The sequence below is a fragment of the Rhodococcus sp. BP22 genome (genome assembly GCF_014281965.1).
Classification (GTDB): Bacteria; Actinomycetota; Actinomycetes; order Mycobacteriales; family Mycobacteriaceae; genus Rhodococcoides.
On record NZ_JACFTB010000001.1, the window covers coordinates 807,401 to 865,071 of the forward strand.

Consider the following 57,671-nt stretch of genomic DNA (forward strand, 5'->3'; position numbering starts at 1 on the left):
CCCCTCGGGGGCGACCACCACGCAAATTGCAGTGACATCTGCCGCGCCTCGCTCCACCAACAACTCGATGGTGCGCACCATCGACCCACCGGTGGCGAGCATCGGATCGAGAACGTAGACCGGGGTGCTCGACAGATCCTCGGGCAGCGATTCCATGTACGGCACCGGCTCATGGGTCTTCTCGTCGCGCGCCATTCCGACGAAGCCGACGCGGGACTGAGGAATCAAGCCGCTCGCCTTCTCGACCATGCCGAGCCCGGCACGCAGGACCGGAACCAGCAGCGGCGGCTGCGACAGACGGGTGCCCTGTGTGAGAGCGACCGGCGTCTTCACCTCGAACGTGGTGATCGCGGCGTCCCTGGTGGCCTCGTACACCAACATGTGGGTGAGCTGGCGCAGCGCCGACCGAAAAGTTGCGTTGTCGCTGCGCTCGTCGCGCATCGTCGTCAGTAGGGCAGCAGCCAAGGGATGTTCGACGACATGTGTATCCATGAGAAGAAGGATAAGTGCGGGAACCGATCGGGCCTCACTTGCGTCAAAACCTGTGTAGATCCATTTCGTACGCAGAACAGTCCCGAGGGGAACACCGATGGCAGAAGTATCGGCAACAGCGGCTGGAATACTCGCGTATTCCGCGACGGCCGGGACGATGTCCGCGCAAGTGACGAGCGCCGCCGCAGCGGCCACAGCCTGCGGTCCTGCCGTACTGACGCCGGTGTTCGGGGCGATCGGCACCGAGTTCCTCGCCGCATTCACCGGCACTCACTCCGCCCACACCGCTGCGTTGGCACGTCTGGCCGAAGTACTGGGCAGCATCGGTAGCGCGGCCGCTGGTTCCGCTGCCGGCTATCAGACAACCGACGCAGCGGCAGCCGGGCGCCTACTGTGATCGACGTTCTGACCCGCCCGATCATCGACCTCCTCGGCGCCTTCGGATCGGGTGAGATTCCCACCGGTGGGCCCGCCGACGTCATTCGCTCTTCCTCTTCCGCATTGGATGCGGTCGAGCGGATCGGGGTGAACGCTGTGGCCGAGCTGGCAGGTTCATGGAGCGGGCCCGCAGCAGTAGCAGCAATCGAGCTGGCCGAGGCCGCCCACACGAGCGCCATCGCACTTGCCGATCACGGAAACGAGATCGCTGCGGTCGTGGATCGAGCGTGTGAGAAGGTCCAGGCCGGAATCGTCGAACTGAACGGCATACTTCAGTCGTTCGTGTCCATTGCCGTCGCGGCAGCCCCAGTCCTCTTCACCCCTGCCGGTCAGTCGATGGTCATCGCAGCAGCCATCGAGCACTTGGAACGCGCGCTTGCCGTCGTGGCGCGGGTTCGAGCCGAGCTTGCAGTGCACGCGGCCGAGGTCGGGCGTTATCTCGCGCCGCCCTCGGTACCTGCCCCTGCAGGCACCGAAGCTTCGACACAACCTGCGGCAGCGCCACCGGCCGGGCCTGCACCGACAGCACCCGCGAGCTCGGATCCTGCAGGCCAGTTCGCGCGCAACTTCGCTCAATCGGTGTCCGCTCCCCCGTCGTCGATGACCCCGGACAGCGCCTCGAACCTGCTTTCCTCACCCAACGCAACGACGTCACCCACCGCAACGATGCCGAATCAGGGGCCGGCGATGTACAGCGGCGCAACACCACGAGAGCCCCGTGACGTCGGTGCGAAAGGCACGGGCGTCGAGGTCGCGCTTCCTGACGGAAGCGTCGTGACGGCTCCGAACGAACAGGCAGCAGGCGCGGTCCGAAACGCACTGAGCCAACAAGGCACGCCGTACGTGTGGGGCGGCACCGAACCGGGCCGCGGCCTCGACTGCAGCGGCCTCACTCAGTGGGCCTACGCGGAGCAGGGGGTCGAGCTCCCCCGCCTGGCGCAGGAGCAAGATATCGGCACCCCGGTCAACCAGGACGAGGTCATGCCCGGAGATCTTGCAATCTGGGACGGCCACGTCGCCATGGTGATCGGTAACGGACAATTCGTCGAAGCTGGAGATCCCGTGCAGGTCAGCGATATCCGAACGACCAACAGCGGTATGGGCTTCAAAGGTTTCTACAGGCCGACCGAATGATCGAGATCTCGGCTACTGCTGCCACGCGCTCGGACTCGGTTCGCGTCCGAGCCACCGAAAGTGGGACCCCGACGGAAATCCATGTCGATCAAAGCGAATTACACTACAGTGGAGGAGAATTGGCCCGAACAATCCTGCACTTGTGCGCGCGTGCCACCGAACTCGCGCAAGCCGAGCGCCGCACCCTTCTCGAAAACGACGGTATGGACGCCCATATTCTCGATCGCCTCGGGCTGCCACGGGCCTCGACGGTAGCCGCTGAAGAAAATCGGCGACTGGACGTAGAACCTGCACCGACGAGCTGGCTGAGGTCGGTATGACCGACAACGCCGTCGAAGCACTTGTGTCCCGAGCCGACCTCGCCCTGGACACCATGCACCTCGCCTCGGAGGGGCTCGCATACCTGCGTATCACCAGGCATTCGGCAGATGGGCTGGTCGGTGTGACGGTCGACAGCACCGGGGCGATGGTGGGTCTGGAATTGGCCGAAAATCTCTCTCGGCAGTCCGCACGAAAACTCACCGGCTCCATCACCGAAGTCGCCGCCGCGGCTGCTCGCGACGCACTCGACCAGCGTCGGCGGATCCTCGAACGGATGCGAAGTTCACTATCGGCGACCTGAGATAGGCTTCCGGCCATGGCTGGCGACATCATCCCGATCGAACTCTTTCTCACCCGCGGCAACTTCGTCACCCTCTGGGCTCCGGAGTGGCACGAAGGAGACGACGAGTGGGAAGCATTCCTCGGACGCGACGAGGACCTCTACGGATTCGAGGCCGTCGCGCACCTCGCGGCGTTCATCAGAAACGACAGCGACAACGACCTCGTCGACCACCCCTCGTGGACCGTGGTCTCGGCTCTCGCAGCCAATGAACTCGAACCCGATGATCTTCACCGTTTCGACCTCGTCGGTGTTCCCGAACTGGTCGCCGAGGATCCCGACTCCGATGTCCTCAGCGAGCTCGCGGCAACGTTCGAAATGGTCCAGACCCTCGGTGATGTCTGTGAACTGAACACGGTCACCGCATTTTTCGCCGGCAACCCACATCTGGGATCAGTGGGAATGGGCGCGGAGGCATACCTGGGCAAGGACGGTCAGGACCTCTGGGATCGGATCGGCACCTCGATCGCGAAGAGTTGGGGTGCGGTGATCGACGCCATCGACTCGGTCGTGACGACACCCGATGTCGACAGCGCGGCCGTCGACGTGGCCGAAGCGGAACTGCTCGCGGCCGCGGAGAACATCGTCGACGTCGACGATGTATCGAACGACGAAGAATCCGATGATGACGACGACGATGAGACCGACGAGGACGAAACTCCGGATCCCATCGCCGACGCAGCCGCGGAAGAGAGCTTCTGGACCACTGTCGGCATCGACCCGATCCGGATCATCACCTCGGACGAAACGCTGTACACCTTGCGCTGCTACATCGACGACGATCCGATCTTCCTCGGCCGCGCCGGCACCATCACCGTCTTCGGATCCGAACGCGCGCTCGCTCGCTACCTCGCCGACGACCATGACCACGAACTGGCGAAGGTGAGTACGTACGCCGAAGTACAGACCGCCGCGGTGGACGGATCGCTCCGTATCGAGGTGACCGACGAGAACGTCTACGTCCTTCCCGGACTGGCGGACGATCTGGCCGACGGGCCCACGGCCGTCGACGCGGATCAGCTCGACCTTGCAGTGGAGTTGTTCACCGACGCAGCCGACTTCGCGGAGGACGATTCCGTCGAAACGGCGCTGGCGAGTTCCACCCCACTGGGCTGGTTCGTGTCCTACACGCTCGAGCCCGACCCGAACAGGCTCGCGCCCAGTGCCCCGTTCCATGTCGAGTCGGAGGCGTGGCGTGAACTCGAGCGCGAGTTCGAGGGGCGCCTGCGCAAGGAGTGAGGTTTCGCTAGCCGATCAATACTGCGTAGCCGGGCTTGACGATGTCGTCGATGATCTCGAGACGCTCGTCGAACGGGATGAAGGCCGACTTCATGGCATTGATGGTGAAGCGCTCGAGATCGGTCCATCCGTAGCCGAATGTACTGACCAGCTTGTGCATTTCACGGCTCATCGAGGTGTCGCTCATGAGCCGATTGTCGGTGTTCACCGTGACACGGAACCGGAGTCTGGCAAGCAGGTCGAACGGATGCTTCTGCAAGCTCTCCACGGCTCCGGTCTGCACGTTCGAACTCGGACACAATTCGAGGGGCATACGCGTGTCCCGAACGTAGGCGGCGAGTAGTCCCAGTGATGCCGTGCCGTCGGGCGCGACGGTGATGTCGTCGGTTATCCGGACACCGTGACCGAGCCGATCCGTACCGCAGAATGCGACAGCTTCTTGAATGGACGGCAGACCGAAGGCCTCGCCGGCGTGAATTGTGAAGTGTGCGTTGGCTGCTCGCATGTATTCGAACGCGGCGAGGTGCCGACTCGGAGGGAACCCGGCTTCGGCACCGGCGATGTCGAAGCCGACAACGCCGCGGTCACGGAACCGCACAGCCAGCTCGGCGATCTCCCGCGAGCGTGCCGCATGTCGCATGGCGGTGAGCAGGCAACCCACCCGAATTCGCTTGCCTTTCACTTGCGCTGCGGATTCTCCGGCCCGAAAGCCTGCCAGTACATGTTCGACGACCTCGTCCAGCGAGAGTCCCCGCTCGAGATGCTGTTCGGGTGCGAATCGAACCTCGGCGTAGACGACCGAGTCGTCGGCCAGATCCTCGGCGCACTCCTGGGCTACCCGCGAAAGACCCTCGGGCGTCTGCATCACCGCAACGGTGTGGGCAAAAGTCTCGAGATACCGCTCGAGCGAACCGCTGTCGGCTGCATTGCGGAACCACTCCCCCAGCGCCGCTCCATCGGTCGCTGGAAGACCGTCGTATCCGCACTGATCGGCGAGCTCGAGAACCGTCTGCGGGCGCAATCCACCATCGAGATGATCGTGCAGCAGCGCTTTCGGAGCAGTCTTGATCGAATTGGAGTCGAGCGGCATCGCGCCGCCTGAAAATGTCGACGAAATCTCGGCGGTGCTCATACCGTGAACGGTAACCCGCCGAGACCGAGCTGTCCTGGGCTCGACCTACCGTCCGACGCGATCGAGCACGATCGGCGATATGCCGGGCGCGGAGTCACCGATGCTCCAGGCCGCACTGATCGCCTCGGTTGCATAGTCGAACTTCTCCGGTGTGTCGGTATAGAGCGTGGCGAGCTGCTGGCCGGCGACAACTCGATCCCCCGGCTTGGCATGCAGGCGTACCCCCGCACCGGCCTGAACGGGCTCACCCTGGCGCTCCCGTCCGGCACCCAACCTCCAAGCCGCTACACCCACCGCCATGGCGTCGAGCCCGGTGATGAAACCGTCCTGCTCGGCCGTGACGGTCCGAGATTCCTTCGCCACTGGAAGCGGCGCATCCGGATCGCCACCCTGGGCGGCCACCATCGCTCGCCACCGATCCATCGCGGAGCCATCGGCAAGCTTGTCCGCGGGGTCGATTCCCTCGATACCGGCCACGGTCAGCATGGTTCGGGCCAGTGTGATCGTCAGCTCGACGATGTCCGCGGGGCCGCCGCCGCTCAGCACCTCGAGCGATTCCTCGACTTCGAGAGCGTTGCCCGCAGTCATCCCCAGCGGGGCATCCATAGCGGTGAGAAGTGCGACCGTGCGCACCCCGGCATCGGAGCCGAGAGCAACCATGGCCGTGGCGAGTTCACGAGCATCGTCGATGTTCTTCATGAAGGCGCCTGCCCCGACCTTGACGTCGAGCACAAGTCCGCTGGTTCCCTCGGCGATCTTCTTGCTCATGATCGAGCTGGCGATCAGGGGAATGGATTCGACGGTTCCGGTGACGTCGCGAAGTGCATAGAGTCTCTTGTCCGCGGGCGCCAGGTCTGCGCCCGCTGCGCACACCACCGCGCCCACAGCCGAATCGGACAGAATCGAGTGGATTTCCTCTGCGCTCAGGTCGGCGCGCCACCCGGCGATGGACTCGAGCTTGTCGAGTGTGCCACCGGTATGTCCGAGTCCCCGACCGGACAGCTGCGGCACCGCCGCTCCGCACGCGGCGACGAGCGGAGCCAACGGCAGGGTGATCTTGTCGCCGACGCCTCCGGTCGAGTGCTTGTCGACGGTCGGTCGAGCGATATCGGAGAAGTCCATCCTGCTGCCCGAGTCGATCATCGCGGCCGTCCAGTCGCTCAGTTCTCTCCGGTCGAGACCGCGCCACACAATCGCCATCGCGAGTGCGGACATCTGCTCGTCGGCGACGGTGCCGCGAGTGAAACCGTCGATGATCCAGTCGATCTGCCGCTTGGTCAGTATGTGTCCGTCGCGCTTGGCGGCGATGATCGATACGGCGTCAGACATGCTCGCTCTCCCGTCCCGCTGCGAGATCATCGGGGCCGAACGCGGAGGGCAGTAGATCGCCCAGCGACACAGGGCCCGCGTCGGTGTCGACGATCAACTGCGCGCCACCGAACTCGAACAGAAGTTGCCTACATCGGCCGCACGGCATCAGCTTTGCTCCGCGACTGTCACAGCAGGTGAAGGCGATCAGACGTCCGCCGCCAGTGGAATGCAAGTTCGAGACCAATCCGCACTCTGCGCACAGGCCCAAACCATATGAGACATTTTCCACATTGCATCCCGTCACGATTCGGTCATCGTCTACGAGCGCGGCCGCACCCACAGGGTAGTTCGAATAGGGTGCATAGGCTTGCCTCATTACCCGATGAGCGCTGTCTCGCAACGTTTTCCAGTCGATTTCCGGCATACCTGCAATCAAATCACGAACACTCGTCGCGCGCAGCCTCGCTACTGAACCGATCACGTAAAATTGGGAAGGCATACCTAACAAAGATTTTCGGGTCGGTACGAACCTCGAGTCGAATTAGTTCCGCGTTTCCATGGGGATTACAGTTCGAAGAAGGAGGCTCTTCTTTAACCGTTGAGCCGGAGTAAGACAAATCGAGCCGGTCACAGTCCGGGGCCCAGGCTCGATGCGTCCATCAATGACGTTGGAGGCATTGCACTCGATGAGTAGCACGACGGAAGCCGCTCCGGCCAAGGAGCGAAAGCGGTCGCTGTACCGCGGTGATCCGGGAATGTGGTCCTGGGTCCTACACCGAATCACGGGCGTGTTGACGTTCTTCTTCCTGTTCGTCCACGTCTTGGACACGGCAATGGTTCGTGTCAACCCCGAAACGTACGACGCGATCATCGATACCTACAAGACCCCACTCGTGGGCTTGATGGAGCTCGGTCTCGTCGCTGCGGTGCTCTATCACGCACTCAACGGTATTCGCGTCATGCTGGTGGACTTCTGGTCCAAGGGACCGAAGTACCAGAAGCTGATGTTGTGGGTCATCGCCGCGGTATGGATCGTGGTCATGGTTCCGGGGGCAGGAAGAATCTTCTACAACATGTTCACAGCGAGCGGGCACTGATGGCAATGACACACGGACCCGAGGCCAAGTCCCTCGGCAAGATCTACGACCGTCCAGCAAGTCTGGACAACCCACGTTCCCCGCGCCGTAAGTCGAGGAGCAACTTCGAGCTCTACGCGTGGCTGTTCATGCGCTTCTCAGGGCTGGCGCTCGTCGTCCTCGTCCTGGGCCACATGTTCATCATGCTGATGCTCGACGAGGGTGTGCACCGCATCAACTTCGCATTCGTAGCGGGCCGCTGGTCGAGCCCGTTCTGGCAGTTCTGGGACCTCTCCATGCTCTGGCTTGCTCAGTTGCATGGCGGCAACGGTCTGCGGACGATCATCGCGGACTATTCACGCAAGGATTCGACGCGATTCTGGCTGACGACACTGCTCGTGCTGTCCATGATTCTCATCATGGGACTGGGTACGTACGTCATCTTCACCTTCGATCCGAACATTTCGGCGAGCTAAGGGAACTGAAGCATTCATGCAGGAATATCGTTATGACGTGCTCATCGTCGGCGCCGGTGGCGCAGGCATGCGAGCGGCCATCGAGGCCGGGCCCCGCGCCCGCACCGCAGTTCTGACCAAGCTCTACCCCACTCGTTCGCATACCGGCGCAGCTCAGGGCGGAATGTGCGCAGCGCTGGCCAATGTCGAGGAAGACAACTGGGAGTGGCACACGTTCGACACCGTCAAGGGTGGCGACTATCTCGCCGACCAGGACGCTGTGGAGATCATGGCCAAGGAAGCGATCGACGCCGTTCTCGACCTCGAGAAGATGGGCCTGCCGTTCAACCGCACGCCCGAGGGCAAGATCGACCAGCGTCGCTTCGGTGGCCACACCCGTGACCACGGCAAGGCGCCTGTTCGTCGCGCGTGTTACGCCGCCGACCGCACCGGACACATGATCCTGCAGACGCTCTACCAGAACTGCGTCAAGCACGACGTCGAGTTCTTCAACGAGTTCTACGCACTCGATCTGTGCCTCACCGAGACCGAAGACGGCCCGGTAGCCACCGGCATCATCGCGTACGAACTGTCGACCGGTGAGCTGCACATCTTCCACGCCAAGTCAATCATCTTCGCAACCGGCGGCTCGGGACGTATGTACAAGACGACGTCCAACGCCCACACCCTCACCGGTGACGGCATGGGCATCGTCTTCCGTAAGGGCCTCCCGCTCGAAGACATGGAGTTCCATCAGTTCCATCCGACAGGCCTTGCCGGTCTCGGGATCCTGATCTCCGAAGCTGTTCGCGGTGAGGGAGGCATCCTTCGAAACGAATCCGGTGAGCGCTTCATGGAGCGCTATGCCCCGACCATCAAGGATCTCGCACCCCGCGACATCGTTGCGCGGTCGATGGTTCTCGAAGTTCTCGAAGGGCGTGGCGGCGGTCCCAACAAGGACTACGTCTACATCGACGTCACGCACATCCCAGAAGAAGTTCTGGACGAGAAGCTCCCCGACATCATGGAGTTCTCCCGCACCTATCTCGGTGTGGATCCGGTCAAGGAGCCCGTGCCGGTCTACCCGACGTGCCACTACGTCATGGGCGGTATCCCCACCAAGATCAACGGTGAGGTGCTGCGCAACAACGACGACATCGTGCACGGCCTGTACGCGGCCGGCGAGTGTGCATGTGTTTCGGTACACGGCGCCAACCGTCTCGGCACCAACTCACTCCTGGACATCAACGTCTTCGGTCGTCGCGCCGGAATCGCCGCAGCTCTGCACGCCAACTCGGTCGACTTCACGCCTCTGCCCGAAGAGCCGGCGAAGATGGTCCAAGAATGGCTCGCACTCGTATTGTCCGATCACGGCCACGAGCGTGCGGCCGACATCCGGACCGAATTGCAGCAGTCGATGGACAACAACGCCTCGGTGTTCCGTACCGAGGAGCGACTCGAGACCGCACTGAAGGATGTTCGCGCCCTCAAGGAGCGTTACAACCACATCACGGTGCAGGACAAGGGAGCTCGGTACAACAGCGACCTCCTCGAGGCTGTCGAACTCGGCTTCCTGCTCGAAATGGCGGAGGTCACCGTCGTCGGTGCACTCAACCGCAAGGAATCACGCGGCGGACACGCTCGTGAGGACTACCCTGACCGCAACGACGCGGAATACATGAAGCACACCATGGCCTACAAGCAAGGCGAGGGTCTGCTGACCGACATCCGTCTGGACTACAAGCCGGTAGTGCAGACCCGCTACGAGCCGATGGAGCGGAAGTACTGATATGAGCGCCCCCACTCTCGACAAGGCAGACCAGTCCTCGCAGCCGCCCGTTCCCAACGGCGCGGTCATGGTGACTCTCAAGATCGCCCGCTTCAATCCGGAGAGCGGCGACGGACAGCGCTGGGACAGCTTTCAGGTCCCGACGTTGCCGACCGACCGCCTGCTGAACCTGTTGATGTACGTCAAGGGTTACCTCGACGGCACGCTGACCTTCCGCCGCTCCTGCGCCCACGGCGTGTGCGGTAGTGACGCGATGCGCATCAACGGAGTCAACCGTCTCGCCTGCAAGGTGCTGATGCGCGACATGCTTCCGAAGGATTCGTCGAAGTCGCTGACCATCACGATCGAGCCCATCAAGGGTCTTCCGGTCGAGAAGGATCTGATCGTCGACATGGAGCCGTTCTTCGACGCGTTCCGTGCTGTCAAGCCGTTCTTGATGACTACGGGCAACGAGCCGACGCGTGAGCGGATCCAGTCCGCCGCCGACCGCGCTCGGTTCGACGACACCACCAAGTGCATCCTGTGCGCTTGCTGCACCACCTCGTGCCCCGTGTTCTGGAGCGACGGTAGCTACTTCGGACCCGCCGCCATCGTCAACGCACACCGGTTCATCTTCGACAGCCGCGACGAAGGTGCATCCGAGCGTCTGGACATCCTCAACGACGTCGAAGGCGTGTGGCGTTGCCGCACCACCTTCAACTGCACCGACGCGTGCCCTCGCGGCATTCAGGTGACAAAGGCGATCCAGGAAGTCAAGCGGGCTCTGCTCTTCGCTCGCTAGGTTTTCGCAACGGCGTGAAAGGCGCATTCATACGATTCGATCGTATGAATGCGCCTTTCTTGCGTTTGCGGGTCGGACAGCAGATCTGCCCTCGAGTTGATACTTTCGACACTGGGCGTGAACACTTTCCAAGGAAGGCCAGTCATGGGCGTAACTGTCGGTGTGATCGGCCTCGGCCGGATCGGCGCATTCCATACCGACACCCTGAGCACACTCGACGGAGTCGACGGCCTCGTCGTCACCGACGAACGATCCGAGGTCAAAGACGCCGTCGCAGCGAAGTTCGGCGCCCGCCCAGTCGATTCGGTACAGGACCTCCTGGCTTCGGGAGTCGACGGCGTGATCGTTGCCGCAGCCACGCCGTCGCACGCATCACTGGTCCTCGCCTGCGTCAACGCCGGAATTCCGGTGTTCTGCGAAAAGCCCCTCGCCGCGACACCCGGTGAATGCCTCGCAATCGTGCGGGAAGTCTCCAAGTCCTCCGTTCCGGTACAGGTCGGTTACAACCGAAGATTCTCCCCCGCCTTCGTCGCAGCACGAGACGCTGTGGTCTCCGGTGATCTCGGTTGGCTGCACACCGTCCGTTCCACGACATTGGACCCAGCGCCCCCACCGATGGAGTACATCGCGGTTTCCGGCGGCATCTTCCGCGACTGCAGCGTGCACGACTTCGATATCGTCCGGTGGATCGTCGGCCGCGAAGTCACCGAGGTGTACGCAGCGGGCGCCAACCAGGGTGATGCACGGTTCACCGTCGCCGGTGACGTCGACACTGCCACGACCATCCTCACGTTCGACAACGGCACGATCGGCGTCGTGTCCAACACCCGCTACAACGCCGGTGGTTACGACTGCCGGCTCGAAGTCCACGGATCGACAGACTCCGTCGTCGCCGGTTGGGATGAGCAGATTCCGGTCCGCAACCTGGAAGTAGGCGTGAGATTCCCCAGCGGTATCCCCCACACCTCCTTCATGGACCGGTTCTCGACGGCCTATCGAGCAGAACTCGCCGCGTTCGTCGACGTGATCGAGGGCCGCCGTGAATCACCCTGCACCGCAGGCGATGCACTCGAGGTGGCTTTCATCGCCGAGGCTGCGACCCTGTCCCTACAACAGCACCGTCCGGTGCAAATAGACGAGGTCCGCCTGTGACCACGAGCGACATCGCCGACATTCGTATTGCCGGAGCACCGATTTCGTGGGGCGTCTGCGAGGTCCCCGGTTGGGGTTATCAGATGGCGTCCGAGCGAGTTCTGAGCGAGATGCGCGACGCCGGGCTGACTGCGACCGAGGTCGGGCCCGAAGGTTTTCTGCCAGTGGACCCACGCGAACTTGCTGCAACGCTGGGACGACACCACTTGAAGTGCGTCGGTGGATTCGCGCCGGTGTTGCTGCATCATGCTCACCACGACCCGACTCCTGGGATTGCCCCACTGTTCGACGCGTTCGTCGCCTCTCGCGCCGAGGTACTCGTCTTGGCTGCCGCGACCGGCTTGGACGGCTACGACTCGCGCCTCGAGCTCGACGATGCGCAGTGGAACACGCTGCTGGGCAACCTCGACCGTTTGCAGGTGGCGGGCGCCGAGCGCGGGGTTCGTGTCGTTCTGCATCCGCATGTGGGTACGGTCGTCGAGAAGCGTGAGGAGGTCTACCGGGTGTTGGACGGGTCGACGATTTCGTTGTGCCTCGACACCGGTCACCTGCTGATCGGAGGTACCGACCCACTCGAACTCGTCGAGCGGCACGCGAACCGCATCACGCATGTCCACCTCAAGGATGTCGACTCCGCACTCGCGGCTCGGGTCCGCGGCGGTGAGCTCACCTATACCGACGCTGTCGCCGAGGGGATGTACACCCGGTTGGGCACAGGTGACGTCGATATCGCCGGAGTCGTCAACGGCTTGCTCGACGCTGAATACGACGGCTGGTTCGTGCTCGAGCAGGACACCATCCTCGCGTCCGAACCTACCGGCGCCGGTCCGGTCTCGGAAGTAATCGCCTGCGCCGAGTATTTGCGGAGCGTCGTCGACTCGCGCAGGCGGCCTGGTCACCGTGCCGCATACCGCGCGGGAGCAAGATCTTGACCAGCTCGACCGATGCGAAGACCTGGGCCTTCGACGTGCTCGCCATTGGACGCTGCGGTGTGGACCTCTACCCGTTGCAAACCGGTGTCGGCCTCGAACACGTCGAGACGTTCGGTAAATTTCTCGGTGGTAGTGCAGCAAACGTGTCGGTTGCGGCCGCGCGCCTGGGTTCGAGAACTGCGCTCATCTCCGGAGTCGGCAACGATCCTTTCGGTCGGTTCGTCTCCGCTGAACTTCCTCGTTTGGGCGTCGACAATCGCTATGTCGTCACCGACGACCGGTTCGCCACCCCGGTGACGTTCTGTGAGATCTTCCCTCCCGAGAGCTTTCCGCTGTACTTCTATCGCAAACCCTCGGCCCCGGACCTGCAAATCCGACCCGAGGACATCGACTGCGCAGTCGTGGCGAACGCTCGTCTCTACTGGTCCACCGTGACCGGCCTGTCCGAAGAACCCAGCCGCAGTGCACACTTCACCGCTTTCGCGGCACGAGGTCGGGCACCCTTGACGGTCCTCGATCTCGACTATCGACCGATGTTCTGGGAGTCACCCGCGGCAGCAACCGAGCAGGTACAGCGAGCGCTCCTCCAGGTCACGGTTGCCGTCGGCAACACCGAGGAGTGCGAGATCGCCGTCGGCGAAACCGATCCGCACAAGGCGGCGGATGCACTGCTCGACCTCGGTGTCGAATTGGCCGTCGTCAAGCAGGGTCCCAAGGGAGTTCTCGGCAAGACCAAGTCGCAGACAGTGAGCGTTCCGCCGTACTTCGTCGACGTCGTCAACGGTCTCGGCGCCGGTGACGGTTTCGGCGGGTCACTTTGCCACGGGCTCCTCGCGGGCTGGCCACTGGAGAAGATTCTTCGCTATGCCAACGCGGCCGGGGCCATTGTCGCTTCGCGTCTCGAATGCTCCACGGCGATGCCCACCGCGAGCGAGGTCGCTGCGCTTGCCGAGTCTCTCGATGTCTGAGCGCGTCAGCTCACCCGGTTCGATATCCTCCGCCGATACATATGTTGAGGTCAGCGACATTCGCACACCGAAGGTGGTGAGATGACATATGAATTCCGAGTACTACATCGCCGCGGGCACCGGCGGCCATGGCGACTTCGACGTCGTCGTGACACCGACGTCCGCGGGGTGGACCGAGTCCAGCCTGTGGATTCTGAATCTCACTGCAGGCCGATCCGCGGAACTGCTATCCGAGCGGGACGAGATCCTGATCGTGCCGCTTGCGGGATCTGCTGCTGTGACCAGTGACGGCACCACATTCGAATTACGGGGCCGACGTTCGGTGTTCGACGGGCCAACCGATTTCGTCTACGTCGGCAAGGGCTCCTCGTACTCCGTCTCGAGCGTCGATGGTGGGCGTTTTGCACTGTGCGGCGCGCGTGCCGCGTCGAAGCTGCCGTTTCGCTATGTTTCTGCGGCGGAGGTTTCAGTCGAACTGCGCGGGGCCGGGAACTGCAGCCGTCAGGTGCACAATTTCGGTACAGCGGATGCCTTCGATGCTGATTCGATCCTCGCATGCGAGGTCATCACTCCTGGCGGGAACTGGTCCTCGTACCCGGGCCACAAACATGACGAGAACACTGCCGAAGAGTCCGCTCTGGAAGAGATCTACTACTTCGAAATCGCTGAAGGACCAAGCGGCAGCAGAGGATTCGGCTATCACCGCGTCTACGGCACGAAAGATCGTCCTATCGAGGTCCTCGAAGAGGTCCGCACCGGTGATGTCGTCTTGGTGCCGCACGGATACCACGGCCCGTCGGTCGCCGCGCCGGGCTACGACATGTACTACCTCAACGTCATGGCCGGGGCGGGTGCCGTGCGTGCCTGGAACATCGTCGACGATCCCGAGCACTCCTGGATCCGAGGCACCTGGGCCGATCGCGCCGTCGACAACCGCCTTCCACTGTCGATCCCGACACCCCGCACCGCATCCGAAGGAGCATGACCGTGGTGCCCACTGTGCCGATCTCCGCGAACAAGTGCGACAACACCGAAGGGACGGTTCGTCTCACGGTGAGCCAGGCCGTGGTGAAATTCCTGGTGAACCAGTTCGTCGAGCGCGACGGCCACCGCACCAGATTCTTCGCAGGCGCGTTCGGCATTTTTGGGCACGGCAACGTCGCCGGGCTCGGCCAGGCATTGCTGCAAGCGGAGATCGATGCCGCCGAAGCCGGCACCGAATCGGAACTGCCCTACGTCCTCGGTCGAAACGAGCAGGCCATGGTGCACAGCGCCGTCGCCTACGCACGTCAGAAGGACCGGCTACAGACGTGGGCCGTCACCGCCAGCGTCGGGCCGGGTTCGACCAACATGCTCACCGGCGCTGCTCTCGCGACGATCAATCGATTGCCCGTATTGCTGCTCCCCGCAGACACTTTCGCGACGCGGGTCAGCGCGCCGGTACTGCAGGAGCTCGAACTCCCGTCCAGCGGTGACATCACCGTCAACGACGCATTCAAGCCACTTTCTCGATACTTCGACCGTCTCTGGCGACCGGAGCAGTTGCCGAGCGCACTTCTCGGCGCGATGCGGGTACTCACCGATCCGGTCGAGACAGGTGCAGCCACCGTTGCTATTCCACAAGACGTTGCGGCCGAGGCGTTCGATTGGCCTGAGTCTCTGTTTGCGCCGCGCACCTGGCACATCCGACGACCGTTACCGGAACCGTCCGTCATCGCCCGAGCCGCCGAGCTGATCCGCAAGGCCGAGAGACCGTTGATCGTGGCCGGTGGCGGCGTCGTCTACTCCGGTGCTACCGACGCGCTTGCTGCGTTTTGCGAGCAGACCGGTATCCCGGTGGGTCAGAGCCAAGCAGGCAAAGGGTCGTTGCGGTACGACCATCCACAGTCGGTCGGCGCTATAGGGTCCACCGGCACGACCGCCGCCAACGCATTGGCCACCGACGCTGACGTAGTCATTGGAATCGGCACGCGGTACAGCGATTTCACGAGCGCGTCGCGGACCGCGTTCAACAATCCGAATGTCCGCTTCGTCAACATCAACGTTGCGTCCATGGACTCGGTCAAACAGGGGGCACTCTCAGTGGTCTCCGACGCTCGCGAAGCACTCGAGGCCCTCACGTGCGCATTGGCCGACTACGAGGTGTCGAGCGAATATCGCACGCGAACAACGTCGTTGAACGAGGAATGGAATGCAACGGTCGCTTCGGCTTACCGGATCGACGATCCGACCGCACCGTTGAACCAGAGCCAGGTCATCGGTCTGACGAACGCATCGTCCGGGCCTTCGGATGTGGTCGTCTGTGCCGCAGGCTCGATACCCGGCGATCTGCACAAGCTCTGGCGCGTCCGCGACCCCAAGGGGTACCACGTCGAATACGGCTTCTCGTGCATGGGTTACGAGATCGCCGGCGGCATCGGAGCCAAAATGGCCGAGCCGAACCGCGACGTCTTCGTCATGGTCGGCGACGGTTCGTACCTGATGATGGCAACCGAGCTGGTCACCGCCGTGCAGGAAGGCGTCAAGATCATCGTGATCCTGGTGCAGAATCATGGGTTCGCGTCCATCGGTTCGTTGTCGGAATCGCTCGGCTCTCAGCGATTCGGGACCGCGTACCGCTATCGCGACGACCGGGGTCGTCGAGGTGGCGGTGTCCTTCCGGTGGATCTCGCGGCGAATGCGGCAAGCTTGGGCGTCGAGGTGGCGCGCGTGCGGAACTCTGCCGAGTTCTCCGATGCGATAGCGGCAGCCAAGGCGAGCGAGAGAACCACCGTCATCCACGTAGAGACCGACCCGCTGGTCGGCTCCCCCGATTCCGAATCCTGGTGGGATGTTCCGGTCAGTGCCACCTCGACGCTCGAGTCGACTCGAGCCGCGCATGAAACCTACGAGAAGTGGAAGAAGATCCAGCGCCCTTTCCTCCGACCGTCAGGAAACTGACCCGACGCAATCGATACAGCGGTGAACACGTGCGGGGCGTTCGGTGGGTCGGCGCAGGTTAGCCGATCAGAACGCATACGGTGGTTCGCGATGAGAACGATCCTCCGGGTGACCGCTGCCCTCGCCACGACCGCTGCCCTGTTCGCCGCGGGCAGCCCTGCCCTCGCGCAGCCTGCCGCCGAGCCTCCGGCCGTCACGACTCCACCGTTCACGACGCCGAACACCGACGACTGCCCGTTCGCCACGTCACCGCCCCCGGCAATCGACCTCTCCGAGGTCCCGACGCCAGGCGAGACTGTTCCCGCCCCGCGACCCGTCCCTGCCGACCCGGTCGGTGGCTCACAACTGAGCCGATGTGGAACCATCACCCCGGACGACGCTCCTCCGCTTCCCGCCGATATTTCCGCAACCGGGTGGGTGCTCTCGGATCTCGATTCCGGTGACATCATCGCAGCGAAGGACCCACACGGCCGCTATCGCCCCGCGAGCACTATCAAGATTTTGTTGGCGCTGGTGGCGCTGGACGAACTCGATCTCGACAAGATCGTCGTCGCGACGGCAGAGGACGCCAATGCCGAAGGTAGCGCGGTCGGAATCGGCAAAGACGGCGTCTACAGCAACTTTCAGCTGATGCAGGGTCTCGTGATGGCCTCGGGGAACGACGCGGCCCACGCTCTGGCGACCCAATTGGGTGGTGACGCCGCAACGGTCGAGAAGATGAACGCGCGCGCCGAGTCGCTGGGTGCGCTGGACACGCACACTGCAACGCCGTCCGGCCTCGACGCACCGGGGATGTCCAGTTCTGCCTACGACCTCGCCTTGTTCTTCCGTGCCGCACTGGAAAATCCGACCTTCGCTGCGCTCATCTCGACCGAGAATGTTCAATTCCCAGGATTCCCCAAGGACCCCAGCATCCCGGACGATCAAGACCGCCCGGGCTTTATTCTGTCCAACGACAATCAGCTCCTCTACAACTACGAAGGCGCTCTTGGCGGCAAGACCGGCTATACCGACGACGCCCGGCAAACTTTCGTCGGTGGTGCACAGAAAGACGGGCGACGGTTGGCCGTGACGATCATGAAGGGCGACGTCCTGCCCATCCGCCCCTGGGAGCAAGCGGCGCGCCTGCTGGACTACGGATTTGCGCTTCCATCAGGGACGAGTGTCGGCACGCTGGTGGAGCCCGATTCGGTCGGCGACGTCACGAGCACTCGAACCACCACCCCCGCCCCTGCGCTCGCAGCTCCGCCCGCGGATGCTGGGGCGATCAGCCGTGCGTCCGCTGTGGAAGCGAGCGGGGACACGGCAGTCCGGGTCGGGATCGGTGCGATCGGTCTACTCGTAGTGCTTGGGCTGATGCTGGGTGCGCGTCAACTCAACCGGCGCCGATGATCTCGACGGTCATTTTCGACGGCCGAGCAATCCCGTAAGACCTACCGCAGCGAGTGCTCCCGCACCGACGAGGGCGATGCCGCCCTTGATGGACGGGCCGTCGTTGACCTCGACGCGGGTGGTGATGACCGCCGGGTCCGGCGGCGGCACAAATGCCATAGCCATGCTTTCATTCGTGGTCGCCGAGAATGCTGCCGCGAACAACACGAACCGTGAAGTTGTGAAAACGAATACGAGCAAACCGATGATGGGACCGAACACCACACCGGCAGGCCCGCTCGTCACCGATGCCAAATAGATGGCAGCTATCTGCTTGAAGATCTCGAAACCGACGGCGGCCAGCAATCCGCCCATCAGAGCGCTACGAAACGGCACCGGCTCCCGTGGCAGACGCGAAATCACCCAGGTGAAAAGGCCCCACGTGGCGACGAGCGCTAACAGCACCGATACGACCCGCAGTAGAATTCCGACGCCCGGCGCATTGTCGAGCTTGAAGAACTCGAGGATGCTTCGCATCACCGACCCGCCATTGAGCGCCGACAAGCCGAGCGAAACGACGATTGCCAGACCTAGACCGAACAGCGCCGCCAGATCTTTCAGCTTGGTCGAGACGAAACCGCCCTGCTCGCGCTGACTTTCCCACATCGCAGTCAGCGCGGCTCGTAGTTTCGCCACCCAACCCAGCCCCGCGTACAAAGCGCCCAAGAGACCGATGATGCCGACGCTTGCGCGGGACTCGATGGCCGACTCGATCAGTGAATTGACGGTCTCACCCAAGCTGCCGGGGATGCTCTCCGATATCTGAGCAGTGATTTCGTCCAGCCACTCTGGGTGTCCTACGAGGACGAAGCCGGCCACCGCGAACGCAACCATCAGCAGCGGGAACAATGCAAGCACACTGAAGTAGGTCATTCCGGCGGCGTAATAGTCGCCCATTTGTGCCTGATAACGCTGTGCGGCCCTGACGGTGTGGTCCAGCCAAGGCCACTTGTCCCGGCGTGCCTGCAGTATCGCTGTGAAGTCGGGAACGACAATCACCCTCTCGCCTGTCTCTGGCCTGGTCGGCGCTCCCGAAGCTGTTACGAGCGCGGAGTCAGGAACCCCACTCGGTCGTACACCTGAGCCAATGTCCGTGAAGCTACCTCCCTGGCCCGATCCGCGCCGTCTGCGAGAATTCGGTCCAGTTCGGCAATATCGGACATATACCCATCGACCCGGGCTTTAAGCGGCGTGACGAACTCGGTGAGCACTTCTGCCGTATCCGACTTCAGGTCGCCGTAGCCCTTGCCCTGGTAACTCTCCACGAGGGCGTCCACGGATCGGCCTCCCAGCGCCGACTGAATGACCAGCAAATTGCTGACGCCGGCCTTCTTCTCCGGGTCGAATGCAATCTCGCGCTCGTTGTCGGTGACTGCCGAACGAAGCTTCTTCGCCGACACAGCCGGGTCGTCGAGCATGTTGATGATCCCCGCAGGATTGGAACCGGACTTGCTCATCTTGGCCGTCGGTTCCTGCAAGTCGAATATCTTCGCCGCGCCCTTGATGATGTGAGCATCCGGCACCACGAAGGTCTTCTTGAACCGGGTGTTGAAACGCTGTGCCAGATCTCTCGTCAGTTCGAGGTGTTGACGCTGATCCTCCCCTACCGGAACGAGATTGGGTCGGTAGAGCAGCACATCGGCTGCCATGAGAACCGGATACGTGAACAACCCGACAGTCGTCTGATCACGCCCCTGCTTGGCGGACTTGTCCTTGAACTGAGTCATGCGGCCGGCTTCACCGAAACCGGTGATGCAATTGAGGACCCACGCGAGCTGAGCGTGCTCGGGCACCTGACTTTGCACGAACAAGGTGGATCGCTTCGGATCGATACCCACTGCCAACAGTTGCGCAGCAGCAATCCGAGTCCGCTGGCGCAACACCTTCGGGTCCTGCGGAACGGTGATGGCGTGCAGATCCGGGATGAAGTAGAACGCGTCGTAATCGTCTTGGAGCGCCACCCACTGCCGTACTGCCCCCAGGTAGTTACCGAGGTGGAAAGAATCGGCAGTCGGCTGGATTCCGGACAGGACGCGCTGTCGCGGACCTTGCGGTGTATCGGTGGTGGCGGGGGCAGACATGGTCACGATCTTTTCATGTAGTGGCAACCGAATTTCGCGCAGGTTCTAGCGGTAGCGAACGGTGACCGGGGCGTGGTCGGACCAACGCTGGTCGTATGCCTCGGCGCGTTCGGTGACCGCGTCCTTGGCGCGCTCGGCCAGTGAAGGCGTGGCCACCTGGTAGTCGATCCGCCAGCCCGCGTCGTTGTCGAAGGCCTTGCCGCGATACGACCACCAGCTGTACGGGCCTTCTACCTCAGGGTTGAGCTCGCGCACGACGTCGGTCCATGGGGACGTCGGGGCAAGGAGTGCGGCCACCCACTCGCGCTCTTCAGGCAGAAATCCGGACTTCTTGCGGTTGGTCTTCCACGCTTTGATATCGAGTTCGGTGGGCGCGATATTCCAGTCTCCGCACACGACGACATCACGGTCGTCGGCGATCGCGGACGTCGCCGTCTCCGCGAGATATTTCGCGAAGACCGCCATGAAACGTTCCTTTTCATCCTGGCGCTCGGTTCCGACCTCACCGGACGGCAGATACAGACTGGCCACCGTCACATCGGCAAAATCCGCCTCGATGTAGCGGCCGGACTTTGCAAACTCCTCTGCGCCGATCCCGACGCGAACGGCATCCGGAGCGGTACGCGAGAGAATGGCAACACCGTTGCGGCCTTTGGTCGACGGCTCTGCCGACGCCAGATGCCAGCCGCCGTCCAGTGCCGGGGCCAGCGCCTTGGTCAACTCGCCGTCGTTCGCACGGGTCTCTTGCAGGCAGATCACGTCAGCTTCGGTCGCCTCCAACCACGGGAGCATTCCTTTACGCGTGGCAGCACGAATTCCGTTGACGTTGACTGTGGATACGGTGATAGGCACGTGGGCACCGTATCCGAGCCCTGCGACACTCGAAGTCACCACCACCATCGCTTCACGCACCGACGGTCTTCGCGAGGTAATTCTCGAGAAACCGCAACGACAGCTCGTGAAACTACACTCGGCCACATGCACAGGATCTTCACCACGAGCTTCGCGTCCGTGTATCCGCTGTATGTGAAGAAGTTGGAACGCAAGGGGCGCAACAAAGCTGAACTCGACGAGGTGATCGAGTGGCTGACCGGTTTCGACGAGGCCGCGTTGAACGCGCATCTGGCCGCCGAAACGACGTTCGAGGACTTCTTCGCCGACGCTGAGATCAACCCTGGTACGTCACTGATCACCGGCAAGGTGTGCGGGGTGCGCGTCGAAGAAGTCGAGGATGCACTGATGCAGAAGATCCGTTTTCTCGACAAGTTGGTCGACGAGTTGGCGAAGGGTCGGCCGATGGAGAAGGTTCTACGGGCATAGTTCGGTCCTACGTGCATAGTTCGACGCTTCGAGATGTCACCGGACTGCATGGTCTGTGCACTGTCGTTGCGCGAGTTGCGGGCGTCGACGATTCGCGGTCATGGCGTACAGACTCCCGTGCATCGACACCACCACCATGACAACAACAACGATGGCCACTCCGGTCAACACCAGAGCAGCGGACACGAGCGCCAGCGCGACGCCGTGGTAGGCGGTGCACAGCCCTACTGCGGCGAGCTGCGTCTCCGATCAAGTGGGCTCGATGTTGCGGTGACCGAATCAACCCGCTGCTCACGGCATTCCGACGACGAGTTGCATGGCTATTGCCGCAGCCACCACGAGCGGTCCACGAAGCAATTGACGAAGGATATCGACTGGAATCTGACCGACTGGCGTCTCCAAGATCAGACCGCCGTAATCGAGCGGGGGCCGACTCGTAGATCGATAGAGCGCCAGCAAAGCAACGACGGGGATTACCGCTACTGCGAGCACGGAAGTGTGCCAGAGGATCGGCAAGCACGCCACGAAGACGATCGAGACCGCTGCCGCAGGCACCACGAGGTGTGCCAGTCTGATACCGACGTCGCTACCACCCAGAAGTGCGCGAAAGGCACTCGACGCATTCACATCTCGCAGTCCTCCCCCGAACCGGCTGGCCACTGCCACCGCAGACAGGAGCACCACAGCCGGTAGCGTCACCGGGCCGACAATCGGACCGATCACATATGGCAGAGCGCCCAGGAGGACGAGCAACCGCACCGAGCCGTGATCCCGACGTACACGCCAGGTGTCTGCTTCGATCAGCGCTTTGAGTCCGCCCCAGCGGAATCTCCGCGATCGCACGGCACCGATGAGGCGCCACTTGCGGGATGTCACAACCGCGGACAGCACCGAGGTATCGATCATGATCATCGACACCGACAGGGCGGTGGCGAGGTCCGATCCGGTGCTGAGGGCGACGAGATTCAACCGGTGAAGGAAGCGCGCACCGAGTGCCACCCCGATCACCGAAACGACAGCGGCACTCGATGCGAAAACGAGCACCACCGGGGAGGGAATCGTTGGAACCAAGACGAAAGACAATGCACAGCACACTGTTCCGACCACGACAACAATGAGGATAGCCGCACGATACAGAGAGTCCGCGCGCCGGTCCAGCTGTCGAACGACCCCGAACCCCACTACTCCGGCACCCAGCGCGGCACCGACGAGTCCGCACCACCACCACGGCACCGAAATTGCGGTGACCAGGGTCGACACACGGACGAGCAGTAACCCTGCGATCGCACCGGCAGCAGTCGTCGCCGCGAATCGAGGTGCCAAAAGTGCTCTGCGAGAGACCGGAGAGGAGAACAGCCAGTGTCGGTTCGTGGGGTCGATTGCGATGGGACCGAGGGTCGCCACCGCCTTCATCAAGGCCGCAAACGCGATCGCGGTGATGCCTAAACCGAACTCGATCTCGATTTTCCCCGCCCCGCCCGGCATGAAGCCGAAGGCAGCCAGGGCCCCCGATTCGCGGCTGATAAGCCACCAAATCAAGCCGGTTCCGACGAAGATCGGAAGACCCCACACCGCCAGTTGATCCCCGAGCTCCACCGACTGCTTCTCGCGGCGCCACCTGCGAATCCGACGGCGAATCGCCGTCGCGGACGGGTGCGTTCGCGCAAGCTCTATCGTGGCCATGAGTCACCGTCCACAGTCGTATCGGCTACGGCGTCGACGAGCCCGTGGTCGTGCGAGGCCATCACGACGATGCATCCTGCTTGTTTTTCCCGCACGAGCACGGATGCGAGCCACTCCTTGCCGGCGGCGTCGAGGCGCTGTTCCGGCTCGTCCAGTACGAGCATTCTGCGGGGCCTCACGAAGGCCGACCCCAATGCAAGGCGGCGTTTCTGGCCGCTGGACAGGGTGTTCGGCAATTGGTCGCCGGCCCGACGAAGTCCCACTGCCTCCAGGATCTCGGTGGCCACCTCGAACGCATTGGTAGCGCCGTGGGCAGCCGCGACCAACTGCAGATGTTCGCTGACCGACAGATGGGGGAAGGTGCCCGGGTCGTCGAGAACCGACGCTACCTGGGCTCGGAAAACCGGCGAGGATTCGTCGACGACGTCGTCGAACAGTGAGATCGTTCCCTCGTCGAGTCGGTCCGCTCCCGCAATACATCGCAAAAGAGTTGTCTTACCCGAACCGTTGGACCCGACGATGGCGCAGGCGCTGCCCTCGTCGACGTTGAAACTGATGCCGTCGAATACGGTCAGCGAGCCGAAACGCCTGGTGGCGTCTTTGATGTGAAGCATGTCCAATTCTCCCGTGGATTTCTCGCAGGTGCAGAGCGCGAAAGAGTGGGAGAACTCGATTGCTTAGAGCGCCCCCACCACGAGACCGGGTGCGCGCGGCATCGGCCGACCAGCTTCGTCAGGTCGATGCTGCCTGCGGAAAGATCCGCGAAGACGACTTTGCTGGTTGTCTGGACCATGATCGGTCCGCATAAGCGATTGGACGAGACCGTGCCGACCCGAGATCACCACGACGGTGATGACAACCGCTGCGAGCATGATTCCGAAGGCCGCGCTAAATGCAGAATCTTGGACCGCGACGAGCATCATCTGTAGAACGAGGTAGGTCGCAACGAGATTGACGAACTTCATTGCTATCCCCTTCCTCGATTACCGTGAACAGGTTTACCGTACCGCATGGTCTGCACATGCTCGCTGCGGTTGTTCGATCAGAATTCGACGGGCCTGTAAGTCGGCAAAATTCCATTCGTTCCAACTCCGCTGCGCTCCTACCGCTTTGCCGATCGCGCAACTGCGGTACGGCTCGTCGAGTCGGTCGAGTTCTTCGGTGGCGTCAGCGGACAGACGGGAAAGATATGCCGTGTCGATCTTCCCCGTCTGCTCGAAGCGATCGACGTTCTGTCGGGCGATATATGCGTCGGGGTTGATCACTGCCAACGCGAGGACGGCCAGAACGGCACTTCCCACAACCGCTCGGGGTAGCCATCGGCCGGACATCGACACTCCGGTGGCCATCAACAGAACGAACACCGACCCGAGCCCCAGTTCCGCCGCGGTGACGAACACTCGCAGCGTCGTGTATCCGTATTGCTGTTCGTACAGAGACATGCGATGAAGTGCCGATCCGACGATCACCAAGGACAGTACGCAGAGCACCCCGAGCAGCAGACGCAGTGCGAGGCGGTCGGATCCGGACACGCGGGACGCCTTGCGAATCGTGACCGCAAGCACCAGCAAAGTCAGTACCGTCACCGCGAGAAGCTGCCAGAACCCCTGGCGCGCATATTCGGCGTTCGTCAATCCGTCGGTCGTCCTGACGTGTGCTTGCCCTCCGAACAGGGTTCGGAGCTGAACGAAGACGAACATCGTGAACAGAACGACCAAAGATCCCAGCGGAACAGTCCACTCCCACAGCCGGAGTGATCCGGCGCTCGGCCGAGCCAAAGCATCGAATCGGGGCGGATTGGCGACGACGTACGACACCGCGAGAGTCCCCGCGGCAACCAGTGCGAAGAGGAGAATCCGGGTGAACCCGCTGTCGAATCGTACTGTCGGTGTCGCACTGGACAGGACGTCGGCGAACTGCGGGTCGGCTCCGGCGAAAAGACCCGCGAAGACGAGGAACAGGACGGCCGTCGTGGCGGCGACGCGAAATATTCGACCAGGCGCAAGTCCCCGCATGTCGATCCGGCGCGATCCGCAGGTGCACCAACGCAGTACGCGTGCCGGCACCAGCAGGGGAAGCAGTGCACCGAGAGCGACCCCTGTCCACGTCCACGAGCGGGAGAGCACGACCCCGGCGACGAGCACGGCCATTACGACGGCGAGCGTCACGAGCCACTCTGCTGCACGGAATGCGGCGATCGAACTCATGGCGACGACTCCCACAGCACCGACCATCTGCCACCGCGTCGGTGCGCCCTTCGATGCACGCAGTGCCGCGAAGATGATCGCTACGGCAGTGATGGGGTAGCCGATCCCGCGATCACCGAGAACGACCGCACCGATGCACCCGACGACCAGCGCGCCGATCAAGACATTGCGCGGCGCTGCTGCGTAACGGCGTGCCGGCCAGACTCGACCTGGCCACAGGGACCAGTTCTGCTTTCTCACAACGACTTCGGGCTTGTCTACGATGATCACGAGAAGACCTCTTTCTGTTGCAGGCATGACAGAGCTCCACGGCACTGGTAAGCCGCGGTGGTGGTGAGCTGATTTCTGTTTCAGTTACAAGGAATGGATACCCGGATATGACATCCGGGACTGCGATCGAGCACTTCGATTGTGCCGCCGTGTAATTCGGTCGCCCAGCGGGCGATCGTCAGACCCAGCCCGGTGCCGCCGTCGGTGGAGCCACCGCGAGTGAACCGGTCGAACACCCTCGACCGTTCTTCGGGTGCGATACCCGGGCCGTCGTCGACCACGTCGAACAGAAGTCGGCCACCGACCTGCCGAACCGAGAGAGCGACGTCCGTTCCAGAGGGCGCGTGCCGAACGGCGTTGTCCACCAGGTTGTTCACGACCTGAGTCAGTCGAGCTCTGTCGGCGACGATCGACAGGCTCGGCGGCACCACATCGAGATGGACGCGGGGTTGCCCCTTCGTCGTGTCCGCCAGGAAGTCGTACACGAGGAAGCGCTCTTCGCGGAGAACAAGTACTCCTGCTTCCAACCGCGACAGATCGAGTAGCTCGGTCACGAGGTCACCGAGCTTTTCCGTCTGCCGCAGTGCAACGGACAGGATTGCGGGATCGGGTTCACTGACCCCGTCGACCAGGTTCTCCAGTACCGCTCGCAACGCAGCGATAGGGGTCTTCAGTTCGTGCGAGACGTTGCCGATCAGCTCTCGTCGATACTTCTCGGCCGCTTCGAGGTCTGTCGACATCGTGTTGAAGGCCGCAGCGAGCTGCCCGATCTCATCCCGAGAGGTAGCGCGCACCCGTCTCGAATAGTCTCCTCGCGCCATCGCTCCCGCGGCCACGGTCATGTCTCGCAACGGCGAGGTCATCCCGTGCGCCACAACCTGCGTCGCCACCAACGAGATGACGAGTGCTGCGAGCAACGCATAGCGAAACTGCCAACCCGCCCCGAACCAGAACGTGATACTTGCCGCCGCCAGCACCAACCCGACGATCAAGGACACCTTCAACTTGAACGAACCCAGCGGATCGAGCGGGCGCGGCAACCTGCGCGTCATCGATGCGAATACGCTGGTCACAGAGATCATCGCGGCACCTCCAACGCATAGCCGACGCCGTGCACGGTCCTGATGAGGTCGCCACCGAGCTTGCGTCGCAATGCCTTCACATGGCTGTCGACGGTACGGCTACTCGCCGAGTCCTCCCATCCCCACAACTCAGCCAGCAGCGTGTCACGGCCGACGGCGGTCCGGGGCCGAGAGGCAAGGTAGGTCAGAATGTCGAATTCGGTTCGTGTCAAATGAATTTCACCGTTGATGCCCGAGACTCGGCGTGCATCGTGATCGATCCGAATGGAACCGATACACGTGGGAGCGGATTCCTCGACCATCGTGCGTTCCGAGCGCCGGACGAGCGCATGAACGCGGGCAACCAACTCGCGCATGCTGAAGGGCTTCGACAAGTAGTCGTCCGCACCGACACCCAAGCCGACCAACATGTCGGTCTCGTCGGACTTCGCGGTGAGCATCAGGACCGGCACCGAGCGCTGTGCCTGAATTCGCCGACACACCTCGAGCCCGTCGAAGCCCGGCAGCATCACATCGAGCACCACCACGTCGGGCCGAGTTCTCGCGCACACCTCTACTGCGGTGGGACCGTCAGCAGCCGTCACGACGTCGAAGCCCTCACCACGCAGGCGCGCGGCAAGAGCGTCGGAGATAGTCGGTTCGTCGTCGACGACCAGGACTGTGCGGTTCATGTCCCTGACCCTAGAGGTCGGCTATGGAGGGGAACGACGGGAAATGTGGAGGTTCGGTGAAGATCGCGCCGCACAGTCACAACCCGCCCGGCGGGGCCTCGGCTAGAGCGCGGCTTTCGCGTCGGACTTCTTCTGCATCATCACCGCGGCAGTCAGCACGACCATGCCACCGAGCGCCAACACACCACCGACAGCCGCAGGAGCGGTGTATCCGAAGCCGGCAGCAATCACTGCACCACCGACGGCTGCTCCGATCGCGTTGGCAAGGTTGAACGCGGCATGGTTGAGCGAGGCGGCGAGAGTCTGTGCGTCGGCTGCGACGTCCATGAGTCGGGTCTGCAAACCAGGCACCATCGACGAACCGGATGCGCCGATCAGAAACACGAACAGCAAGGCCGTGTACGGGTTCTGCGCCGCGAACACGAAACCGAACAAACTCAGGGCGATCGCGGTCATCGAGATGTACATCCCCCGAATCAGCATCCGGTCCGCGATATGGCCACCCGCATAGTTGCCGGCGACCATGCCGAGCCCGTAAATCATCAGCGCAACGGGAACGAAAGCTTTCGACAGGCCCGAGACGTCGGTGAGAGTGGTTGCGATGTAGGTGTACACGGCGAACATCCCGCCGAAACCGACGACGGCGATGATCAGTGTCATCCACACTTGCGGACGCCCCAAGGCACCGAGCTCGGTTATCGCCCGCGTGGTGGGCATTGCGTCCAGGCGCGGCATCCACGCAACGATCGCGGCGACGGTCAAGGCACCGATGACCGTCACGATGCCGAAGGCGCTGCGCCATCCGAAGGACTGCCCGGTCCACGTGGCTACCGGCACCCCGACGACGTTGGCGATCGACAGACCCATCATGACCATGGCCACCGCTTTGGCGCGTTTGCCCGGCTCCGCCAGGTGCGCGGCGACCAACGCCGCGACACCGAAATAGGCGCCGTGCGGGAGGCCTGCAACGAAACGCGACACCATCAACTCGTAGAAACTCGGCGCGAAGACCGTGCCGAGGTTGCCGAGGGTGAAGGCGACCATCAAGGCGAGCAGCAACACCCGGCGAGGTACCCGTGCTGCCAGTATTGCGATGACGGGGGCGCCGATGACCACTCCGAGTGCGTAGGCCGAGATGAGATGTCCGGCGCTCGGCTCGGAGACGTTCATGGTCGTTGCCATTTCGGGCAACAGGCCCATGGAAACGAACTCGGTGGTGCCGATGCCGAAGCCGCCGATGGACAGGGCAAGCATCGCGAGCCGCCGACGAGTGGACAATGTTCTGCGATCGTCACTCGGACCGTTCGACACCCGCCCGCGCACAGCGCTGACGTTCTTGGCGAACGCGGAATCGGTGACAGTCACAGCAGAACAACCTTTTCATCGAGATGGGAGCCTGATCGGCGTCGAACATGAAGAAGAGGACGCCCCCGGTAGGGAACGTCCCCCTCTGCGATTCTCATCCCAGATGCACCCGACTTCCGAGTCCGAGCTCGGTGATTGTCCTCACCCGAGCAGGTGCTCAGCTGTGCCACTGAACTATTTCAGTGCCCTCTGCAGGTTTTCGTCGAGCGCACCGAGAAACTCCTCGGTGGAGAGATAGCCCTGATCTCCCCCGACGAGCGCGGCGAGATCCTTGGTCATCTGGCCACCTTCGACGGTCTTGACGACAATGTCTTCCAACGCCTGAGCGAAGCCGATGACCTCGGGAGTGCTGTCGAGCTTGCCGCGGTGCTCGAGACCTCGAGTCCACGCGAAGATCGATGCAATCGGGTTGGTCGAGGTCGGCTTGCCTTGCTGGTGCTGACGGAAATGGCGAGTCACCGTGCCGTGTGCAGCCTCTGCTTCACAGGTCCTACCGTCCGGCGTGAGCAGAACCGACGTCATGAGGCCGAGCGAACCGAAACCCTGCGCGACGGTATCCGACTGGACGTCGCCGTCGTAGTTCTTGCAGGCCCATACGTATCCGCCCTCCCACTTCATGGACGACGCGACCATGTCGTCGATGAGGCGGTGCTCGTACGTCAGTCCGGCAGCGTCGAACTCCGCCTTGAATTCCTTTTCGTAAATATCCTGGAAGGTGTCCTTGAATTGGCCGTCGTAGGCCTTGAGGATCGTGTTCTTGGTAGACAAGTACACCGGGTAATTCTGCTGCAAACCGTAATTCAGCGACGCACGGGCGAAATCGATGATCGACTGATTGAAGTTGTACTGACCTTGCACGACGCCGCCGAGGCTCTCCTCGGTGAACCTGACCAGCTCGTGCTGGATCGGCTCGCTGCCGTCCTCTGGCATGTAGGTGATGGTCACGGTGCCGGGTCCGGGGACCTTGAAGTCGATGGCACGGTACTGGTCACCGAAGGCGTGACGGCCGATGATGATCGGCTTGGTCCAGCCCGGAACCAGTCGCGGGACGTTGGAAATGATGATCGGTGCCCGGAAGATGGTGCCACCGAGAATATTGCGAATAGTCCCGTTGGGCGAACGCCACATCTTCTTCAGGCCGAATTCCTCGACGCGAGCCTCGTCCGGAGTGATCGTCGCGCATTTGACGCCGACGCCGTGCTTCTTGATTGCATTCGCGGCATCGACGGTGACCTGGTCATCCGTCTTGTCCCTGGATTCGATTCCCAGGTCGTAGTACTCGAGATCGACATCGAGGTACGGATGGATGAGCTTGTCCTTGATGAACTGCCAGATGATGCGTGTCATCTCATCGCCGTCGAGTTCGACGACCTTGCCTTCGACCTTGATCTTGGACATGTGGGGTTCGCGTCCTCCTGGGAAGTATGCCGTTTTCGTCTTCCGAAGCTGCCAGTGTTTTCGCAGAACCGACGTTGTGGGTCGATCAGCGGTCCCACCCGTAGTAAGCCCCTTCGATGCTGGGCCGAGTGCGTGTACTCGACTTCGAACGTATACGCCGCGCGCGTAGTGCGTGAGCGTGCGAGGAAACAAGACAAGCGTACTGCTTGGCCGCTCCGGCACAGCTGGTGCCCCTATCGGGGAAGCTCTGACTGCCCACCACTGTGCGCCCTGGTCACGGCCCGATCTACATCCACAACGGTGTCGCTATTCCACGTGTCGGAGGACACGCTAGGATTCTGCGAAGGTCATGAGTGCCAGCGTCAAAGCCCCGGCTTGCTGGCCGGCAACCCTCCAACCGCGGTGGGGTGCCCCGGGTGAGAAGACCTGGTTAGTCGACTGCGTTCGCGTAGTCGGAGAACAAGCGCGGGTTCGCCCAGGGGCGAACCCAACACCGAGCACAACCATGCCCGGTTGCCAGCCCCTAGGAGGTTCACGATGTGTTGTCGCTTCGATACGCCCCGCCCGGTTCGCTACGCCGAGCCCCAGCCGAATCGCACTCTTGAATCGAAAACGGAGTAGTTACCCACCATGAGCGAGAACACACCCGACGTCGTAGATGCCGCCGGCTCACCCATCGAAGATCCCACCGCGTCGTGGAGCTTCGAAACCAAGCAAATCCACGTAGGCCAGAACGCTGACGGCGTCACACGCGCACGCGCTCTACCGATCTACCAGACGACGTCGTACACCTTCGACAGCACCGACCACGCTGCCGCACTCTTCGGACTGACCGAGCCCGGCAACATCTACACCCGCATCATGAACCCGACGCAGGATGCCGTGGAGCAACGCATCGCAGCGCTGGAGGGTGGCGTCGCGGCACTGCTCTTGGCCTCCGGACAAGCTGCCGAGACTCTTGCAATTCTGAACATCGCCGAAGCAGGCGATCACATAGTCTCCAGCCCGCGCTTGTACGGCGGGACATACAACCTTTTCCACTACACGTTGCGGAAACTGGGTATCACCGTCAGCTTCGTCTCCGACCCGGACGACCTCGAACAGTGGCGATCTGCGATCACACCGAAAACGAAGGCGTTCTACGGCGAAACGATCTCGAACCCGAAGAACGACATCTTCGACATTCCCGGAGTGTCTGAGATCGCGCACGAGAACGGCCTTCCACTCATCGTCGACAACACCGTCGCGACGCCATATCTCATCCAGCCGCTGAAGCACGGCGCCGACATCGTCGTCCATTCGGCCACCAAGTACCTCGGTGGCCACGGCACGGCAATCGCAGGCGTCATCGTCGACGGTGGGACTTTCGACTGGACCCAAGGGCGCCACGCCAACTTCACCACTCCTGACCCGAGCTATCACGGCGTGGTGTTCGCGGACCTCGGTGCACCGGCCTTCGCCCTCAAGGCTCGGGTCCAACTGCTTCGCGACATCGGAGCCGCGGTCGCACCGTTCAACGCATTCTTGATCAGCCAGGGACTCGAAACGCTGAGCCTTCGGATGGAACGCCACGTCGAGAACGCTCAGAAGGTAGCAGCCTTCGTCGAGGCACGTAGCGAGGTGGTGAGCGTCAATTACGCAGGCCTGAAGTCCTCACCGTGGTTCGAACGTGGCCAGGAATTGGCGCCGAAGGGGCAGGGCGCAATCGTCGCCTTCGAGCTGAAGGGCGGCATCGACGCGGGCAAGAAGTTCGTCGACGCACTGAGCCTGCACAGCCATGTCGCTAACATCGGTGATGTGCGTTCACTCGTTATTCATCCCGCATCGACAACTCACTCGCAGTTGTCACCCGAGGAGCAGATCGCTGCGGGTGTCACTCCGGGACTGGTGCGCCTCGCGGTGGGCATCGAAGGGATCGACGACATCGTCGCTGATCTCGAGCGCGGATTCGCTGCGGCGGCGTCTTGACCATCGGCTCAGTGCACGACGTCCGTTCGGCCGCAGGTTTTCCTGCGCCGGACGGACGGCTCGGCTACATCGATATCGGTCGGCTGGACGTCGAAAACGGCGCGTCACTGCCACAGGTCACCATCGCCGTTCAACGCTGGGGTGAGCTGTCCCCGAACCGCGACAACGTGGTGCTCGTCGAGCATGCGTTGACCGGGGACTCGCATGTGTCCGGACCTGCCGGAGGGCCTCATGCCTTGCCCGGATGGTGGAACGGGATGGTCGGGCCCGGCGCTCCTATCGACACGGACGAGTGGTGTGTCATCGCCTCCAACGTGCTGGGTGGTTGCGGTGGGACGACAGGACCGTCTTCGCTGAATCCGAGCGGGGTCCCGTACGGAAGCACCTTTCCTGAGATCTCGATCCGCGACCAGGTGTCCGCGGAGATAGCTCTCGCCGATGTACTCGGCATCGACAGGTTTGCAGCCGTGGTCGGCGGCTCGATGGGAGGCATGCGCACCCTCGAGTGGATAGTCGGACAACCGGATCGCGTCGCGTCCGCTCTGGTGCTCGCGGTCGGAGGTCGCGCAACTGCCGACCAAATCGGTACGCAGACAACTCAGATCGAGGCGATCAAGTCCGATCCCGACTGGCAGGGCGGCAACTATCACGGAACCGGCCGCGCCCCACGGGTCGGACTGGGCATAGCGCGTCGGATCGCACACTTGACGTACCGAACCGAGAGCGAGCTCGACCTGCGGTTCGCCAACTCCGGACAAGGTGACGAAGATCCGTGGCAGGGCGGACGGTACTCGATCGAGAGCTACCTACAGCATCAAGCGAGCAAGCTCGTCGACCGTTTCGACGCGAGCACCTACGTCTTGTTGACCGAAGCCATGAACAGGCACGACATCGGACGTGGGCGAGGTGGATTCGACGCTGCCTTGGCCATGGCCACCGTCCCGACGATCGTCGGCGGCGTCGACTCCGATCGGCTCTATCCCTTGCGGCTGCAGAAGGAACTCGCTCGCGGGCTACCGGAATGCCGCGGTCTCGAAGTCATTCAGTCACGCGATGGCCACGACGGATTTCTGACCGAAGCCAGCGCAGTGTCCGCACTGCTCGGCGAGACGATGAAGCATGCGCGCGTGTCGACGGGTCGCAACGGCTGAGTATTCGACCGGACGAATACTCAGCCAGTGCCGAGCGGATCGATCGACGCCGACAGCAACACGATGGCTCCCCCGACCAGCGCCATAGCCGACACGTCGAAGGTTCTGCTTCGGACCTGCAGTAGGCCGACGCTCTTCTCCGGCATGCACAACCGGAAGCCTGCGGCCACTATCGTCGCCACACCGAATATGAAGGCGCCGCGGCGCCACCGATCCGCAAGAACGAGAACGAGCGCCGCCGCAATGATAACGAGCACGATGACGAGCGGCAGGTTCCTGCGAATCTGGGACCACATCGAAGGTCAGACCGCTTCAGTGGTGGTTGCGAGAGCCTGCTCGGCTCGCTCGACCACGTTCGAAAGTAGGAACGCTCTCGTCAACGGCCCGACTCCGCCCGGGTTGGGTGAGAGAAAACCGGCGACTTCGGCCACCTCGGGCGCAACGTCCCCGCGCAGTCCCTCATCCGTTCGAGTAACCCCGACGTCGAGCACTGCGGCACCGGGCTTGATCATGTCCGCGGTGACGATTCCGGGAACACCCGCAGCAGCAATGACGATGTCAGCGCGGCGAACCTCCGCGGCCAAGTCTTTGGTCCCGGTGTGGCACAGGGTGACGGTGGAGTTCTCGCTCTTGCGAGTGAGCAGCAGACCGATAGGACGGCCAACCGTCACCCCTCGACCGATGACAACAGCATGGGCCCCATCGAGCGCTACGTCGTAGCGTCGGAGGAGGTGGACGATCCCACGTGGGGTACAAGGCAACGCCGCTTGCTTACCGAGGACGAGTCGGCCGAGGTTGATCGGGTGCAGTCCATCGGCGTCCTTGGATGGATCGATTCGTTCCAGCGCAGCGTTCTCGTCGAGATGCTTCGGAAGTGGAAGCTGCACGATGTAACCGGTGCACTCAGGATTGGCATTGAGCTCGTCGATCACGGCGTCGAGCTCCGCCTGTGAGATGTCCGCAGGCAGATCACGGCGAATCGAGGTGATACCGACCTTGGCGCAGTCGTTGTGTTTGCCGCGAACGTACGCCGCCGAGCCGGGATCATCGCCCACCAGCACCGTGCCGAGCCCGGGAACGATCCCGTGTTCTCGTAGCTTTGTCACTCGCTCAGTGAGATCGACGAAGATCTCGTCTCGAGTTGCTTTGCCGTCCAGAATCGTCGCAGTCACGATCGCTATTGTTCCAGGTGCCGGCAGGTGGAGCGGACGCCGGTCCGCAAGTAGTCAGCCCTCGACCGAAAGCCCGTGCGCCTGGGCGTATGCGACCGCCTGTGTCAATTCGATCCGGGCACCGGTCACCGTCGCAGACATCCAGAGGTGTGCGTCGATCCGAGCCCCACGAAGATCGGCTTCTTGCATCTTGGCGCCTACGGTTCTTGCGCCGCTGAGATCCACCGAACGCAATATCGCCTTGCGCAGATCGGTGTTCACCAAGTTCGCCTCGACCATGCGGCAGTCGGTCAAGTCCATCCCGCGCATGTCAGCTCCCCCCATTCCTACCAACGTAAAGTCGACCTCGTCGAAAGTCGACGGGCGCATCCGACAATCGACGAACGTCGAGCCGATCATGGTCGAATGACGGAAGACACTGTGTTGCAGGTTGGTCCGCGCGAAGGTACAGGAGCGAAAAGCCGCGTTGACATGGACCGATTCGGTCAGATCCGTGCCGGTGAAGTCACATTCCGTGAAGACCACCGCGGTGGTCTTCACGCCGCTCAGGTCGGCGTCTCGAAAGTTGCACGCCACGTACTCACGGTCGTCCCATTGCTGTTGGTCGAGTCTCGCGTCGGAGTAGTCCTCGCCGATAATCTGTTTCTCGTGCACCTCTGCCATTGTTCCCGGTACCGCGGATGGCAGAGTAAGCCGGGTGTTTCGCCTCATGTTCTTCCAGCCGCGTATCCCTCAGAACACCGGGAACGCGATTCGACTCGTCGCCGGCACCGGATGTGAACTGCACCTGGTCGGTCCGCTGGGCTTCGACATGTCCGAGCCCAAACTCAAGCGCGCCGGACTCGACTACCACGATCTGGCCTCGGTGACCGTCCACGAGAACCTGCCTGCCGCCTGGGAGGCATTGGCGCCGGAACGGGTGTTCGCCTATACCGCGCATGCGAGCAAGTTTCACGCGGACGTGTCGTATCTACCGGGTGATGTGTTGCTGTTCGGTCCCGAACCGACCGGTCTTCCCGAGGAAGTGCTCGGCGATCCGCTGGTCACCGAACAGCTGCGTATTCCGATGATCGAGGGTCGACGATCGCTCAACCTTGCCAACGCGGCAGCCGTCGTCATGTACGAGGCATGGCGCCAACACGGATTCGCTGGGAGTGTGTGACGGTCACGTCGGTTCTTGGTCTTCGACATCCTCCCCTGACTCGACCGTCTCGCTCGACCCTCTCGCTCGACCCTCTCGCTCGACCCGCTCGGTGGTGTCGCGGCGGACGATCCTGACGGTGACGTAGACGACCAGAGCACCCACTGTGAGAGTTCCCAACCACGGAATAGCCCAGCCGAGGGCCACCAGCGCGCCTCTCCCGGTGTCGACAACCGAACTCCATCCGGCGACGATTCCGTCCCAGAAGCTGTCCGGTCCAGGTGACGGAGTGAGGTCCTCGATGCTGAATTGGACCGTGACAGTGGACAAATCCATCTGCTTCGGAGGCCGTGAACGTCGAATCCGACGCCGGAACCTGCCCGTCCCCACTGCTCCCGCTGCACCCGGCGAGGAGAACGAACGACCCGACCGATGCGACGAGCAGAGTGCGCTTCATCGAAGGATTGCAAGGCAACTCCCCGACAACGAAGCCGACCTGCAAGGGCGTGCCGAATTGTTACACGGAGTAGGGATAATTCACTGATGACCGCAGCGCAGAACCGGGGTACGGTGTGCCGCACCGACCCATTTCGTTTCCTTGAAGGAGCCCCTGTTGTTCTCCGCTTTTTCTTCGCTCGTCCGCTCGGCATCGTTCACCTCGACATCACAGGGCCTTTCACGGTCGGTTAGTCGGTTATCCCGTACCGCAGCAGTTTTCGCTGTTTCCAGCGGTTTCGTCGCTGCCGGATTCGCTGGAGCCGGCGTGGCAAATGCAGCTCCGGTGACGTGCGTATCCCCTCCGTCGGCCAATCAAATTCTCGTCGACGGGACCGCCAGCTGCGGGGCAACGTCCGCAGAAGGATCGCGTGCGACCGCCACAGCAGCAGACAGTGGAACGGCCGTCAGCGTTGCCGAAACCGGCGGCACCTCGAACACATACGCGACGGGATTCGGAACGGCCCTCGGCGCGTCACGCGCGGGCGGCACGTCCTACGCGGGCGCAATCGGCGGCGGCATCGCACATTCATGGGCAGACGCAGGTTCGACCACCATCGCGATCGCCGGTTGGGGTTCCGGCGCAACCGCCGAAGCTGCAGGCGTCGATTGCGTCGGACCACTGTCTCTCGCGTTGAACCTCGCTTCCGGACAGTTCTGCATCCTCGGAAGTTGACCCTTGGCGCGCCTCGTGCATACGCACGGGGCGCGCTTTGGCCGGAGTTGATCTACGACAAAAGATAGTAACTCCTCCTCCAGCGGTTTATGATTATGGTCACTTCCATCGTCAGGAGGATCAGTGACCGCTGTTGAGCCCAAGCCCACTGCCACGGTGGAAGCGGTGAGGCCTTTCCCGCCGCGGATGGGACCGAAAGGTTCTTTCATTCACAAGGCGGTGACGACGACAGATCCCAAGATGTTGGGGATCATGTACATCGCGACTTCTATCTCGTTCTTCCTCATCGGCGGCTTGATGGCGTTGCTCATTCGCGCCGAGCTCGCGGTACCGGGCTTGCAATTCCTCTCGAACGAGCAGTACAACCAGCTGTTCACCATGCACGGCACGATCATGCTGTTGCTGTACGCGACGCCGATCGTGTTCGGCTTCGCCAACTACATTCTGCCGCTGCAGATCGGTGCCCCGGACGTGGCGTTCCCGCGGTTGAATGCTTTCTCGTATTGGCTCTACCTGTTCGGCGCGATAGTCGCTACATCCGGCTTCATCACCCCTGGTGGTGCAGCTGACTTCGGTTGGACCGCCTATACCCCACTTTCGAGTGCGTTGCACTCGCCGGGTGTCGGTGCGGATCTGTGGATTTTCGGTCTCGCCGTCGCAGGCTTGGGCACCATCTTGGGTGCCGTCAACATGATCACGACGGTCATCTGCTTGCGAGCACCGGGTATGACGATGTTCCGGATGCCCATTTTCACGTGGAACATCCTGGTCACCAGCATCCTGATCCTTATGGCGTTCCCGCTGTTGACCGCGGCGTTACTGGGATTGGCGGCGGATCGACATCTCGGTGCGCACCTGTTCGATCCGGCGACGGGTGGAGCTGTGTTGTGGCAGCACCTGTTCTGGTTCTTCGGTCACCCCGAGGTGTACATCATCGCGTTGCCGTTCTTTGGAATCGTGTCCGAAGTATTCCCGGTCTTCTCGCGTAAGCCGATTTTCGGCTACACCACCTTGATCTACGCAACGATCGCTATCGGTGCTCTCTCGATGTCGGTGTGGGCGCACCATATGTTTGCCACAGGCGCAGTGTTGTTGCCGTTCTTCTCGTTCATGTCGTTCTTGATCGCGGTGCCCACCGGTGTGAAGCTCTTCAACTGGATTGGCACGATGTGGCGGGGCCAGGTGACACTGGAAACCCCGATGCTCTTCGCTGTCGGCTTTCTGATCACCTTCCTCTTCGGCGGCCTCTCCGGAGTGCTGCTCGCCAGCCCGCCGATCGACTTCCACGTCACCGACACCTACTTTCTGGTGGCGCACTTCCACTACGTGGTCTTCGGCACGGTGGTGTTCGCAACATTCTCGGGCATCTACTTCTGGTTCCCGAAGATGACCGGCCGAATGATGGACGAGAGATTGGGCAAGTGGCACTTCTGGCTGACATTCCTCGGCTTCCACGGCACCTTCCTGGTCCAGCACTGGCTCGGCGTCGAGGGCATGCCGCGTCGCTACGCCGACTACCTGGCCTCCGATGGATTCACCACGCTCAACATCATCTCCACGATCAGCGCATTCGTCCTCGGTGCCTCGACGCTGCCGTTCGTGTGGAACGTCTTCAAGTCCTACCGCTACGGGGAGGTGGTCACTGTGGACGACCCATGGGGCTACGGCAACTCGCTGGAATGGGCCACTTCATGCCCACCGCCGCGGCACAACTTCACCGAACTGCCACGAATCCGTTCCGAGCGTCCGGCGTTCGAACTGCACTACCCGCACATGGTGGAGCGCATGCGCGCCGAAGCTTACGTCGGCCCGGGCAGTCACGGCGGGCACACCACAGAAGTTCTCGAAAAGGCCCGCCGTGCACCTATCGCAACGGGGGACGACGAGCATTCTGGGGACTGACCTCCGGGGAGAGTTGCTCTCAGACAGTTCTCAGCACCGGAAGTAATACTTCAGCGATGTCGTCTTCACTGCCTACGGCATCGTCTTCACTGCCTACGGCATCATTGTCGCTGCCTACGGCATCGTCTGCTCCGCGATGGTGGCTCGGGGTCGGCAATTGAACTTCTCGCTCCACAGCCGGATCCGGATCCTGATCATCAGTCTGGCAGCTCTGGCGGTTGCCGTGAGCGCACTGGCCATCTATCTGGTCACCGAACAAGCTTTGCGCTCCCAGGTGGCTGATCGAGTGTCTCGAAATGCCGACGCGCTCATCGCAAGTGCCACGTCCGGAGTTCCCTCGACCTTCTTCGGGTTCGGAGTCGGCACTACCGACGGGCCCGCGATCAAAGTTGCGTTGGTTACCTCGCAGGGCGAACTCGTGACCTTCACCGCTGAGTCTCGGCCGTTCACCAACTCAGACGGCACTCTCGATGCCGCCGAACAGGCGGTCGCAACCGGTTCGACCGATCAATCACTCCGCGAGGTGCGCGGGTACATGCTGTCGGCCAAACGGACCGTATCGGGCGAAACGGTCATGGTGGCAGAGTCGTTACAATCCAACGCGCCGTTGCTCGGCAAGTTGACACTTGCACTCGTCGCGATCGGAACCCTTCTCATCGTTTTGGCCGGGATCGCCGGAACAGCGGTAGCTCGGACCGGACTGCGTCCGGTCAAACGCTTGCGCAATGCCACCGAACGGGTAGCCCGCACCGGTGATTTGCAACCGATCGCCGTTACCGGTGACGACGAGCTTGCATCACTGGCGACGAGCTTCAACGACATGCTTGCTGCCCTCGCCCAATCCGGTGCGCGTCAAAACCGTCTGATCACCGACGCAGCAGAGGAACTGATGGGCCCGTTGCATACGCTTCGGGGAAAGATCGATGTCCTGATGGCCCTCGAGGGACACGATGAACCGGCCCTGTCCCCGGCCGAGCAGGATGAGCTTCGTACCGGAGTCATGTCGGACATGGATGTCATCATCCGATTGGTTCACGACCTGGTCGACCAGGCGCGCGACGTCCCCGAATCAGCGAGCGCGTGATCGAAGGAGTGGATCGAGCCGATGTAGTTCGACGTCGTGCAAAATCCCGTCGCTGATCTCGGCTGTCATATAGGTGCAGAACGGCTGCCTGCGTCTGTCGGTCGGTGAACCAGGGTTGAGCAGCCGCACACCGGTATCCGTCACGGTGTCCCACGGAATATGACTGTGTCCGAACACCAGAACATCGATGGTCGGGTACTTCGATGCCATCCGCTGTTCGCGTCCGGCTGAGCTGCCCGTCTCATGAACGACGGCAATCCGAACCCCGTCCAACGTGACTCGTGCGCATTCGGGCATCTGGGCACGGAGATCGTCACCATCATTGTTGCCCCAGCACGCGATCAACCTCTTCGACCTGGCAGAAATCTTTTCGAATACAGTCAGATCGACCCAGTCGCCAGCATGAATCACCACATCGGCGTCGTCGATGGCCGTCCACACTTGCTCGGGCAACGCCCGAGCCCGAGTGGGGACATGGGTGTCCGCGAGCAGAAGCAGTTTCACATCTCACCGAACGCAGGTGCGGTCATCGCGACAGATTATCCTGCCCGGTCTCTAACGAAAGTCCCGGGATTTCGACATCACCCGTAGGTCCATGAGCTGCAGATGATCGGCCACCACCGTCGCTGCACCTTCGGCGTTCTGGACCTTCCCGCGAATGAGCAATGCCGGAGCCGTCAGCGCTAGCTTGCGGTACTTGGCCCACAATCCCACCGAGCACACCACGTTGACCATCCCCGTTTCGTCTTCGAGATTGACGAACGTGACCCCCGCAGCCGTAGCCGGTCGCTGCCGATGCGTCACGGCGCCACCGACCAGGACCCGGTCCCCGTCGGGAACCTGCAGTAGACGATTCGCCGTAATCACCCCCAGCGCATCCAGCTGTTCACGAAAAAACTGAGTCGGGTACGAATCGGGTGAAACTCCAGTAGCCCAGACGTCCGCCGAGGCCATATCGAGATCGCTCATCCCAGGCAATACGGGCGCTCGAGTAGATGCCCCGAGCCCGGGAAGTAGATGCGGCCTCTCCCCTGCTGCTGCGCCTGCCGCCCAGAGCGCTTCGCGACGAGTGATCCCGAAACACCCCAATGCTCCTGCGGTAGCAAGTGATTCAGCTTGCGTAGTGGACAGTTCGACTCGTCCCGTGAGATCGAGGAACGATACGAACAGACCGCCTGCTGTGCGTGCGTCGACGATGCGTTCGGCAAGATCCTGCCCGATGTACTTCACGTCAGCGAGTCCCATCCGAATCTCGAAACCCTCGGCAGTGAGATCCGCGTACCACGAACTGGCATTGACGTCCGGGCCGTGCACACGCACTCCATGCCGTCGAGCGTCCGCCACCAGAGACTGCGGGGAGTAGAACCCCATCGGTTGTGCACGCAACAGACCTGCGCAGAACGCGGCAGGATGGTGAAGCTTGAACCACGACGAATAGAAGACCAGCGAGGCGAAGCTCTGTGAATGGCTTTCAGGGAAACCGAAATTAGCGAAGGCAGAAAGCTTCTCGTAGATTCGATCGGCCGCGTCACCGGTGATGCCGTGCAGGTCTCGCATTCCGTCGTAGAAGCGATCACGTAGCAGGTTCATCTTCTCCGGCGAACGCTTCGACCCCATCGCACGACGAAGTTGATCGGCATCGGCAGCGCTGAATCCAGCCACATCGATGGCCATCTGCATCAATTGTTCCTGGAAGAGTGGCACTCCGAGTGTGCGGTCGAGAGCCTTCTTCAACGATGGGTGATCGAAAGTGACGGGTTCGATTCCGTTGCGGCGCTTGATGTACGGATGAACGGATCCGCCCTGGATCGGACCCGGTCGAATGAGTGCGACCTCGACCACCAGGTCGTAGAACTCACTCGGCTTCAACCGCGGCAACGTCGCCATCTGGGCTCGGGACTCCACTTGGAACACACCGATCGAATCGGCCCGCTGCAGCATGTCGTAGACGGCTTTCTCACTCAAATCGATGTCCGCGAGGTCGATGCGTTGCCCTTTGTGCTCGACGAGAAGATCGATCATGTAGTGCAACGCCGACAACATACCGAGACCGAGCATGTCGAATTTCACCAAACCTACTGCAGCACAATCATCTTTGTCCCATTGCAAGACACTACGGTTGGCCATCGTCGCCCATTCGACAGGGCAGACATCGGCAATAGGGCGATCGCAGATCACCATTCCACCCGAGTGGATACCCAGGTGACGGGGGAAGCCTTCGATCTGCTGGGCGAGTTCGAGAACAGGCTTCGGAATGCCACTGTCTGCCTGATCTCCGACGCCAGACCACCGGGTGACCTGTTTGCTCCAGGCATCCTGTTGCCCCTGTGAGAATCCGAGAGCACGTGCCATGTCACGTACCGAGGACTTACCTCGGTACGTGATCACGTTCGCCACCTGCGCCGCGTACGCACGCCCGTATTTCTCGTACACGTGCTGAATGGCTTCCTCGCGCCGGTCTGACTCGATGTCGACATCGATATCCGGAGGGCCGTCTCGTTCTGGAGCAAGGAAACGCTCGAAAAGAAGTTTGTTCGCCACCGGATCGACGTTCGTAATTCCGATGGCGTAACAGACAGCCGAGTTCGCTGCCGAACCTCTTCCTTGACAGAGAATGTCGTGTGTCTTACAGAAGTCCACGATGTCGTGCACCACGAGGAAATAACCAGGGAAGTTCAACCGCTCGATGATGTCGAGTTCGTATTCGAGCTGCGCGTAGGCGGCCGGGTGCGTACTGGGTGTGCCGTATCTGCGCGCAGCACCGTCGAACGTAAGGGCACGTAGATAGCTGGCTTCGGTGTGGCCGGCAGGCACGTCGAACGGCGGTAGTTGTGGGGCGATCAGGTGCAGATCGAAAGCACACTCTCGACCCAGTTCGACGGCACCACGAACCGCACCGGGGTGATGCTCGAACAGTCGAGCCATCTCGGCGCCGGATCGCAGATGCGTACCTCCCATGGGCGCCAACCACCCTGCGGCGTCGTCCAGACTGCTCCGCGCACGCACCGCTGCCATCGCCATGGCCAAACGCCCGCTCCGCGGAGTCGCATAGTGCGCCGCAGTCGTAGCAACGATCGGAAGACTGAATCTCCGTGCCAATTCGGCGAGCGCATCGTTGCGCTCGTCGTCTTCCGGTATGCCGTGGTGAGTCAGTTCCACGGTCACTCGGTCGGCACCGAATCTCTCGATCAGATCCGCCAGAGCCGCACTGGCTGCCTCGACGCCACCGGCGTCCAACGCCCGTCGAACATGCCCTTTTCGACATCCGGTGAGAATCTGCCAATGCCCACCCGCAGCCTTGGACAGGGCGTCGAAATCGTAACGGGGCTTTCCTTTGACTCCCCCGGCAAGGTGAGCGGCGGCAATTTCACGCGACAACCGTCGGTACCCCTCTTGCCCACGTGCGAGAACCAGCAGATGAGTGCTCTCCGGATCCAACTCACCGGTCCTCGACGTCGTCGTGTCCAACGACAACTCGGCGCCGAAAATGGTCTTGATGCCCAGCGCCTTTGCTGCCTCGGCGAAGCGCACGACACCGTAGAAGCCATCGTGGTCGGTGATGGCGACGGCTTCGAGCCCGAGCCGTACTGCTTCTTCGACCATCTCCTCCGGTTGGCTGGCACCGTCCAGAAAGCTGAAAGCCGAATGCGCATGTAGCTCCGCGTACGCCGTGGTCGTCGTAGGTTTCGATATCGTCTTCTCGTACGCCGCACGTTTGCGCGACCACGCTGGACTGTCACCACCGTCCCCGACGATGTCCACGACCTTCGGATGCGAGGGACGGCCGGACAACACTCGTTCCATTTCCGACCACGTCGGCGGACCGTCGTTCCATCCCATAGCGACACCTCACTTTCGTTCGAACATATGTTCCATTAGACCCCGTGGCTACGACACAAATCAATCTCTCTCACGAGGCAGTTAGGCTCGCCGTGACATACAGCAGCCGAAAGAGCCGGAGAAAAACGTGAATCGTTGGGCCTCGTTCGTCGTCTCCCACAAGCGATGGGTGCTCTCCATCGCGGTGGTGGTCGTAGCACTGAGCGGCATATGGGGACTCGGCGTCTTCGGCAAGCTCAGCGAGGGCGGCTTCATCGACCCCGGTAGCGAAGCTGCGGAGGTATCGGAGCTCGTCGCAGGATTGGGGCAGCAAACCCCCGACATCGTCGCCATCTACACCGCGCCCGAAGGCAAGAGCATCGACGACATCGCCCCGGACGTCACGGCAGTACTCGACGCCTTCCAGAACAAGTACGCAGTCGAGAACGTCACCTCCTACTGGACTGCCGATACCGGGACTAAACAATTCCTGGTCTCGAAAGACCGAACGAAGGCACTCGCGACGGTCACCCTCGGCCCCGACTCCGGCATCACCTTCGCCACGTTCGGAGAGATCCCACCGCAGCTCGAGGTACCGGGTGTCACCTCCCAGTTCGCCGGTGGGTCCGTGGTCGGGGTCTCCTTCAGCCAAACTCTCCAGAAAGATCTGGTTCGCTCGGAAGCCATCGCCATCCCCATCACGCTCGTTCTGCTGATCGTGATCTTCGGTGGCGTCGTCGCGGCCGCCGTCCCGGTCTTCGTCGGCATCCTGAGCGTCCTGAGCGCGTTGGCAATCCTGCGAGCCCTTACCTCGTTCACGGAAGTCAGCTCGTTCTCCATCAACGTCGCATCACTTCTGGGTCTCGGGCTCGCCATCGACTACGGGCTCTTCATCGTCAGTCGATATCGAGAAGAAATGCGCGACGGTGCAACACCGACCGATGCAGCAATTCGTACAGTTCTGACGGCAGGCCGAACGATCGTCTTCTCGGGCTTGCTGCTGATCTGCGCCTTTGCCGGCATGCTCGTCTTCCCACAACCAGTGATCAAGTCGCTCGGTTTCGGGGCCATGGCCGCTGTAGCCAGCGCCGCAATCCTTTCATTGACAGCGGTGCCCGCGTTGCTGGCGATCCTCGGACCACGCATCAATTCTCTGACGTGGAGCAGGACCGCGTCTGATCGAGGTGAGGCGCGCGCCCAGAAGTTCTGGGGCGGCGTCGTGACCCGGGTGATGCGCAAGCCAGGCATCGTAGCGGCAGTGATCATCGCCGGACTTCTCGTACTGTCCGCTCCGATACTGAAGGTCGCACTCGGCGAGGTCGACTACACCGCGCTCCCCAAGGACGATCCCGCTCGCGTCGCCGTCGAGACCCTCGGCACCGAGTTCCAATCTTCGGGTGAGAGCGCAACAGTCGTGCTCCGGGGCCTCGATGGAGCCAAACCCCAGGGTGCTCCGATAGCCGACATCACCCGTCGAGCAGAATCCGTCGACGGCATCGCTCGAGTGTCGTTCATCGGATCCACAGACGATATCGTCGCTCTGGAAGCAATCTTCAGTGAACCGAGCGACGGTCGCACCGAAGCCGATGCAGCCAGTGCCGCGGTGGCAGGGCTGCGCTCGATGACGCCACCGGATGGCACCGAGTTGCTCGTCGGTGGCGCACGGGCACTCGTCGACGACGGCAATGCGGCGATCGCCGCGTGGCTTCCGGTCATGATTGCGATCATGGTCGTCTCGACGCTCATCTTGCTCTTCCTGGCATTCGGATCGATCGTGTTGCCGATCAAGGCAGTCCTCATGGCGGGACTCAGCCTGGGCGCGACGTTCGGAGTGCTCACCTGGGTATTCCAGGAAGGACATGGCGCCGATCTTCTCGGGGTGACGCCCGCGCCGCTGGAGGCGACCTTCGTGGTCCTCATCCTGGCAGTGGTCTTCGGCCTGTCGACCGACTACGAAGTGTTCTTGATGTCGCGCATGGTCGAGGCGCGAGCAGACGGGGCATCGACAGAGGAGGCGGTCGTCATCGGCGCCCAGCGCACCGGAAGGATCGTGACAGCGGCCGCGCTCATCCTCATCATCGTCACCGGCGCGTTCACCATCTCCGAATTGTCGATCATGCGGTTCCTGGGGTTCGGCATGATTCTCGCGCTCATCGTCGATGCCACGATCATCCGCATGCTGCTCGTCCCGTCGCTGGTGAAGTTGATGGGTGAAGCGAACTGGTGGGCTCCGGTGTGGATGAAGAAGGTGCACGAGAAGGTAGGCATCGGTCACTGAGCGCCGCCGCCGGTCACCCTCGTGGGCTCTACCGACCTGGCCCGGCAACTTACTTCAGAGTAAGTTGTGTCCATGTCGAACTACATTGTCACCGGCGGTACGGGTTTCCTCGGGCAAAATCTGATCCCGCTGTTGCTCGAGCGCGACCCAGCGGCCGACATACACGTATTGGTTCGCCAGAAGTCGATCGGGAAACTCGAACGGCAGGTCGACATGCTCGCCGACAAGACCCGGATTCACCCGTTGATCGGAGATCTCACCGAACCCGATCTCGGATTGGATGTCATCCCGGACGGCATCGACCACATCGTTCACCTGGGCGCCATCTACGACATGACCGCCGGTGACGAACAAGCATCGACCAACATCGAGGGCACCCGCGCGGTGGTGGCACTGGCCGAGCGGACCGGTGCCCGGTTGCACCACATCTCCTCGATCGCCGTTGCCGGAGATTACGCAGGCACGTTCACCGAAGACGACTTCGACAAAGGACAGGGCTTCCCAACCCCGTACCACCGCACCAAGTTCCAATCCGAGAAGATCGTGCGCGAATCCTTGGTCGATTGGCGCGTCTATCGACCGTCGGTCGTGCTGGGGCACTCCGAAACCGGGGCGATCGACAAGATCGACGGCCCATACTTCTTCTTCCCCCTTTTCGCCGCGTTGGCCACACTGCCTACTGCGCTTCCCATCACGGTTCCGAAGATCGGGGCCACCAATCTGGTGCCGGTCGATTACGTCGCCGCTGCGATCGTGGAATTGATCCACCGAGGCGAGGACGATCAGCGAGTCTTCCACCTGGTCAATACGCAAGCGCAGTCGATGCACGAGGTGTATCGCGCATTCTCCGAGGCCGCGGGTTCGAAAGCGAGGGTCATCGACATTCCCGGGGCCGTTGCTGCCGCCGTCGTAGCACCCAAGACCAACATCGTCCGCACCGGCCGCAACACTCTCCTGGACAGATTCGGCATACCGCCGGTAGTGCTCGAACATCTCACCTTGCCGACGACCTTCGACTCGGCAGCGACCCAGAAAGCACTGTCTGGCAGCGGAATCACCCCACCACCGCTGGCGACCTACGCAGACCGCCTGTGGCAGCACTGGCGGGCGCACCTGGACCCGAACCGCGCACGGCGCGACGATCCTCGCGGCCCGCTCTTCGGAAGACACGTCATCATCACCGGCGGATCCTCCGGCATCGGAAAGGCCAGTGCCGAAGCTGCAGCACGTAAAGGTGCGACCGTCATTCTGCTTGCCCGCGGTACCGAACAACTCGACTCCGTCGTGGCGAACATTCGCGCTCGAGGTGGTGATGCCTTCGGATACACCTGCGACATCACGGACACCGAGTCGGTCGAGCAGACCGTGAAAACTATTCTGAGCGAACATGATCACGTGGACATGCTGGTCAACAACGCCGGCCGGTCCATCCGTCGATCGTTGTACCGCTCCACCGATCGACTGCACGACTTCGAGCGCACCATGGCTGTCAACTACTTCGGCGCTGTTCGCCTCGTCCTGGCACTGCTTCCGCACATGCGTGAACGTCGCTTCGGTCACATCGTCAACGTCAGCAGCGCAGCAGTGCTCGCTCACGCTCCTCGATTCTCCGGTTATGTAGCCAGCAAGGCCGCACTCGACGGTTTCGCCGACGTCGCCGCAGCCGAGACGCTTTCCGACGGAATAACATTCACCACGATCCACATGCCGCTGGTGGCCACCCCGATGATCACCCCGACAGGTCCCAGCAATGCCGGCCCGGTGGTATCACCGGAGAAAGCCGCAGCGATGGTGATCCGGGCGCTCATCAGGAAGCCGAAGCGCATCGACACCCCACTGGGCACTCTCGGTCAGGTCGGCAGCATCTTCACCCCGAAAATCAAGGACCGCACGATGCATCAGTTCTATCGTCGCTTCCCGGATTCCGCTGCGTCCAAAGGCGAGGTTGCACCTGCACAGCATTCGCTCGTACAGCCGACGTCGCCACCACACGACCCGTCGCGTCCGGGAGCACGAGTTGCCAAGTTGGCGCGTCGAATCAGCCGGTTGGTGCCGGGTATCTACTGGTGACGCCCGGCTTTACCCACACCTGAGATTGCTCGACCGAACCCTCCGGCGAGGTACGCGAGAGTTCCCAGTGCGAGCACCCACTTGGTAACGCTGACTGCCGTCGTGACTCGAACCACCGAATCGGTGATCTGTTCGCGATGATCGAGCAGATACAGACCCGCGATGTTCTCGACGTAGTCACCCGCCGCGGACAGAATCGGAGCTACGGCCAGCACTTTCGCCGTGGTGGGTGTCAGGTCGGTGAGTTCGCCCAGACGCGAAGCCCCGGCACGCAAAGCCATCGCGTAGATCGCCGGATGGACGAAATCAGGATAGTAGTGACTCCGAAATCGAGCGGTGGCGGCTGCGTCCATGCTGTCCAGGACCTGCCGGTATCGGAGTGCCGACCAGGATGTCTGAATCTGTAGGACCCGAGGGCCTTCCGGCCCCAACAGACGCACGATATTGGCTTGAGAGACAACGAACATCATCGTCCAAGCGATGAGTGGACGATCCTGCGCCGAAAGTGCCATCTGCAGATACTAGAGCGCGAGAATCAGACTCGATCACGCATCAGGAATGGGAGCACGACGCTCTCGAATGCTTTGTAGTCGTCACGATGGATACTGTGACCGGTCTCGAATGCAACGACCTGACACGAGCGGATCTCACCGGTGAGCATGGCGAGTCTTCCGGCATCGACCATCCCGCCCGGGCCGCCGCGAAGGACGAGTGTCGAGGCAGTGATGTCCGGCAGCCGGGACCACCACTGAGCGTTGGGCCGGCGAAACTGCGCCAGAGCAGGTTTGGTCATCGAACGATCGAATGCGAAGGCAGCGCGGGGATGCCTGATGATGCTCGAGCCTGCGTGCCAGAGTTCGGTGATGGTGGGAAGGCGGCCGGTGAGCGACGGTGGCGCATCTCCCGGCCGAATCGGAATAGGCATTTCCTCGACAACGAGGGACCGAACCGATGCGGGACGCTCCTGCGCCACCACCGACACTGCGTATGCGCCCAATGAATGCCCGACCAGATCTACCTGTGCCAGTCCGAGATGGTCGAGCACAGCCGACACATCGCCGCCGAAAGCGTCGAACGAGTAGTCGTCGGCGTGTGCACTGCGTCCGTGTCCACGCAGATCGACCGTGACTACCCGACGACCCGAATCGGTAAGTGCGTCGGCGAAACGGTCCCAGGTGCTGCTGTCACCGCCCATGCCGTGCACCAACACGGTAGGAACAGGATCGGCTCCACCGAAATCTCGGTAGGCGATGTCGACGCCGGCCACATCGAGTAATTCCACGTCGATACTCACAGTCCCGAGAGTAGCCGCGCTCTCTTCCACCTCATTCGTAGATGCCTTCGACTCGCCAAACACTTCTCTCGTACACCAACAGCAGAGCGCGGTTCTCCTCGAGAAGCACCTGCACACGCGCACCGAGACCACCCACGACCGGATCCCACCAACGCTCGTCGAGTGACCACGGGCCGGCCCATCCGTGCAGGGTCCACTTCTTGCTACCCCACCGAAGCCCCACGGGTGCCGTGTCGAAACCACCTCGATCGGTGACGTGTACACCGTTGCCACCTTCGTCTTCCAGAGCGACCTCCGGGCGTGTCTGCATCACTGCCGCAGGAGCCGGATGTGGCAACCGACCCGGCCACGGGGCAGTGGGGTCCAGCAGCGGAACCAGCTCATCACCGAGTGAACGAAGCGTCACTCGCTCCACCGGCCCACGTCCCCCGCTGAGTACCCCGACCTTGACCGCATCACCACCGAGGAGACCTTGCACTCGTACCAGCGCCCGCCGAGCACGCTCGTCCTCGTCACCGACACTTCCCCACAAGCCCAGCTGCAGCTCACCTGCCGCAACGACCTCTACCGGTTCGAGCCTCAGAAGAATGATTCCTGCCGTCGGCCGACTCTCGCTGCGCCCGGTGAGCCATCCGTCCAATTGCCACCGCACTCGATCTGCTGTTCCCTCCGGAGTCAGCGGCTCGGCGCACCGCCAGATACGTGAGAGATTCTCACCGTTTCCGGTGGAAGCATGAACGAGGAGGCGGGTGCAGGCCACGGCCGCCGCGGCAAGCGTGCGGTGCAGCTTCTCGGCCATACCTCGGCCGGCGAACGCAGCGGCGTCGACGCGATCGATGGGCGGGTCGCAACGGTGTTCCACGTTCAGATCGGGTGGCAGCGCACGCGCCGACGGTGGACGCTCCGGCTCACCTCGCGCACTGCGGTGAGCGAAAACCGCATCGGACCCGAACCGGGATGCCACCTCCCCTGGCATGAGCGCCGCGAAATCGCCGATAGTTCGTAAACCCAAGCGACGCAACAGGTCTATCAGCTCTCCACGGTCCGCGGCGGCAAGACTCGGCTCCGCTGCCAGCTCGGCAACCGGGAGTGGAGAGAGAAAACGCGCAGCACCGCCCCGCGGGACGACTGCCGCATGACGAGCTGCAATGACGGCCGTCGTCAACTCGTCGGCGATTCCGATCTGGCATTCCACCCCTGCACCCGAAGCCTGATCGATCAATCTTTCGGCAGCCTTGTGCTCCGACCCGAAGTATCGACTCACCCCACGCGCACTCAGAATCAACAACCCTGGACGCAACACCTCCACACCTGGCGCGACAGCATCGATGGCCGCTGCGACCGGCTCGAACAAGCGCCCATCCCTATCCGAATCTGCCGTCGCCACATACACATCCGGACATCGTGCCTGTGCTTCACGGCGACGTAAGCCTCGGCGGACCCCTGCCGCTCGCGCCGGTGCCGAGCATGCAATCACTCGATTGGCCGAGGTGACCACCACAGGATGAGTCGCAGGCAGATCGGCCACCGCTGCAGCTGCGACAGCAGGCCAGTCCGGACACCACAGCGCTACGACGCGGCTCATGCCAGGACCGCAAGATCCGTCTCGGCACTTACGTTGCCTGTCGTACTGTCGACCTCTGCGACCGACCATTCGATACGGCCGCGCTCGAGGCGAAGATCGAAGCACGTACTACGCGGCCGCATCGCTTTGCCCTGCGCACGTACCTCCAACTGCAGATTCCGTAAACGCCCACGCCCCGAGCGAACTCCGGTGCCGAATCCGTTGTAGCTGCGCACCTCCGCATCCAGACGTAACTCCACGCCGTCCCAGTGGCCGTCGGTAACCAGAAGCGTCGCCCCTTTGCTGCGTGCCCGTGCGACAACCGCACGCGCACGCGAGGGAGGCACCGAACGACCGCCGAGACCGAGCACGACGAGGTCGAGCCCGTCCAACAGAATTGCCGCTACCTCGACCGGGTCCTCCCCCGGATCGGGTACGACGGCCAATCTCCGCAGTTCTGCGCCCATCTCGACAGCAGCGAGCAAACCGAACCGCGGTTGTCCCACCACTGCGACATGCCCACCCGACGCGGTGACCGCAGCCACCATGCCGAGCAGCAGCGAACCTGCACCCGATACCGCGGCGACGGACCCGCGAGCCAAACCGCCGTACGGGAGCATGGTTGCCAGTGCAGGAGGGACCGCCAGTACCGCTTTGCTTTGCACAGGGTCAACCGCCCGCGGGACAGATGATGCCGGCTCGACGCGGGGCCGGATGACGGGTTCGATAGGTTGCCGGACGGAGCGGGTCTCACCACGTGCCGGAACCGATGCCATGCGTCGCCTCAGATGCTCGACGCGTTCGGACAACGTCATCTCCGACAGGGACGCTTCGGACTGGGACACCTCGAACGAGGAGTCGGTAGCACTCGAGTCAGTAGCACTCATGGAAGCACCGGTAGAAAAAGTCATGCGTACTCCCCGAAAATTGGCGAAAAAAGTACACTCGAACCAGCTCTCGGGGCAGCGGGGAAGTCTTACCCTTCGAACACATTTTCGAATTCCTATCCAGTAAAGCCGCTGCGACGATCCACGTCAAGACGGATACGAAAGCCCAGGTGGAGGGCTCGCCAACGAACTGCCGACAGCACTGTCGGCAGGGACGTCGATAGTCAACTAACCTGTGATCGTGACCGAGAAGCAGCGCACCGTCAGGGTCGTCGGACCCGACTTCCTACTCGCAGGCAGGTACCGACTCGCGTACAAGCTGGGTGGGGGCGGAATGGGCGCGGTCTGGCTCGCTCAGGACACGCTGCTCGACCGGAAAGTGGCCGTCAAACAGGTCACGTCCACTGTCCGCCTCAGTGAGCGCGCTGCACGCGAAGTGCGCAATCGAGCCATGCGTGAAGGCAGAATCGCAGCGCGGCTGTCGAGCCTGCACGCCATTTCCATGCACGACGTCGCGATCGAAGACGGCGAGCCCTGGCTCGTGATGGAATACATGCCGTCGAGGAGCCTCGCGCAGGCACTCAACACCGCCGAAACACTGCCACCGTACGAAGTTGCGCAGATCGGCGCTCAGGTCGCCGACGCACTCACCGAAGCACACGAGGCCGGTATCGTCCATCGCGACATCAAACCGGGCAACATCCTGATCGCCGACCGTGGACGCACCCTCGGTATCGTCAAGATCAGCGACTTCGGCATCTCGCGCGCCAAAGGTGATGTCGAAGAGTCGGATTCGAGTGTCATCACCGGAACTCCGGCCTATTTCGCTCCAGAAGTGGCCCGGGGACAGGATCCCACCGAAGCAAGTGACGTCTTCTCTCTCGGGGCGACGCTCTATACCGCGATCGAAGGCAAGCCGCCGTTCGACATCGACCAGGACTCCATTGCGCTGCTGCATCGCGTGGCCAAGGGACAGATAATTCCACCCACTCGATGTGGTGACCTGACCGAGCCATTGCTGCATATGCTCGAACCCGATCCTGCTCGCAGACCGACCATGGCTCAGGCACGCGACGAGATCATTCGACATGCGATCAGCGGCCGGGCAAACATCGCCGGGTTACGCGGAGTCCCGGTAACCTCGGCCAGCGGGGTCGTTCCGGCCTGGGCTCATCGCTCCACCCCGGTATCGGAATCGCGGCGCCCTTCGCGAGAATTCGGAAACACCATTGCCGGCCTGCCTGCCGTTCGTTTCAGCGAACAAACCGATGGTCAGACACCGGCGCCGTACGCTCCACCACCATTCGATCCGCCGCGGAAGAAGAACCCACTCGAGGTGGTACTCGATCGCATCGACGACATAGTCGACGACCGGATCGACGTCCCGCCTGAGGCAGTCCTTGCTGCGTTGATCATCACCGTGGGACTCGTGATCGTGCTGATCATCGCCCTACTCTGAAAAACAATCAATCGATACGTCGCTTATGCGCCCACCTGGTCAACGCGTTGCGATTGGACTGCTGCGTCTTGCGTAGCACGTTCGAGGCATGCGTCTCGACAGTCTTCACCGAGATGAACAGGTCCTCGGCGATCTCTCGATAGGTATAGCCGCGCGCCAATAGGCGCAGAACTTCGAGCTCGCGAGGGGTGAGCGAATCGAGTTCCGGATCGAGTGGCGGTTCGGGGACATTCGACTTACCCGTGAACGAGTCGAGCACGAAACCCGCGAGACGCGGGGAGAACACGGCATCTCCACTGGCAACGCGTCGTACGCCATCGGCGAGTTCGGACCCCGAGATCGTCTTCGTGACGTAACCACGCGCACCTGCACGGATGACAGCGATGACATCTTCGGCTGCGTCGGAGACCGACAACGCCAGACAGACGGGACCAGCGGTGATGCGTCCGAGAACGGCGACGCCGCCGCCATCTGGCATGTGGACGTCGAGCAGCACGACATCGGGCTTCGTCGACTCGATGCCGGCGACCGCGTCGGCCACCCCGCCCGCTTCACCGACGACCTCGATGTCGCTTTCCCGACCCAGCTCGGTGCGGACCCCGGAACGAAACACTGCATGATCGTCGACGAGAAAGACACGAAAGGTGTCGGTCACCTGGGCTGCTCCTGCGGTGTCGGTTGGCGTATCGGCTCGGTCCGGCCGTTCTTCGAAGAGGTTGTCGAGAGGTGCTCGCGGGGCATGAGAATGCGAACTTCGGTTCCCTTCCCCACGCTCGAGCGTATCGAGACTTCGCCGCCGCGTCGCTCGATTCTTCCCCGAATCGACTTGGCGAGTCCCTGACGATCCATCGTTACGAGGTTCTCGTCGAATCCGCTGCCGCGATCACGAACGAACACGGTTACCCGCTCGGGCTCGGTCTCGGCGAACAAGTCGATGTTGACTTCGCCCGAATGCTTCGCAGCATTGACCAGCGCCTCGCGAGTCGCGCCGAGCAGCGCGGTGAAATGCTCTCGGGGCAAGCCTGAATCGGAATCTTCGAGCGCCAGCTGCACATCGCCGACCGTAATGGGACGCACCGTGACGCCGTACTGGTCCTCGACCTCACCCGAGATCGTCTTCAATGCATCGGCGAGGCTCGTGTGGTCGGCGTCGCGATCTTCGAACAACCACTTGCGCAGTTCGCGCTCCTGCCCGCGTGCCAATCGCATAACTTCCTGCGGATGATCCGACTGTTTCTGTATCAGCGCCAGTGTCTGCAACACCGAGTCGTGCAGGTGAGAGGCGATTTCTTCGCGTTCGTCGTTGCGGATGCGAGCAGACCTTTCGGCGTTCAGCGCCCGCCACATACGCAGCCAGACCGGAACTGTCAGCAAGGCGGCACCGACCAGAGTGACGATCACTGCCAGCAACGACGAACGCACCGAGGCCAGGTCGACGCGAGCCAACACGACTACACCGAGTCCGAGGACGATCAGCGTTGCACCGCCGACCACACGTGCCCAACTGAGTACCGTCGGCTTCTTCGGCATACCGAGAATCGAACGCGGTCCCTCGGAATCGAATTCGCGCCAGACCAGCGCCGCGCCGACGACGACGACCACTATCGGGGCGAGGACCGCCGCAGCAGTTCCGTCGAGCAGCCACGCCAACCCGGCAGCCAACCCGAGCCCAATGGCGGCTAGTCCCAAAGCCCGCTGTCGTTCGTCGCTACTCGGACGATCCACGTCCGTTCCGACCGGGCTGAAAATCCACAGGAGGCCGTACGCGAGGATTCCCGCCCCCGCCATGATCGCCAGCAATGCAAATGCAACGCGGACTTTGAACACGTCCACCCCGAGATGGTCTGCAACTCCGCCTGCGACTCCGCCCACTATGCGTCCACCGCCACGCCGATGGAACTTGGCGGGTTCGTAGCTTCCGGTGGAAGCGGGCGGGTCGACAGGGTGCACGATTCGATCCTGGCACGAATCGACCATCCCGCGCATCAGGGTCTCCCCTGATCTCTAGGCAGTAGCGGCGCTCCATTCCGGTGCCCGCTCGGTCGTTGCCTCCGCCAGCGCTGCCTTCACGCCGTCTGCATCGAAGTCCTTTCCATACACGGGTGTACCTGGATGCTGACGCCACGAATCCGCTAGCGCGCCGCCGTCGACGGGTTCGAAGCCCAACTGCTCGACGACGTCGAACACCAAATCCTTGCCGGGTCCGTCTGCACCGGCGATGGGGAGCGCGATCCGACCTGCTGCACTCTTCGGCTGCCCCTTCTCCAGGAGGTGCTTCCAGTAGATTCCGTTGAACACCTTGATGACATCGGCACCGCGCGAGCCGAGATGCTCTGCTACCCAGACGCTTTCCGGCTTGCCGTTCTCGATGTCGGCGATAAGGCCGTCACGTTGCTGAGGGTAGTAGTTGTTGGTCTCGATGATCGGGGCACCGTCTTTGGCGGTGTCGACGATGCCTGCGGCCAGGTCGGGAACGTTTTTCTGCGGGATGCTCACGATCACCAGATCGGCATCGAGAGCCGCTTCGGAACTCCACACTGCTTGTGCGCCGGTCTCGGCTGCCAGCTCGGACAAAGTCTCAGGAGATCTCGAGTTCGATACCCGAACCTCGTGCCCGAGCGCGCTGAGCCGCCGAGTCAATGTGCCACCGATGAATCCTGCACCGATAATTCCGATCTTCACTTCGAGAACTCCTTCGTTATGCGAATGACTTTCTGTCAAGCACAACCCCCATCGAAGGCCAATTCATTCCTACCCCGGCGTGAATATCAGGGCTATCCCTGATGTGCTCGACACAGCAACCCGCCACGATGGTCTACATGAGCAACGCAACCGTCTCCGAGCAGCTCCAACAGATGTGGCGCACCCGCCCTTACCGGTTGCCGCAGCGAGGCCATATCGCGGGTGTCGCGGCCGGCATCGGATACCGCTACGGCGTCGACCCTGTTCTCGTTCGCGTCGCGTTCGTCGTCGGGACGATCTTCGGCGGCGCCGGAATCGTTCTGTACCTCGCCGCCTGGTTGCTGTTGAGCAAAGCGGGTGATTCCGCCTCTGCGGCACAATCACTGGTCGGCAAGGGCACCAGCACGAAGACGATCGTTCTGGTAGTTGCGCTGATCATCGCCGTCACGACGATCGGTCCCGCCGGATTCGGTCTCGACGGTTCAGGTCTGGTCAGTACGCTCGCTCTCCTCGGCGGCCTGTGGCTTCTGCATCAGCGTCGTCCGGAGCCGCCGGAGTTCCTCCCGGACGGATCAACCGCATATCCCCCAGGCGGAGCCTCTGCCTATCCACAGTCGAGTTTTCCGATCTCGTTCACTACGCCGTACAACTCCCCGCCGTACAACTCCCCGCCGTACAACTCCCCGCCGTACAGCTCCTCCGCCCAGCAGAACTCCTGGGGAGCAGTGCAGCATCGCCCTGGGCAGTACGACGCCGGTCGAGGCGGGTACACCCCGTACACGACGCTCCCCAAGAGCTATCTCCCCACTCCACCGCCGGCGACGGGGGTCGATCTCACCAAATCCGCTCCCCTGCAGGATCTTTCCGAGCCACCGATACCTCCCTCGTGGGATCCACTCGGAGTCGCTCCGTTCGCCTGGGACCTACCCGAACCCGCAGCAGCAACTGCGCCCGAGATGATCGAGAAGAAGAAGCATTCACGGTGGACATCGAGCTTCATCGGACTCGCCTTGCTTGCTGCGGCTCTTACCGGAGCCATTGCCGCAAGCAGCGAATCGATGTGGCTCACCCCGGCGCGGATCGCCGCAGTCGCCCTCGCGGTGGTCGCGACCGGCTTGATTCTCGGCGCGTTCCTTCGAAAGGGTTACGGACTCCTGGTCGTGACCGGCCCGTTGGTGGCATTCGTGGTGTTCGCGTCGATAATCGGACCCATCTCCTTCGACAGCCAGTACGCGGGCCAACAGCAGTATCGACCGACGACGATGGCAGATCTGCAATCCGAATACACCGTGCAGGGTGGCGATCTCCAACTCGACCTGCGAGGTCTGGACCTCACCGAGGACCGAACGATCTCTGTCGACGTCACGGCAGGAAACGCCACGATTTCCGTCCCCGATGGAATGAACATCCGAACCGACTGCACGTCCGTTGCGGCCAGCACTAAGTGCGGGCCCACTGGTGTGCAGCAAGGCAATTCGCCCGACAACACGTCGATCCTGACCATAGAAGGATCAGCACGGGCCGGCAATCTGGAGGTACTCCGTGGCTGAATCCTGGCAGTACGGCGACAGCGACGACGACACCACTCTGGAGAATCGCGCTCGAACACGGCCGTCCGCTCTGCTTTTCCTCGTCGGACTTGCCGCAGCGATGGTCAGCGTCTGCGCATTGATCGGCCCGAGCGCGCTCGTCACGCTCGGCACCGTGCAGTTCCGCTGGGTATTCGTGGTGGCGGCGATCGTGGTGGGGACGGTGCTACTACTTGCCCCTGGACGAAAAGGTAAGCAGTAGCACCATTCTCACTCCCACTCGATGGTGCCCGGCGGCTTGCTCGTCACATCGAGAACGACTCGGTTGACCTCCGGTACCTCGTTGGTCACCCGGGTCGAGATCGTTTCCAGGACCTCGTACGGCAACCGCGTCCAGTCTGCAGTCATTGCGTCTTCGCTGGACACCGGCCGAAGAACGATCGGATGGCCGTAAGTACGACCATCCCCCTGAACGCCGACGCTGCGCACATC

56 protein-coding genes and 1 riboswitch (2 of these 57 running past the window's edge) are annotated in these 57,671 nt (G+C 62.3%); of the genes, 27 read left to right on the plus strand and 29 right to left on the minus strand.

All coding sequences use genetic code 11. From position 1 onward, the window contains the following. Positions 1–492: the 5' portion of a uracil phosphoribosyltransferase gene (gene upp / locus H2510_RS03750; protein ID WP_186626953.1), read on the minus strand. 132 nt of this gene lie to the left of the window's left edge; only the first 492 of its 624 coding nucleotides appear in the window; the start codon lies at positions 490–492; the stop codon falls past the left edge of the window. A gap of 97 nt (positions 493–589) precedes the next feature. On the opposite strand from upp, the gene H2510_RS03755 reads away from it, so the two are divergent. The 5 genes from H2510_RS03755 (at position 590) to H2510_RS03775 (ending at position 3,964) form a co-directional block, all read left to right on the plus strand. Then, the gene (locus tag H2510_RS03755) at positions 590–889 is read left to right on the plus strand and encodes a type VII secretion target (protein WP_186626954.1); all 300 of its coding nucleotides are present in this window, start codon (positions 590–592) and stop codon (positions 887–889) included. After that, a complete protein-coding gene (locus H2510_RS03760; RefSeq protein WP_186626955.1) occupies positions 886–2,064 on the plus strand; it encodes a C40 family peptidase in 1,179 nt (392 codons plus the stop codon). Before H2510_RS03755 ends, H2510_RS03760 begins: the two co-directional genes overlap by 4 nt. Positions 2,065–2,183: 119 nt before the next feature. After that, complete coding sequence (locus H2510_RS20690; protein WP_261392680.1) at positions 2,184–2,384, plus strand: hypothetical protein; 201 nt, start codon at positions 2,184–2,186, stop codon at positions 2,382–2,384. Then, entirely contained in the window at positions 2,381–2,686 is a 306-nt protein-coding gene (locus H2510_RS03770) for a YbaB/EbfC family nucleoid-associated protein (protein ID WP_261392681.1), read from the plus strand. Before H2510_RS20690 ends, H2510_RS03770 begins: the two co-directional genes overlap by 4 nt. Before the next feature lie 15 nt (positions 2,687–2,701). Beyond that, complete coding sequence (locus tag H2510_RS03775; RefSeq protein ID WP_186626957.1) at positions 2,702–3,964, plus strand: primosomal protein; 1,263 nt, start codon at positions 2,702–2,704, stop codon at positions 3,962–3,964. A gap of 7 nt (positions 3,965–3,971) precedes the next feature. Here H2510_RS03775 and H2510_RS03780 read toward each other — a convergent pair whose 3' ends face one another. The 3 genes from H2510_RS03780 to H2510_RS03790 form a co-directional block, all read right to left on the minus strand. After that, positions 3,972–5,054, minus strand: a complete 1,083-nt coding sequence (locus H2510_RS03780) for an adenosine deaminase (protein ID WP_397517318.1) — start codon at positions 5,052–5,054, stop codon at positions 3,972–3,974. An 87-nt stretch (positions 5,055–5,141) separates the two neighbouring features. Then, positions 5,142–6,425: a thymidine phosphorylase gene (locus H2510_RS03785; protein WP_186626959.1), complete on the minus strand. Its 1,284-nt coding sequence runs from the start codon at positions 6,423–6,425 to the stop codon at positions 5,142–5,144. Next, positions 6,418–6,831, minus strand: a complete 414-nt coding sequence (locus H2510_RS03790) for a cytidine deaminase (protein WP_186627170.1) — start codon at positions 6,829–6,831, stop codon at positions 6,418–6,420. Before H2510_RS03790 ends, H2510_RS03785 begins: the two co-directional genes overlap by 8 nt. 262 nt (positions 6,832–7,093) lie before the next feature. On the opposite strand from H2510_RS03790, the gene sdhC reads away from it, so the two are divergent. The 10 genes from sdhC (at position 7,094) to H2510_RS03840 (ending at position 17,892) form a co-directional block, all read left to right on the plus strand. Next, the gene (sdhC, locus tag H2510_RS03795) at positions 7,094–7,504 is read left to right on the plus strand and encodes a succinate dehydrogenase, cytochrome b556 subunit (RefSeq protein ID WP_088944620.1); all 411 of its coding nucleotides are present in this window, start codon (positions 7,094–7,096) and stop codon (positions 7,502–7,504) included. Continuing rightward, the gene (locus tag H2510_RS03800) at positions 7,504–7,959 is read left to right on the plus strand and encodes a succinate dehydrogenase hydrophobic membrane anchor subunit (protein WP_084349041.1); all 456 of its coding nucleotides are present in this window, start codon (positions 7,504–7,506) and stop codon (positions 7,957–7,959) included. Before sdhC ends, H2510_RS03800 begins: the two co-directional genes overlap by 1 nt. Before the next feature lie 16 nt (positions 7,960–7,975). After that, the gene (sdhA, locus tag H2510_RS03805) at positions 7,976–9,727 is read left to right on the plus strand and encodes a succinate dehydrogenase flavoprotein subunit (protein WP_136169504.1); all 1,752 of its coding nucleotides are present in this window, start codon (positions 7,976–7,978) and stop codon (positions 9,725–9,727) included. 1 nt (position 9,728) lies between these two features. Next, positions 9,729–10,508, plus strand: coding sequence for a succinate dehydrogenase iron-sulfur subunit (locus H2510_RS03810; RefSeq protein ID WP_084349039.1), 780 nt, complete (start codon positions 9,729–9,731; stop codon positions 10,506–10,508). Positions 10,509–10,652: 144 nt separating this feature from the next. Next, positions 10,653–11,660 (plus strand): Gfo/Idh/MocA family oxidoreductase, encoded by a 1,008-nt coding sequence (locus H2510_RS03815; RefSeq protein WP_186626960.1) that lies wholly within the window; start codon positions 10,653–10,655, stop codon positions 11,658–11,660. Between the two features lie 11 nt (positions 11,661–11,671). Then, positions 11,672–12,592, plus strand: a complete 921-nt coding sequence (locus tag H2510_RS03820; RefSeq protein WP_186627171.1) for a TIM barrel protein — start codon at positions 11,672–11,674, stop codon at positions 12,590–12,592. Beyond that, positions 12,589–13,560 (plus strand): 5-dehydro-2-deoxygluconokinase, encoded by a 972-nt coding sequence (gene iolC / locus H2510_RS03825; RefSeq protein ID WP_186626961.1) that lies wholly within the window; start codon positions 12,589–12,591, stop codon positions 13,558–13,560. Before H2510_RS03820 ends, iolC begins: the two co-directional genes overlap by 4 nt. Before the next feature lie 88 nt (positions 13,561–13,648). Then, entirely contained in the window at positions 13,649–14,545 is an 897-nt protein-coding gene (gene iolB, locus H2510_RS03830; protein ID WP_186626962.1) for a 5-deoxy-glucuronate isomerase, read from the plus strand. Continuing rightward, positions 14,542–16,500: a 3D-(3,5/4)-trihydroxycyclohexane-1,2-dione acylhydrolase (decyclizing) gene (iolD, locus tag H2510_RS03835; RefSeq protein ID WP_186626963.1), complete on the plus strand. Its 1,959-nt coding sequence runs from the start codon at positions 14,542–14,544 to the stop codon at positions 16,498–16,500. Before iolB ends, iolD begins: the two co-directional genes overlap by 4 nt. Before the next feature lie 90 nt (positions 16,501–16,590). Further along, the gene (locus H2510_RS03840; protein ID WP_186626964.1) at positions 16,591–17,892 is read left to right on the plus strand and encodes a D-alanyl-D-alanine carboxypeptidase family protein; all 1,302 of its coding nucleotides are present in this window, start codon (positions 16,591–16,593) and stop codon (positions 17,890–17,892) included. Positions 17,893–17,901: 9 nt separating this feature from the next. On the opposite strand, the gene yhjD is transcribed toward H2510_RS03840, so the two are convergent. Genes yhjD through H2510_RS03855 form a run of 3 tightly spaced genes read right to left on the minus strand, consistent with a single transcriptional unit; the run spans position 17,902 to position 20,912 of the window. Beyond that, a complete protein-coding gene (gene yhjD / locus H2510_RS03845; RefSeq protein ID WP_186626965.1) occupies positions 17,902–18,930 on the minus strand; it encodes an inner membrane protein YhjD in 1,029 nt (342 codons plus the stop codon). 41 nt (positions 18,931–18,971) lie between these two features. Beyond that, the gene (gene trpS / locus H2510_RS03850) at positions 18,972–20,012 is read right to left on the minus strand and encodes a tryptophan--tRNA ligase (RefSeq protein ID WP_136169511.1); all 1,041 of its coding nucleotides are present in this window, start codon (positions 20,010–20,012) and stop codon (positions 18,972–18,974) included. Positions 20,013–20,057: 45 nt separating this feature from the next. Next, positions 20,058–20,912, minus strand: coding sequence for an exodeoxyribonuclease III (locus tag H2510_RS03855; protein ID WP_222438321.1), 855 nt, complete (start codon positions 20,910–20,912; stop codon positions 20,058–20,060). 78 nt (positions 20,913–20,990) lie between these two features. Between H2510_RS03855 and H2510_RS03860 the strand changes: the two genes are divergently transcribed. Then, on the plus strand, positions 20,991–21,332 hold the full coding sequence (locus tag H2510_RS03860; RefSeq protein ID WP_186626967.1) for a DUF2200 domain-containing protein: 342 nt from the start codon (positions 20,991–20,993) through the stop codon (positions 21,330–21,332). 291 nt (positions 21,333–21,623) lie between these two features. On the opposite strand, the gene H2510_RS03865 is transcribed toward H2510_RS03860, so the two are convergent. From H2510_RS03865 to H2510_RS03900, 8 genes are all read right to left on the minus strand, one after another. After that, positions 21,624–23,015, minus strand: a complete 1,392-nt coding sequence (locus H2510_RS03865; protein WP_186626968.1) for a DUF6297 family protein — start codon at positions 23,013–23,015, stop codon at positions 21,624–21,626. After that, positions 23,003–23,629 (minus strand): ABC transporter ATP-binding protein, encoded by a 627-nt coding sequence (locus H2510_RS03870; protein WP_186626969.1) that lies wholly within the window; start codon positions 23,627–23,629, stop codon positions 23,003–23,005. The genes H2510_RS03865 and H2510_RS03870 overlap by 13 nt, the downstream gene beginning before the upstream one ends. A 63-nt stretch (positions 23,630–23,692) precedes the next feature. After that, complete coding sequence (locus H2510_RS03875; RefSeq protein ID WP_186626970.1) at positions 23,693–23,980, minus strand: DUF6412 domain-containing protein; 288 nt, start codon at positions 23,978–23,980, stop codon at positions 23,693–23,695. 33 nt (positions 23,981–24,013) lie between these two features. Further along, positions 24,014–25,519, minus strand: a complete 1,506-nt coding sequence (locus H2510_RS03880; RefSeq protein ID WP_186626971.1) for a DUF4153 domain-containing protein — start codon at positions 25,517–25,519, stop codon at positions 24,014–24,016. A gap of 53 nt (positions 25,520–25,572) precedes the next feature. Further along, on the minus strand, positions 25,573–26,574 hold the full coding sequence (locus tag H2510_RS03885) for a HAMP domain-containing sensor histidine kinase (RefSeq protein WP_261392682.1): 1,002 nt from the start codon (positions 26,572–26,574) through the stop codon (positions 25,573–25,575). Beyond that, positions 26,571–27,245: a response regulator transcription factor gene (locus tag H2510_RS03890; RefSeq protein ID WP_186626972.1), complete on the minus strand. Its 675-nt coding sequence runs from the start codon at positions 27,243–27,245 to the stop codon at positions 26,571–26,573. Before H2510_RS03890 ends, H2510_RS03885 begins: the two co-directional genes overlap by 4 nt. Before the next feature lie 102 nt (positions 27,246–27,347). After that, positions 27,348–28,610, minus strand: a complete 1,263-nt coding sequence (locus H2510_RS03895) for an MFS transporter (protein WP_397517313.1) — start codon at positions 28,608–28,610, stop codon at positions 27,348–27,350. 174 nt (positions 28,611–28,784) lie between these two features. After that, complete coding sequence (locus H2510_RS03900) at positions 28,785–30,008, minus strand: NADP-dependent isocitrate dehydrogenase (protein WP_186626973.1); 1,224 nt, start codon at positions 30,006–30,008, stop codon at positions 28,785–28,787. A 345-nt stretch (positions 30,009–30,353) separates the two neighbouring features. Next, positions 30,354–30,480, plus strand: a riboswitch (SAM riboswitch). Between the two features lie 158 nt (positions 30,481–30,638). On the opposite strand from H2510_RS03900, the gene H2510_RS03905 reads away from it, so the two are divergent. Together H2510_RS03905 and H2510_RS03910 are read left to right on the plus strand one after the other, a co-directional pair. Beyond that, positions 30,639–31,976, plus strand: a complete 1,338-nt coding sequence (locus H2510_RS03905) for a bifunctional o-acetylhomoserine/o-acetylserine sulfhydrylase (RefSeq protein ID WP_186626974.1) — start codon at positions 30,639–30,641, stop codon at positions 31,974–31,976. Further along, entirely contained in the window at positions 31,973–33,127 is a 1,155-nt protein-coding gene (locus H2510_RS03910) for a homoserine O-acetyltransferase (RefSeq protein ID WP_186626975.1), read from the plus strand. Before H2510_RS03905 ends, H2510_RS03910 begins: the two co-directional genes overlap by 4 nt. A 20-nt stretch (positions 33,128–33,147) precedes the next feature. Here H2510_RS03910 and H2510_RS03915 read toward each other — a convergent pair whose 3' ends face one another. From H2510_RS03915 to H2510_RS03925, 3 genes are read right to left on the minus strand one after another with little or no spacing between them, the layout of a single operon-like run. Then, entirely contained in the window at positions 33,148–33,423 is a 276-nt protein-coding gene (locus tag H2510_RS03915; protein WP_186626976.1) for a DUF3017 domain-containing protein, read from the minus strand. A 6-nt stretch (positions 33,424–33,429) separates the two neighbouring features. Then, positions 33,430–34,299 (minus strand): bifunctional methylenetetrahydrofolate dehydrogenase/methenyltetrahydrofolate cyclohydrolase, encoded by an 870-nt coding sequence (locus H2510_RS03920; protein WP_186626977.1) that lies wholly within the window; start codon positions 34,297–34,299, stop codon positions 33,430–33,432. Positions 34,300–34,353: 54 nt separating this feature from the next. Beyond that, positions 34,354–34,962: a pentapeptide repeat-containing protein gene (locus H2510_RS03925; protein WP_136169520.1), complete on the minus strand. Its 609-nt coding sequence runs from the start codon at positions 34,960–34,962 to the stop codon at positions 34,354–34,356. Positions 34,963–34,996: 34 nt separating this feature from the next. Between H2510_RS03925 and H2510_RS03930 the strand changes: the two genes are divergently transcribed. Next, positions 34,997–35,461, plus strand: coding sequence for a tRNA (cytidine(34)-2'-O)-methyltransferase (locus H2510_RS03930; RefSeq protein WP_186626978.1), 465 nt, complete (start codon positions 34,997–34,999; stop codon positions 35,459–35,461). Positions 35,462–35,464: 3 nt separating this feature from the next. On the opposite strand, the gene H2510_RS03935 is transcribed toward H2510_RS03930, so the two are convergent. Beyond that, entirely contained in the window at positions 35,465–35,776 is a 312-nt protein-coding gene (locus H2510_RS03935; protein ID WP_186626979.1) for a DUF4349 domain-containing protein, read from the minus strand. A gap of 277 nt (positions 35,777–36,053) precedes the next feature. On the opposite strand from H2510_RS03935, the gene H2510_RS03940 reads away from it, so the two are divergent. The 3 genes from H2510_RS03940 (at position 36,054) to H2510_RS03950 (ending at position 39,597) form a co-directional block, all read left to right on the plus strand. Beyond that, positions 36,054–36,611 (plus strand): DUF6764 family protein, encoded by a 558-nt coding sequence (locus tag H2510_RS03940; protein ID WP_186626980.1) that lies wholly within the window; start codon positions 36,054–36,056, stop codon positions 36,609–36,611. Positions 36,612–36,734: 123 nt separating this feature from the next. Further along, the gene (gene ctaD / locus H2510_RS03945; protein WP_186626981.1) at positions 36,735–38,513 is read left to right on the plus strand and encodes a cytochrome c oxidase subunit I; all 1,779 of its coding nucleotides are present in this window, start codon (positions 36,735–36,737) and stop codon (positions 38,511–38,513) included. Between the two features lie 157 nt (positions 38,514–38,670). Beyond that, positions 38,671–39,597 (plus strand): HAMP domain-containing protein, encoded by a 927-nt coding sequence (locus H2510_RS03950; protein WP_261392683.1) that lies wholly within the window; start codon positions 38,671–38,673, stop codon positions 39,595–39,597. Here the strand turns inward: H2510_RS03950 and H2510_RS03955 are convergent. Together H2510_RS03955 and H2510_RS03960 are read right to left on the minus strand one after the other, a co-directional pair. Then, positions 39,583–40,101 carry a metallophosphoesterase gene (locus H2510_RS03955; RefSeq protein WP_186626983.1) on the minus strand — a complete coding sequence of 173 codons (519 nt, stop codon included), beginning with the start codon at positions 40,099–40,101 and terminating at the stop codon, positions 39,583–39,585. The two genes, H2510_RS03950 and H2510_RS03955, sit on opposite strands and share 15 nt — an antisense overlap. Before the next feature lie 51 nt (positions 40,102–40,152). Further along, positions 40,153–43,437 (minus strand): error-prone DNA polymerase, encoded by a 3,285-nt coding sequence (locus H2510_RS03960; RefSeq protein WP_186626984.1) that lies wholly within the window; start codon positions 43,435–43,437, stop codon positions 40,153–40,155. A 127-nt stretch (positions 43,438–43,564) separates the two neighbouring features. On the opposite strand from H2510_RS03960, the gene H2510_RS03965 reads away from it, so the two are divergent. Further along, a complete protein-coding gene (locus tag H2510_RS03965; RefSeq protein ID WP_186626985.1) occupies positions 43,565–45,694 on the plus strand; it encodes an MMPL family transporter in 2,130 nt (709 codons plus the stop codon). 72 nt (positions 45,695–45,766) lie between these two features. Next, positions 45,767–47,764, plus strand: a complete 1,998-nt coding sequence (locus tag H2510_RS03970; RefSeq protein ID WP_186626986.1) for an SDR family oxidoreductase — start codon at positions 45,767–45,769, stop codon at positions 47,762–47,764. On the opposite strand, the gene H2510_RS03975 is transcribed toward H2510_RS03970, so the two are convergent. The 4 genes from H2510_RS03975 to H2510_RS03990 are packed head-to-tail and all read right to left on the minus strand — an operon-like array spanning position 47,755 to position 51,509. Beyond that, entirely contained in the window at positions 47,755–48,276 is a 522-nt protein-coding gene (locus tag H2510_RS03975; RefSeq protein ID WP_186626987.1) for a hypothetical protein, read from the minus strand. The two genes, H2510_RS03970 and H2510_RS03975, sit on opposite strands and share 10 nt — an antisense overlap. Before the next feature lie 23 nt (positions 48,277–48,299). Further along, the gene (locus H2510_RS03980; protein WP_315901209.1) at positions 48,300–49,058 is read right to left on the minus strand and encodes an alpha/beta hydrolase; all 759 of its coding nucleotides are present in this window, start codon (positions 49,056–49,058) and stop codon (positions 48,300–48,302) included. A gap of 31 nt (positions 49,059–49,089) precedes the next feature. After that, the gene (locus H2510_RS03985) at positions 49,090–50,643 is read right to left on the minus strand and encodes a DNA polymerase Y family protein (protein WP_186626988.1); all 1,554 of its coding nucleotides are present in this window, start codon (positions 50,641–50,643) and stop codon (positions 49,090–49,092) included. Beyond that, positions 50,640–51,509 carry a hypothetical protein gene (locus H2510_RS03990; protein ID WP_261392684.1) on the minus strand — a complete coding sequence of 290 codons (870 nt, stop codon included), beginning with the start codon at positions 51,507–51,509 and terminating at the stop codon, positions 50,640–50,642. Before H2510_RS03990 ends, H2510_RS03985 begins: the two co-directional genes overlap by 4 nt. 241 nt (positions 51,510–51,750) lie before the next feature. Between H2510_RS03990 and H2510_RS03995 the strand changes: the two genes are divergently transcribed. Further along, complete coding sequence (locus tag H2510_RS03995) at positions 51,751–52,968, plus strand: serine/threonine-protein kinase (protein WP_186626989.1); 1,218 nt, start codon at positions 51,751–51,753, stop codon at positions 52,966–52,968. A 7-nt stretch (positions 52,969–52,975) separates the two neighbouring features. On the opposite strand, the gene H2510_RS04000 is transcribed toward H2510_RS03995, so the two are convergent. From H2510_RS04000 to H2510_RS04010, 3 genes are read right to left on the minus strand one after another with little or no spacing between them, the layout of a single operon-like run. Next, complete coding sequence (locus tag H2510_RS04000) at positions 52,976–53,623, minus strand: response regulator transcription factor (protein WP_186626990.1); 648 nt, start codon at positions 53,621–53,623, stop codon at positions 52,976–52,978. Next, positions 53,620–54,954 (minus strand): ATP-binding protein, encoded by a 1,335-nt coding sequence (locus tag H2510_RS04005; protein WP_261392685.1) that lies wholly within the window; start codon positions 54,952–54,954, stop codon positions 53,620–53,622. The genes H2510_RS04000 and H2510_RS04005 overlap by 4 nt, the downstream gene beginning before the upstream one ends. 18 nt (positions 54,955–54,972) lie before the next feature. Beyond that, positions 54,973–55,650 carry an NADPH-dependent F420 reductase gene (locus tag H2510_RS04010; protein ID WP_397517314.1) on the minus strand — a complete coding sequence of 226 codons (678 nt, stop codon included), beginning with the start codon at positions 55,648–55,650 and terminating at the stop codon, positions 54,973–54,975. A gap of 137 nt (positions 55,651–55,787) precedes the next feature. Here H2510_RS04010 and H2510_RS04015 point away from each other — a divergent pair, with 137 nt between their 5' ends. Both H2510_RS04015 and H2510_RS04020 read left to right on the plus strand, forming a co-directional pair. Then, positions 55,788–57,200 carry a PspC domain-containing protein gene (locus tag H2510_RS04015; protein WP_261392686.1) on the plus strand — a complete coding sequence of 471 codons (1,413 nt, stop codon included), beginning with the start codon at positions 55,788–55,790 and terminating at the stop codon, positions 57,198–57,200. Beyond that, a complete protein-coding gene (locus H2510_RS04020) occupies positions 57,193–57,441 on the plus strand; it encodes a hypothetical protein (protein ID WP_136169533.1) in 249 nt (82 codons plus the stop codon). The genes H2510_RS04015 and H2510_RS04020 overlap by 8 nt, the downstream gene beginning before the upstream one ends. Before the next feature lie 8 nt (positions 57,442–57,449). Here H2510_RS04020 and guaA read toward each other — a convergent pair whose 3' ends face one another. Beyond that, positions 57,450–57,671 carry the end of a glutamine-hydrolyzing GMP synthase gene (gene guaA / locus H2510_RS04025; RefSeq protein WP_186626992.1) on the minus strand. 1,368 nt of this gene lie beyond the right edge of the window, so only the last 222 of its 1,590 coding nucleotides appear in the window; the start codon falls outside the window, past its right edge; its stop codon occupies positions 57,450–57,452.

Coding starts and splice junctions, on each gene's coding strand:
- H2510_RS03790 (WP_186627170.1), bottom strand. CDS start 6,831: ATGCCGGAAATCGACTGGAAAACGTTGCGAGACAGCGCTCATCGGGTA.
- H2510_RS03915 (WP_186626976.1), bottom strand. CDS start 33,423: ATGTGGTCCCAGATTCGCAGGAACCTGCCGCTCGTCATCGTGCTCGTT.
- H2510_RS03890 (WP_186626972.1), bottom strand. CDS start 27,245: ATGAACCGCACAGTCCTGGTCGTCGACGACGAACCGACTATCTCCGAC.
- H2510_RS03780 (WP_397517318.1), bottom strand. CDS start 5,054: ATGCCGCTCGACTCCAATTCGATCAAGACTGCTCCGAAAGCGCTGCTG.
- H2510_RS03815 (WP_186626960.1), top strand. CDS start 10,653: ATGGGCGTAACTGTCGGTGTGATCGGCCTCGGCCGGATCGGCGCATTC.
- iolD (WP_186626963.1), top strand. CDS start 14,542: ATGACCGTGGTGCCCACTGTGCCGATCTCCGCGAACAAGTGCGACAAC.
- H2510_RS03785 (WP_186626959.1), bottom strand. CDS start 6,425: ATGTCTGACGCCGTATCGATCATCGCCGCCAAGCGCGACGGACACATA.
- H2510_RS03855 (WP_222438321.1), bottom strand. CDS start 20,912: ATGGTGGTGGTGACTTCGAGTGTCGCAGGGCTCGGATACGGTGCCCAC.
- H2510_RS03870 (WP_186626969.1), bottom strand. CDS start 23,629: ATGCTTCACATCAAAGACGCCACCAGGCGTTTCGGCTCGCTGACCGTA.
- H2510_RS03900 (WP_186626973.1), bottom strand. CDS start 30,008: ATGTCCAAGATCAAGGTCGAAGGCAAGGTCGTCGAACTCGACGGCGAT.
- H2510_RS04005 (WP_261392685.1), bottom strand. CDS start 54,954: ATGCGCGGGATGGTCGATTCGTGCCAGGATCGAATCGTGCACCCTGTC.
- H2510_RS03775 (WP_186626957.1), top strand. CDS start 2,702: ATGGCTGGCGACATCATCCCGATCGAACTCTTTCTCACCCGCGGCAAC.
- H2510_RS03905 (WP_186626974.1), top strand. CDS start 30,639: ATGAGCGAGAACACACCCGACGTCGTAGATGCCGCCGGCTCACCCATC.
- H2510_RS03925 (WP_136169520.1), bottom strand. CDS start 34,962: ATGGCAGAGGTGCACGAGAAACAGATTATCGGCGAGGACTACTCCGAC.
- H2510_RS03800 (WP_084349041.1), top strand. CDS start 7,504: ATGGCAATGACACACGGACCCGAGGCCAAGTCCCTCGGCAAGATCTAC.
- H2510_RS03865 (WP_186626968.1), bottom strand. CDS start 23,015: ATGGCCACGATAGAGCTTGCGCGAACGCACCCGTCCGCGACGGCGATT.
- H2510_RS03810 (WP_084349039.1), top strand. CDS start 9,729: ATGAGCGCCCCCACTCTCGACAAGGCAGACCAGTCCTCGCAGCCGCCC.
- H2510_RS04015 (WP_261392686.1), top strand. CDS start 55,788: ATGAGCAACGCAACCGTCTCCGAGCAGCTCCAACAGATGTGGCGCACC.
- H2510_RS03840 (WP_186626964.1), top strand. CDS start 16,591: ATGAGAACGATCCTCCGGGTGACCGCTGCCCTCGCCACGACCGCTGCC.
- H2510_RS03755 (WP_186626954.1), top strand. CDS start 590: ATGGCAGAAGTATCGGCAACAGCGGCTGGAATACTCGCGTATTCCGCG.
- sdhC (WP_088944620.1), top strand. CDS start 7,094: ATGAGTAGCACGACGGAAGCCGCTCCGGCCAAGGAGCGAAAGCGGTCG.
- H2510_RS03985 (WP_186626988.1), bottom strand. CDS start 50,643: ATGAGCCGCGTCGTAGCGCTGTGGTGTCCGGACTGGCCTGCTGTCGCA.
- H2510_RS03885 (WP_261392682.1), bottom strand. CDS start 26,574: ATGATCTCTGTGACCAGCGTATTCGCATCGATGACGCGCAGGTTGCCG.
- H2510_RS03770 (WP_261392681.1), top strand. CDS start 2,381: ATGACCGACAACGCCGTCGAAGCACTTGTGTCCCGAGCCGACCTCGCC.
- iolB (WP_186626962.1), top strand. CDS start 13,649: ATGAATTCCGAGTACTACATCGCCGCGGGCACCGGCGGCCATGGCGAC.
- H2510_RS03970 (WP_186626986.1), top strand. CDS start 45,767: ATGTCGAACTACATTGTCACCGGCGGTACGGGTTTCCTCGGGCAAAAT.
- H2510_RS03860 (WP_186626967.1), top strand. CDS start 20,991: ATGCACAGGATCTTCACCACGAGCTTCGCGTCCGTGTATCCGCTGTAT.
- H2510_RS03990 (WP_261392684.1), bottom strand. CDS start 51,509: ATGAGTGCTACTGACTCGAGTGCTACCGACTCCTCGTTCGAGGTGTCC.
- sdhA (WP_136169504.1), top strand. CDS start 7,976: ATGCAGGAATATCGTTATGACGTGCTCATCGTCGGCGCCGGTGGCGCA.
- H2510_RS03975 (WP_186626987.1), bottom strand. CDS start 48,276: ATGGCACTTTCGGCGCAGGATCGTCCACTCATCGCTTGGACGATGATG.
- H2510_RS03875 (WP_186626970.1), bottom strand. CDS start 23,980: ATGAAGTTCGTCAATCTCGTTGCGACCTACCTCGTTCTACAGATGATG.
- trpS (WP_136169511.1), bottom strand. CDS start 20,012: ATGTCTGCCCCCGCCACCACCGATACACCGCAAGGTCCGCGACAGCGC.
- H2510_RS03960 (WP_186626984.1), bottom strand. CDS start 43,437: ATGGGATGGAACGACGGTCCGCCGACGTGGTCGGAAATGGAACGAGTG.
- H2510_RS03935 (WP_186626979.1), bottom strand. CDS start 35,776: ATGGATTTGTCCACTGTCACGGTCCAATTCAGCATCGAGGACCTCACT.
- H2510_RS03880 (WP_186626971.1), bottom strand. CDS start 25,519: ATGCCTGCAACAGAAAGAGGTCTTCTCGTGATCATCGTAGACAAGCCC.